This window comes from Buttiauxella sp. A111, from assembly GCF_014189855.1.
Taxonomy (GTDB): Bacteria; Pseudomonadota; Gammaproteobacteria; order Enterobacterales; family Enterobacteriaceae; genus Buttiauxella; species Buttiauxella selenatireducens.
The window spans coordinates 57672-114975 of record NZ_BJFN01000008.1 but is presented as its reverse complement, the minus strand read 5'-3'; the positions used below and the strand labels follow the sequence as shown (position 1 = coordinate 114975).

57 protein-coding genes (2 of these 57 only partly in view) are annotated in these 57304 nt (G+C 48.8%); 22 read left to right on the top strand and 35 right to left on the bottom strand.

The window, feature by feature from the left end:
- The 3 genes from glnG to glnA form a co-directional block, all read right to left on the bottom strand.
- Positions 1–183: the beginning of a nitrogen regulation protein NR(I) gene (gene glnG, locus BSPA111_RS20385; protein WP_183272957.1), read on the bottom strand. Its footprint begins 1227 nt before the window's first position; only the first 183 of its 1410 coding nucleotides appear in the window; its start codon is at positions 181–183; its stop codon lies beyond the left edge, outside the window.
- 8 nt (positions 184–191) lie between these two features.
- Positions 192–1241 carry a nitrogen regulation protein NR(II) gene (glnL, locus tag BSPA111_RS20380; RefSeq protein WP_183272956.1) on the bottom strand — a complete coding sequence of 350 codons (1050 nt, stop codon included), beginning with the start codon at positions 1239–1241 and terminating at the stop codon, positions 192–194.
- Positions 1242–1508: 267 nt separating this feature from the next.
- Positions 1509–2918: a glutamate--ammonia ligase gene (gene glnA / locus BSPA111_RS20375; RefSeq protein ID WP_183272955.1), complete on the bottom strand. Its 1410-nt coding sequence runs from the start codon at positions 2916–2918 to the stop codon at positions 1509–1511.
- 374 nt (positions 2919–3292) lie between these two features.
- On the opposite strand from glnA, the gene typA reads away from it, so the two are divergent.
- From typA to fabY, 5 genes are all read left to right on the top strand, one after another.
- Positions 3293–5119 carry a ribosome-dependent GTPase TypA gene (gene typA, locus BSPA111_RS20370; protein WP_183272954.1) on the top strand — a complete coding sequence of 609 codons (1827 nt, stop codon included), beginning with the start codon at positions 3293–3295 and terminating at the stop codon, positions 5117–5119.
- A gap of 176 nt (positions 5120–5295) precedes the next feature.
- Complete coding sequence (gene yihX / locus BSPA111_RS20365; protein ID WP_183272953.1) at positions 5296–5892, top strand: glucose-1-phosphatase; 597 nt, start codon at positions 5296–5298, stop codon at positions 5890–5892.
- Entirely contained in the window at positions 5889–6761 is an 873-nt protein-coding gene (locus tag BSPA111_RS20360; RefSeq protein ID WP_183272952.1) for a virulence factor BrkB family protein, read from the top strand. Before yihX ends, BSPA111_RS20360 begins: the two co-directional genes overlap by 4 nt.
- Positions 6758–7195, top strand: a complete 438-nt coding sequence (gene dtd, locus BSPA111_RS20355) for a D-aminoacyl-tRNA deacylase (RefSeq protein WP_183272951.1) — start codon at positions 6758–6760, stop codon at positions 7193–7195. Before BSPA111_RS20360 ends, dtd begins: the two co-directional genes overlap by 4 nt.
- A gap of 44 nt (positions 7196–7239) precedes the next feature.
- A complete protein-coding gene (gene fabY, locus BSPA111_RS20350; protein WP_183272950.1) occupies positions 7240–8181 on the top strand; it encodes a fatty acid biosynthesis protein FabY in 942 nt (313 codons plus the stop codon).
- Positions 8182–8192: 11 nt separating this feature from the next.
- Here fabY and BSPA111_RS20345 read toward each other — a convergent pair whose 3' ends face one another.
- Both BSPA111_RS20345 and BSPA111_RS20340 read right to left on the bottom strand, forming a co-directional pair.
- The gene (locus tag BSPA111_RS20345) at positions 8193–9875 is read right to left on the bottom strand and encodes an AsmA family protein (protein WP_183272949.1); all 1683 of its coding nucleotides are present in this window, start codon (positions 9873–9875) and stop codon (positions 8193–8195) included.
- Positions 9876–10000: 125 nt separating this feature from the next.
- Positions 10001–11392 (bottom strand): NCS2 family protein, encoded by a 1392-nt coding sequence (locus BSPA111_RS20340; RefSeq protein WP_183272948.1) that lies wholly within the window; start codon positions 11390–11392, stop codon positions 10001–10003.
- A 230-nt stretch (positions 11393–11622) separates the two neighbouring features.
- Here BSPA111_RS20340 and gltS point away from each other — a divergent pair, with 230 nt between their 5' ends.
- Entirely contained in the window at positions 11623–12825 is a 1203-nt protein-coding gene (gltS, locus tag BSPA111_RS20335) for a sodium/glutamate symporter (protein WP_183272947.1), read from the top strand.
- Between the two features lie 51 nt (positions 12826–12876).
- On the opposite strand, the gene recG is transcribed toward gltS, so the two are convergent.
- The 5 genes from recG to gmk are packed head-to-tail and all read right to left on the bottom strand — an operon-like array spanning position 12877 to position 18740.
- The gene (gene recG, locus BSPA111_RS20330; protein ID WP_183272946.1) at positions 12877–14958 is read right to left on the bottom strand and encodes an ATP-dependent DNA helicase RecG; all 2082 of its coding nucleotides are present in this window, start codon (positions 14956–14958) and stop codon (positions 12877–12879) included.
- Between the two features lie 4 nt (positions 14959–14962).
- Entirely contained in the window at positions 14963–15652 is a 690-nt protein-coding gene (trmH, locus tag BSPA111_RS20325; RefSeq protein WP_183272945.1) for a tRNA (guanosine(18)-2'-O)-methyltransferase TrmH, read from the bottom strand.
- Between the two features lie 4 nt (positions 15653–15656).
- Positions 15657–17768 (bottom strand): bifunctional GTP diphosphokinase/guanosine-3',5'-bis pyrophosphate 3'-pyrophosphohydrolase, encoded by a 2112-nt coding sequence (gene spoT, locus BSPA111_RS20320; RefSeq protein WP_183272944.1) that lies wholly within the window; start codon positions 17766–17768, stop codon positions 15657–15659.
- 18 nt (positions 17769–17786) lie between these two features.
- Positions 17787–18062, bottom strand: coding sequence for a DNA-directed RNA polymerase subunit omega (rpoZ, locus tag BSPA111_RS20315; protein WP_034461476.1), 276 nt, complete (start codon positions 18060–18062; stop codon positions 17787–17789).
- Between the two features lie 54 nt (positions 18063–18116).
- A complete protein-coding gene (gene gmk / locus BSPA111_RS20310; RefSeq protein WP_183272943.1) occupies positions 18117–18740 on the bottom strand; it encodes a guanylate kinase in 624 nt (207 codons plus the stop codon).
- 256 nt (positions 18741–18996) lie between these two features.
- Here gmk and ligB point away from each other — a divergent pair, with 256 nt between their 5' ends.
- Positions 18997–20685, top strand: a complete 1689-nt coding sequence (gene ligB / locus BSPA111_RS20305; protein WP_183272942.1) for an NAD-dependent DNA ligase LigB — start codon at positions 18997–18999, stop codon at positions 20683–20685.
- On the opposite strand, the gene BSPA111_RS20300 is transcribed toward ligB, so the two are convergent.
- Positions 20682–21299: a trimeric intracellular cation channel family protein gene (locus BSPA111_RS20300; RefSeq protein ID WP_183272941.1), complete on the bottom strand. Its 618-nt coding sequence runs from the start codon at positions 21297–21299 to the stop codon at positions 20682–20684. The genes ligB and BSPA111_RS20300 overlap by 4 nt on opposite strands.
- A gap of 249 nt (positions 21300–21548) precedes the next feature.
- On the bottom strand, positions 21549–22412 hold the full coding sequence (locus BSPA111_RS20295; protein ID WP_183272940.1) for a YicC/YloC family endoribonuclease: 864 nt from the start codon (positions 22410–22412) through the stop codon (positions 21549–21551).
- A gap of 324 nt (positions 22413–22736) precedes the next feature.
- Here BSPA111_RS20295 and rph point away from each other — a divergent pair, with 324 nt between their 5' ends.
- Both rph and pyrE read left to right on the top strand, forming a co-directional pair.
- Positions 22737–23453 (top strand): ribonuclease PH, encoded by a 717-nt coding sequence (gene rph / locus BSPA111_RS20290; protein WP_183272939.1) that lies wholly within the window; start codon positions 22737–22739, stop codon positions 23451–23453.
- A 186-nt stretch (positions 23454–23639) separates the two neighbouring features.
- Positions 23640–24281, top strand: a complete 642-nt coding sequence (pyrE, locus tag BSPA111_RS20285) for an orotate phosphoribosyltransferase (RefSeq protein WP_183272938.1) — start codon at positions 23640–23642, stop codon at positions 24279–24281.
- A gap of 30 nt (positions 24282–24311) precedes the next feature.
- Here pyrE and slmA read toward each other — a convergent pair whose 3' ends face one another.
- The 3 genes from slmA to coaBC form a co-directional block, all read right to left on the bottom strand.
- Positions 24312–24908, bottom strand: a complete 597-nt coding sequence (gene slmA, locus BSPA111_RS20280; protein WP_183272937.1) for a nucleoid occlusion factor SlmA — start codon at positions 24906–24908, stop codon at positions 24312–24314.
- Between the two features lie 120 nt (positions 24909–25028).
- On the bottom strand, positions 25029–25487 hold the full coding sequence (gene dut / locus BSPA111_RS20275; protein ID WP_183272936.1) for a dUTP diphosphatase: 459 nt from the start codon (positions 25485–25487) through the stop codon (positions 25029–25031).
- Complete coding sequence (gene coaBC / locus BSPA111_RS20270; RefSeq protein ID WP_183272968.1) at positions 25465–26676, bottom strand: bifunctional phosphopantothenoylcysteine decarboxylase/phosphopantothenate--cysteine ligase CoaBC; 1212 nt, start codon at positions 26674–26676, stop codon at positions 25465–25467. The genes dut and coaBC overlap by 23 nt, the downstream gene beginning before the upstream one ends.
- 165 nt (positions 26677–26841) lie before the next feature.
- On the opposite strand from coaBC, the gene radC reads away from it, so the two are divergent.
- From radC to mutM, 4 genes are all read left to right on the top strand, one after another.
- Positions 26842–27519, top strand: coding sequence for a DNA repair protein RadC (gene radC, locus BSPA111_RS20265; RefSeq protein ID WP_183272935.1), 678 nt, complete (start codon positions 26842–26844; stop codon positions 27517–27519).
- Between the two features lie 216 nt (positions 27520–27735).
- Positions 27736–27972 carry a 50S ribosomal protein L28 gene (gene rpmB / locus BSPA111_RS20260; RefSeq protein ID WP_034461465.1) on the top strand — a complete coding sequence of 79 codons (237 nt, stop codon included), beginning with the start codon at positions 27736–27738 and terminating at the stop codon, positions 27970–27972.
- Between the two features lie 13 nt (positions 27973–27985).
- Complete coding sequence (gene rpmG / locus BSPA111_RS20255) at positions 27986–28153, top strand: 50S ribosomal protein L33 (protein ID WP_002208990.1); 168 nt, start codon at positions 27986–27988, stop codon at positions 28151–28153.
- 71 nt (positions 28154–28224) lie between these two features.
- Positions 28225–29034: a bifunctional DNA-formamidopyrimidine glycosylase/DNA-(apurinic or apyrimidinic site) lyase gene (mutM, locus tag BSPA111_RS20250; protein WP_183272934.1), complete on the top strand. Its 810-nt coding sequence runs from the start codon at positions 28225–28227 to the stop codon at positions 29032–29034.
- Between the two features lie 4 nt (positions 29035–29038).
- Here mutM and coaD read toward each other — a convergent pair whose 3' ends face one another.
- The 7 genes from coaD to rfaQ form a co-directional block, all read right to left on the bottom strand.
- Positions 29039–29533, bottom strand: coding sequence for a pantetheine-phosphate adenylyltransferase (coaD, locus tag BSPA111_RS20245; protein ID WP_183272933.1), 495 nt, complete (start codon positions 29531–29533; stop codon positions 29039–29041).
- The gene (locus BSPA111_RS20240) at positions 29530–30306 is read right to left on the bottom strand and encodes a glycosyltransferase family 2 protein (protein WP_183272932.1); all 777 of its coding nucleotides are present in this window, start codon (positions 30304–30306) and stop codon (positions 29530–29532) included. The genes coaD and BSPA111_RS20240 overlap by 4 nt, the downstream gene beginning before the upstream one ends.
- The gene (gene waaA, locus BSPA111_RS20235; protein WP_183272931.1) at positions 30306–31580 is read right to left on the bottom strand and encodes a lipid IV(A) 3-deoxy-D-manno-octulosonic acid transferase; all 1275 of its coding nucleotides are present in this window, start codon (positions 31578–31580) and stop codon (positions 30306–30308) included. The genes BSPA111_RS20240 and waaA overlap by 1 nt, the downstream gene beginning before the upstream one ends.
- Positions 31581–31748: 168 nt before the next feature.
- On the bottom strand, positions 31749–32750 hold the full coding sequence (locus BSPA111_RS20230; RefSeq protein ID WP_183272930.1) for a glycosyltransferase: 1002 nt from the start codon (positions 32748–32750) through the stop codon (positions 31749–31751).
- A gap of 20 nt (positions 32751–32770) precedes the next feature.
- Entirely contained in the window at positions 32771–33871 is a 1101-nt protein-coding gene (locus BSPA111_RS20225; protein WP_183272929.1) for a glycosyltransferase, read from the bottom strand.
- 3 nt (positions 33872–33874) lie between these two features.
- Positions 33875–35002, bottom strand: coding sequence for a glycosyltransferase family 4 protein (locus BSPA111_RS20220; protein WP_183272928.1), 1128 nt, complete (start codon positions 35000–35002; stop codon positions 33875–33877).
- Positions 34999–36081: a putative lipopolysaccharide heptosyltransferase III gene (gene rfaQ / locus BSPA111_RS20215; protein ID WP_183272927.1), complete on the bottom strand. Its 1083-nt coding sequence runs from the start codon at positions 36079–36081 to the stop codon at positions 34999–35001. Before rfaQ ends, BSPA111_RS20220 begins: the two co-directional genes overlap by 4 nt.
- Before the next feature lie 151 nt (positions 36082–36232).
- On the opposite strand from rfaQ, the gene BSPA111_RS20210 reads away from it, so the two are divergent.
- A complete protein-coding gene (locus BSPA111_RS20210; protein WP_183272926.1) occupies positions 36233–37192 on the top strand; it encodes a polysaccharide deacetylase family protein in 960 nt (319 codons plus the stop codon).
- A 17-nt stretch (positions 37193–37209) separates the two neighbouring features.
- On the opposite strand, the gene BSPA111_RS20205 is transcribed toward BSPA111_RS20210, so the two are convergent.
- Genes BSPA111_RS20205 through rfaD form a run of 6 tightly spaced genes read right to left on the bottom strand, consistent with a single transcriptional unit; the run spans position 37210 to position 43440 of the window.
- Positions 37210–38424 (bottom strand): O-antigen ligase, encoded by a 1215-nt coding sequence (locus BSPA111_RS20205; RefSeq protein ID WP_183272925.1) that lies wholly within the window; start codon positions 38422–38424, stop codon positions 37210–37212.
- Entirely contained in the window at positions 38412–39332 is a 921-nt protein-coding gene (locus BSPA111_RS20200) for a glycosyltransferase (RefSeq protein WP_183272924.1), read from the bottom strand. Before BSPA111_RS20200 ends, BSPA111_RS20205 begins: the two co-directional genes overlap by 13 nt.
- Positions 39333–39366: 34 nt before the next feature.
- The gene (locus tag BSPA111_RS20195) at positions 39367–40458 is read right to left on the bottom strand and encodes a glycosyltransferase family 9 protein (protein ID WP_183272923.1); all 1092 of its coding nucleotides are present in this window, start codon (positions 40456–40458) and stop codon (positions 39367–39369) included.
- Between the two features lie 6 nt (positions 40459–40464).
- On the bottom strand, positions 40465–41442 hold the full coding sequence (gene rfaC, locus BSPA111_RS20190; protein ID WP_183272922.1) for a lipopolysaccharide heptosyltransferase RfaC: 978 nt from the start codon (positions 41440–41442) through the stop codon (positions 40465–40467).
- Positions 41442–42491 carry an ADP-heptose--LPS heptosyltransferase RfaF gene (rfaF, locus tag BSPA111_RS20185; RefSeq protein WP_183272921.1) on the bottom strand — a complete coding sequence of 350 codons (1050 nt, stop codon included), beginning with the start codon at positions 42489–42491 and terminating at the stop codon, positions 41442–41444. The genes rfaC and rfaF overlap by 1 nt, the downstream gene beginning before the upstream one ends.
- Positions 42492–42507: 16 nt before the next feature.
- Positions 42508–43440 (bottom strand): ADP-glyceromanno-heptose 6-epimerase, encoded by a 933-nt coding sequence (rfaD, locus tag BSPA111_RS20180; protein ID WP_183272920.1) that lies wholly within the window; start codon positions 43438–43440, stop codon positions 42508–42510.
- 219 nt (positions 43441–43659) lie between these two features.
- Here rfaD and kbl point away from each other — a divergent pair, with 219 nt between their 5' ends.
- Together kbl and tdh are read left to right on the top strand one after the other, a co-directional pair.
- Positions 43660–44856, top strand: coding sequence for a glycine C-acetyltransferase (gene kbl / locus BSPA111_RS20175; protein ID WP_183272919.1), 1197 nt, complete (start codon positions 43660–43662; stop codon positions 44854–44856).
- A gap of 10 nt (positions 44857–44866) precedes the next feature.
- Positions 44867–45892 (top strand): L-threonine 3-dehydrogenase, encoded by a 1026-nt coding sequence (tdh, locus tag BSPA111_RS20170; protein WP_183272918.1) that lies wholly within the window; start codon positions 44867–44869, stop codon positions 45890–45892.
- Positions 45893–45942: 50 nt separating this feature from the next.
- On the opposite strand, the gene BSPA111_RS20165 is transcribed toward tdh, so the two are convergent.
- Positions 45943–46863, bottom strand: a complete 921-nt coding sequence (locus BSPA111_RS20165; protein WP_183272917.1) for a hypothetical protein — start codon at positions 46861–46863, stop codon at positions 45943–45945.
- On the bottom strand, positions 46856–48088 hold the full coding sequence (locus BSPA111_RS20160) for a glycosyltransferase (RefSeq protein WP_183272916.1): 1233 nt from the start codon (positions 48086–48088) through the stop codon (positions 46856–46858). Before BSPA111_RS20160 ends, BSPA111_RS20165 begins: the two co-directional genes overlap by 8 nt.
- Before the next feature lie 193 nt (positions 48089–48281).
- On the opposite strand from BSPA111_RS20160, the gene BSPA111_RS20155 reads away from it, so the two are divergent.
- Positions 48282–49100 carry a glycosyltransferase family 2 protein gene (locus tag BSPA111_RS20155; RefSeq protein WP_183272915.1) on the top strand — a complete coding sequence of 273 codons (819 nt, stop codon included), beginning with the start codon at positions 48282–48284 and terminating at the stop codon, positions 49098–49100.
- Here the strand turns inward: BSPA111_RS20155 and BSPA111_RS20150 are convergent.
- From BSPA111_RS20150 to gpmM, 3 genes are read right to left on the bottom strand one after another with little or no spacing between them, the layout of a single operon-like run.
- Positions 49091–50002, bottom strand: a complete 912-nt coding sequence (locus tag BSPA111_RS20150) for a divergent polysaccharide deacetylase family protein (RefSeq protein ID WP_183272914.1) — start codon at positions 50000–50002, stop codon at positions 49091–49093. The genes BSPA111_RS20155 and BSPA111_RS20150 overlap by 10 nt on opposite strands.
- A 48-nt stretch (positions 50003–50050) precedes the next feature.
- Positions 50051–51334: a murein hydrolase activator EnvC gene (gene envC, locus BSPA111_RS20145; RefSeq protein ID WP_183272913.1), complete on the bottom strand. Its 1284-nt coding sequence runs from the start codon at positions 51332–51334 to the stop codon at positions 50051–50053.
- Between the two features lie 9 nt (positions 51335–51343).
- A complete protein-coding gene (gpmM, locus tag BSPA111_RS20140) occupies positions 51344–52891 on the bottom strand; it encodes a 2,3-bisphosphoglycerate-independent phosphoglycerate mutase (protein WP_183272912.1) in 1548 nt (515 codons plus the stop codon).
- A gap of 245 nt (positions 52892–53136) precedes the next feature.
- Between gpmM and BSPA111_RS20135 the strand changes: the two genes are divergently transcribed.
- The 5 genes from BSPA111_RS20135 (at position 53137) to cysE (ending at position 56289) form a co-directional block, all read left to right on the top strand.
- A complete protein-coding gene (locus BSPA111_RS20135; protein WP_183272911.1) occupies positions 53137–53568 on the top strand; it encodes a rhodanese-like domain-containing protein in 432 nt (143 codons plus the stop codon).
- A gap of 25 nt (positions 53569–53593) precedes the next feature.
- Positions 53594–53845: a glutaredoxin 3 gene (gene grxC, locus BSPA111_RS20130; protein WP_124022207.1), complete on the top strand. Its 252-nt coding sequence runs from the start codon at positions 53594–53596 to the stop codon at positions 53843–53845.
- 59 nt (positions 53846–53904) lie between these two features.
- On the top strand, positions 53905–54372 hold the full coding sequence (secB, locus tag BSPA111_RS20125; protein ID WP_139881178.1) for a protein-export chaperone SecB: 468 nt from the start codon (positions 53905–53907) through the stop codon (positions 54370–54372).
- Positions 54372–55391, top strand: a complete 1020-nt coding sequence (gene gpsA / locus BSPA111_RS20120) for an NAD(P)H-dependent glycerol-3-phosphate dehydrogenase (protein WP_183272910.1) — start codon at positions 54372–54374, stop codon at positions 55389–55391. Before secB ends, gpsA begins: the two co-directional genes overlap by 1 nt.
- Before the next feature lie 76 nt (positions 55392–55467).
- Positions 55468–56289 (top strand): serine O-acetyltransferase, encoded by an 822-nt coding sequence (gene cysE / locus BSPA111_RS20115; RefSeq protein ID WP_183272909.1) that lies wholly within the window; start codon positions 55468–55470, stop codon positions 56287–56289.
- On the opposite strand, the gene trmL is transcribed toward cysE, so the two are convergent.
- Both trmL and cpxA read right to left on the bottom strand, forming a co-directional pair.
- On the bottom strand, positions 56286–56759 hold the full coding sequence (gene trmL, locus BSPA111_RS20110; RefSeq protein ID WP_120064389.1) for a tRNA (uridine(34)/cytosine(34)/5-carboxymethylaminomethyluridine(34)-2'-O)-methyltransferase TrmL: 474 nt from the start codon (positions 56757–56759) through the stop codon (positions 56286–56288). The genes cysE and trmL overlap by 4 nt on opposite strands.
- A gap of 89 nt (positions 56760–56848) precedes the next feature.
- A protein-coding gene (gene cpxA / locus BSPA111_RS20105) for an envelope stress sensor histidine kinase CpxA (protein ID WP_183272908.1) crosses the window boundary here: on the bottom strand, positions 56849–57304 show its final stretch. 915 nt of this gene lie beyond the right edge of the window; 456 of the gene's 1371 nt are visible here — the last part of the coding sequence; its start codon lies off the right edge, out of view; it ends in the stop codon at positions 56849–56851.

The window sequence follows — 57304 nt, the reverse complement described above, 5'->3', positions numbered from 1 at the left end:
ATCCATGCCGGGCATGCGAATATCAGATAACAAAACGTCCGGGGTTTTGGTTGCAAGAGCATTCAGGACTTCATTGCCACTTTCAAACGTGGTGCAGCTTAAACCCGCCCCAGTCAGAGCGCGTTCCAGCACCCAACGGATGGAGCTATCGTCATCAACGATCCAAACTATCCCTCGTTGCATAAAGACCTCTACTTACGAATAGGCAGGTAAACCGAGAACTCGGTATGACCTGGCCAACTGTTAAATTCGATTTTTCCCGAATGCTGATCGATCAAGTTGCGTGCAATAGAAAGACCTAAACCCGTCCCTCCCTCACGTCCGCTCACCATTGGGTAGAATAGTGTGTCCTGCAGATGGGCCGGAATCCCCGGACCGTTGTCTTCAATATCAATGCGAGCAGCCAGGCGATAACGCGTCCCGTGCAGCGTAATTTGAAACGCAGTTCGCGTGCGTAGCACAATTTCACCGCCGTCGCTGCCCAACGCCTGAAGCGCGTTGCGCACAATATTCAGTAAAATCTGTTCAATTTGGTCGGGATCATGCGCCAACTCAGGCAAACTTGGGTCGTAATCTCTCACCAGCGTTACATTCGCTGGTAACTCCATCGACACCAATTTCATCACACGCTCTGTAACTTTGTGAATACTTTCAGTGACGTGCATGCCGGGTTGTTGCGGGCCTAATAGCCTGTCCACCAGATTACGTAAGCGGTCAGCTTGCTCAATAATCACCTTGGTGTATTCGGTGAGAGAGGGATCGGGTAAGGCTTTTGCCAGTAACTGCGCCGCGCCGCGTAACCCACCCAGTGGATTTTTAATCTCATGTGCCAGCCCGCGGACTAAGTCACGAGCGGCAATTTGCTGCGCTTGCTGTAACTGTTCCTGACTTAAACGTCGCTGATTATCCATCGGCGCCATTTCCATCAGGATGAAACCTTCTGGCAAACGTTGTGCAGTCAGGGAAAGAATGTGGGAACGGCTATCAATAACCAGTGTGACTTCGTTATCGGTAAAACCCTGGCCTGCGGTCAGGCTTTCCTGCATCAAGCCAACATTTAGCGAAAAGTAACTCAACAGCTCTGGAAGAGGTGTGCCGTACAGCTTGCGCGAACTTTGCGCCAAAAGTTGCTGTGCAGCTGGATTGGCGTAATGCACCGCCAGCTCGTCATCGACCAGTAAAATACTGTTGATTAAAGAATTCAGGATCTGCCCAGCATCGGGCAGTGTGCCGGTTGCCATACAGCAGTCTCCGATAATTTGCACTGTGATGGTGCAGTATAGTTTCCTGCGGGCAAAAGATATTGCTACAGAAGGTTATTTGTGGAGAAAAAAGCCCATCATGAGATGGGCCAAAAGTTTCCACGGCAACAAAATCCTCAGCGTCTTTCTTACCACAGCGGTGTTGGCTACTCTCATTCACCCGAATCACTTACTTGAGTAAGCTCATCGGGATTCATTCGATTGCCAGCCTGGCTGTGGCAAGAAATCCGCAGAGTATTACTAATATTAAACGCTGTAGTACAACTCAAACTCTACCGGGTGCGGAGTCATACGCACACGGTCATTTTCTTCAATACGCAGGGCGATGTAAGCATCGATTGCGTCATTGGTGAACACGCCACCTGCAGTCAGGAACTCACGGTCTTCGTTCAGGCAGTTCAGTGCTTCTTCCAGAGAGCCAGCAACTTGTGGGATCTCTTTCGCTTCTTCTGGCGGCAGGTCGTACAGGTTTTTGTCCATTGCTTCGCCCGGATGGATTTTGTTCTTGATGCCATCAAGACCAGCCATCAGCAGAGCTGCAAAGCACAGGTACGGGTTAGCTGCTGGGTCTGGGAAACGCACTTCAATACGACGTGCTTTCGGAGACGCAACCACTGGAATACGGATAGAAGCAGAACGGTTACGCGCAGAGTAAGCCAGCATAACTGGAGCTTCATAACCCGGGACCAGACGCTTGTAAGAGTTGGTTGTTGGGTTCGCCAGGGCGTTGATGGCTTTAGCGTGCTTGATAACGCCACCGATGTAGTACAGCGCTTGCTCAGACAGGCCTGCATATTTGTCGCCAGAGAACAGGTTTACACCGTTCTTGGACAGGGACATGTGGCAGTGCATACCGGAACCGTTATCACCAAACATTGGTTTTGGCATGAAGGTCGCAGTTTTGCCGTATGCGTGAGCAACGTTATGAACCACATATTTGTAGATCTGAATTTCGTCCGCTTTTTTGGTCATGGTGTTGAAGCGGGTGGCGATTTCGTTCTGACCCGCTGTTGCAACTTCGTGGTGATGCGCTTCAACCACCAGGCCCATTTGCTCCATGGTCAGACACATTGCAGAACGCAGGTCCTGAGATGAGTCAACCGGAGGAACCGGGAAGTAACCGCCTTTAACAGCAGGACGGTGACCTTTGTTACCGCCTTCGTATTTAGTACCGGTGTTCCATGCGCCTTCGATATCATCGATAGCAACGTGAGAACCGGAAATAGAGCTACCAAAACGGATGTCATCGAACAGGAAGAATTCTGGCTCTGGCCCGAACAGTACAGTATCGGCAATGCCAGTTGAGCGCAGGTAGTCTTCAGCACGTTTTGCGATGGAGCGTGGGTCACGGTCATAACCCTGCAAAGTGCCTGGCTCAAGAATGTCACAACGAATGATAAGAGTGGAGTCTGCGAAGAACGGGTCAATAACCGCGGTAGATGCGTCTGGCATCAGAACCATGTCGGATTCGTCGATGCCTTTCCAGCCACCAATCGAGGAGCCATCAAACATTTTGCCTTCTTCGAAGAATTCAGCATTCACCTGGTGAGCAGGAATTGTGACGTGCTGTTCCTTACCTTTGGTGTCAGTGAAGCGCAAATCAACAAATTTCACTTCATGCTCATTCAGCATCGTCAATACGTGTTCAGCGGACATACTTAAATCTCCTGGATTGGTCATTGTCGTCGTGGTAACGAGGTGTTCAATACATTCTATTTGGCTTTTCGCCCTGAAATGATTAAAGCGAAATCTGTGCCAACTTTTAAATTACCCTAAAAAGGCGCTATCATGCGCGGTATAGTGCAAAAGGGCTGCACCATGATGGATAGTTTGCACCAATGTAGTGCTTCGGTCTGAGATTTGAGCACCATATTGGTGCAATTTTCGTTATGGCTCCCTTTTTTGCTCCGTGAAAGCGATCACAAACCCTTACTTTCAACATTGTTTGTAAAGGTTCTTTGTGATCCTGTTCTGTCCTTCGATTAATACGTGTACAATAACGCGCTATTTCTAATGCCTGAGGCAAAGTTGTGATCGAAAATCTGCGTAATATCGCCATCATCGCGCACGTTGACCATGGTAAAACTACCCTGGTTGATAAGCTGCTGCAGCAATCTGGTACTTTCAGTAACGAACGTGCTGAAGCTACTGAACGCGTGATGGACTCCAACGATTTGGAGAAAGAGCGTGGGATTACCATCCTCGCTAAAAACACCGCTATCAAATGGAATGACTACCGTATCAACATCGTTGATACCCCTGGGCACGCCGACTTCGGTGGTGAAGTTGAACGTGTAATGTCCATGGTAGACTCCGTTCTGCTGGTCGTTGATGCAATGGATGGCCCAATGCCGCAGACGCGCTTCGTAACCAAAAAGGCATTTGCCCATGGTTTGAAGCCAATTGTTGTAATCAACAAAGTTGACCGTCCTGGTGCGCGTCCTGACTGGGTTGTTGATCAGGTATTCGACCTGTTCGTTAACCTTGAAGCAACCGACGAGCAGCTCGATTTCCCAATTATCTATGCATCTGCATTGATGGGGATCGCGGGCAACGATCACGGTGATATGGCGGAAGATATGACCCCGCTGTACCAGGCGATTGTTGACCACGTTAAAGCACCAAGCGTTGACCTTGATGGTCCGTTCCAGATGCAAATTTCCCAGCTCGACTACAACAACTATGTTGGCGTAATCGGCATCGGTCGCATCAAACGCGGTAAAGTGAAGCCTAACCAGCAGATCACTATCATCGATAGCGAAGGTAAAACTCGTAACGGTAAAGTTGGCAAAGTGCTGACCCACCTCGGTCTGGAGCGTATTGAATCCACCGAAGCCGAAGCAGGCGACATCATCGCGATTACCGGTCTTGGCGAACTGAATATCTCCGACACCCTTTGCGATACGCAAAATGTTGAAGCGTTGCCAGCACTGTCTGTTGATGAACCAACCGTTTCTATGTTCTTCAACGTCAACACCTCTCCGTTCTGTGGCAAAGAAGGTAAATTCGTTACCTCCCGTCAGATCCTTGACCGCCTGAACAAAGAGCTGGTGCACAACGTTGCGCTGCGCGTTGAAGAAACCGAAGATGCGGATGCATTCCGTGTATCCGGTCGTGGCGAACTGCACCTGTCTGTTCTTATCGAAAACATGCGTCGTGAAGGCTTCGAACTGGCTGTGTCCCGTCCGAAAGTTATCTTCCGTGAAATCGATGGCCGTAAGCAGGAACCGTTTGAAAACGTGACTCTTGATATCGAAGAGCAACACCAGGGTTCTGTGATGCAGGCTCTTGGTGAGCGTAAAGGCGACCTGAAAAACATGAATCCAGACGGCAAAGGCCGCGTACGTCTTGACTACGTGATCCCAAGCCGTGGTCTGATCGGTTTCCGTAACGAATTCATGACCATGACGTCTGGTACAGGTCTGCTGTACTCCACCTTCAGCCATTATGACGACGTTCGTCAGGGCGAAGTGGGCCAGCGTCAGAATGGCGTGCTGATCTCTAACGGCCAGGGTAAAGCGGTTGCGTTTGCTCTGTACGGTCTGCAGGATCGCGGTAAGCTGTTCCTGGGTCACGGTGCTGAAGTTTATGAAGGCCAGATCATCGGTATTCACAGTCGTTCTAACGACCTGACTGTTAACTGCCTGACCGGTAAGAAACTGACCAACATGCGTGCGTCCGGTACTGACGAAGCGACTACACTGGTTCCAGCTCAGAAAATGACTCTTGAGCAGGCACTGGAGTTCATCGATGATGACGAACTGGTAGAAGTTACCCCGCTGTCCGTACGTATTCGTAAACGTCACCTGACTGAAAACGACCGCAAACGCGCAGGTCGTGGCGGCAAAGAAGCGTAAGTTTCTTTCCTGCAAAGCTGTTTATAAAGCATTGAAGCCCTGCCTGTTTAGGCGGGGCTTTTTTTTGCTTCTTTTTTGCCGAACTGTTCGCAGAACTCGGATCGCTTTTCTGCCAGCGATAGTCAAAGCCCCCCTTTACCGCTACAGTTATTTGTCCATGCGCAAAGGAGAGGCTTATGCTGTATATCTTTGATTTAGGCAACGTCATTGTTGATATCGACTTCAACCGCGTGATGGGGGTATGGAGCGATTACAGTCGCGTCCCGCTAGCGAATTTGCAAAAAAGCTTTGTGATGGGAGATGCCTTCAAGCGCCACGAACGTGGGCAAATTAGTGATGAAGAATTCGCTCAAGCGGTCTGTGACGAGATGGGCATGGCATTGAGCTTCGACCAATTTTCCGCAGGCTGGCAGGCTATCTTTGTCGGACTACGTCCTGACGTTATCGCTATTATGAACAAGCTTCGCGAACAAGGGCATCGCGTTGTTGTGCTCTCTAACACTAACCGCTTACATACGTATTTCTGGCCTGGCGAATATCCGCAAATTGGACAGGCGGCAGATAAAATCTACCTGTCTCAGGAAATGGGTATGCGTAAACCCGACGCAGAGATTTATCAAAAGCTACTCGAAACAGAAGGTTTTTCTGCAGATCAGGCGGTCTTTTTTGATGACAACGCCGATAATATTAAAGGAGCTCAACAGTTGGGTATCACCAGCATTTTGGTGACCGGAAAAGACACGGTGCCTGGCTACTTCGCAAAAGGCCTATGATAAAAGACGTTCATCGCAAAACGAGCCAACACCTCAGTCCGTGTATCGCCTGGGGAAAGTTACTCTGGCACCGCATCGACCAGGACAATATGACCACGCTTGCAGGGAACCTTGCCTACGTGTCATTGCTCTCGCTGGTGCCTTTGGTTGCGGTGGTGTTTGCGTTATTTGCGGCATTTCCCATGTTTGCCGATATCAGTATCCAACTGCGCCACTTCGTGTTCTCAAATTTTCTGCCCGCTACCGGTGACATTATTCAGCGCTATATCGAACAGTTCGTCGCTAACTCTACCAAAATGACGGCGGTGGGGGCCTGCGGGCTTATCGTCACCGCGTTATTACTGATGTATGCCGTGGATAGCGCGCTAAACACCATCTGGCGCAGTACTCGTACACGACCAAAAATCTACTCGTTTGCGGTTTACTGGATGATTTTAACGCTTGGGCCGCTGTTGGCTGGGGCGAGTCTGGCGATCAGTTCGTATTTGCTGTCTCTACGGTGGGTCACGGGCTTTAATACCGTTATTGATGATATGTTACGCATCTTGCCATTAATCCTTTCCTGGCTGTCTTTCTGGATGCTCTACAGCATTGTCCCAACGACTCGCGTTCCCGTGCGTGATGCACTGATTGGCTCGTTGGTCGCCGCTCTTTTATTTGAGTTGGGGAAAAAAGGCTTCGCCCTCTACATCACCATGTTTCCCTCTTACCAATTGATTTACGGTGTAATAGCCGTGATCCCCATTTTATTCGTCTGGGTCTATTGGACCTGGTGTATCGTATTGCTCGGCGCCGAAATTACTGTCACTCTCGGCGATTACCGAAAACTTCGCATCGAATCACAGCAGGAAGAATTGGAAGAACCATGATTGCATTAATTCAGCGCGTCACCCACGCAAGCGTCACCGTGGCGGGTGAAGTGACGGGTAAAATTGGCCCAGGACTTTTAGTGTTATTGGGTGTCGAAAAAGAAGATAACCAACAGAAAGCGAATCGTCTTTGCGAACGGGTTTTGGGTTACCGCATTTTTGGCGATGAAAACGACAAAATGAACCTGAATGTTCAGCAAGCGGGTGGCAGCGTGCTGGTGGTATCGCAGTTTACCCTCGCAGCCGATACCGAACGCGGTATGCGTCCGAGCTTCTCGGGTGGTGCTGCACCACAACTTGCTGAAGAGTTGTATGAATACTTTGTTGAACGCTGTAGACAACAGGGCATCGTGGCTGAAACGGGGCGCTTCGCCGCGGATATGCAGGTGAGCCTGACCAACGATGGTCCGGTGACGTTTTGGTTACAGGTCTGAGTTCGCAGCATTTACGGTCCCGCGTAACAAGAGAGAGTACATGTATGTATCACCTTCGCGTACCGCAAACCGAAGAAGAGCTTGAGCTCTATTACCAGTTTCGTTGGGAGATGTTGCGCAAGCCTCTGCATCAACCCAAAGGCTCCGAACGTGACGCCTGGGATGCCATGGCGCATCACCAAATGGTGGTGGATGAAGAAGGGAATATTGTTGCTATTGGTCGCTTGTACATCAATGCCGATAACGAAGCCGCTATCCGCTTCATGGCGGTTCATCCATCAGTACAAGATAAAGGGCTCGGAACGCTAGTGGCGATGACGCTGGAGTCTGTTGCGCGCCAGGAAGGGGTCAAACGTGTGGTGTGTAGCGCACGCGAAGATGCCGTTGAGTTTTTTGCCAAGCTGGGTTTTGAGAATCAGGGCGAAATCACCACGCCTTCGACCACTCCTATTCGCCATTATCTGATGATAAAACCGGTTGCCTCGCTGGATGATATTCTCCATCGGGCTGACTGGTGCGGGCAGCTACAGCAAGCCTGGTATCAGCATATTCCATTAAGTGAAAAAATGGGGGTGCGGATACTGCAGTACACCGGGCAGAAATTCATTACCACCATGCCTGAGGCAGGCAATCAAAATCCCCATCAGACGTTATTCGCAGGCAGCCTGTTTTCTCTTGCTACGCTGACGGGGTGGGGGCTGATTTGGTTAATGCTGCGCGAGCGCCATTTGGGTGGCACGATTATTCTCGCTGATGCGCACATCCGATATAGCAGCCCGATCACCGGAAGGCCAGGAGCGATTGCCGACCTGGGCTCTTTAAGTGGTGATCTGGATCGTCTGGCACGAGGCCGCAAAGCTCGCGTTGCATTGCAAGTTGAGCTTTTTGGTGATGATGAACAGGGCGCTGTTTTTGAAGGTGTGTACCTGGTATTGCCAGCTAAACCTTTTGGGCCACTCGAAGAGGGTGGGAACGAAGAAGAGTAACCGCCCGGCGCTTATGCGCCGGGTACTTCACCATTCTGCATGGTTTGCTGTACTTGTTTGCCATCGCTTCCGGTGGCTTGCAAAGTACCATTCACCGTCGGTTTCAATGGCGTTTGTGCTGCAAGGTTTCCGGTCACGGAAAGCTGTAAATTGCCATTGCCTTCTATCGGTAGCGCGGGCCATCCCCATTGTTGCAACACGTTTACTGGCACCGAACGCCCTCGTAGATTGACCGCTGCGTTACGCTGCGGAGCCTGCGAAATAGCTCCCGTCGCTTCAAGCATTCCTTCACCTGCGAAAGCACTTAGCTCAGTAATTGAAATCTGGCTGTCTGTGGCAGTCAACGAAATGGATGGGCGGCGCACATCAACACGATTGAAGGTGGCTGAAGAGGCGTTCAGCGTAGCGTTGCCGCTCCAGATCCCCCATTGACCGTTGCGCACAGCTTCAAGATTGTTCGCCGTACCGTCTAATGCGGTGAACTGGAACGGGAAGGCCGGATTGATATCGATAACCAGATTTCGGTTCGCCGAAAGCTTTTTAATGGTCATTGAATGCAGCCATTCCGGCAACGGCTTCATCCAACGAGCCTTCCAGTCTTCCGGCAGCGTATATTCAATCCCGGCAAAAACCAGCTCATCGAGTGCCAGTTTTTTATCATTACGTAGCCAAACGCCTGAGGCGCGAACCATGCCTCTTTCCCAGCGCGAGGTGAACTGGCGTAGCGTAGCGGTTTGACCGTTAAAATCGATATTCACAATCGGATCATTAAGATGCAGATCGCCATTGATAAAGTCGCTGGCATTCATCGAGAGTCGCCCGTCATCGCTCTGCCAACCGCCATCTACCAGCGTCAGGTTGCGCAAACTCAGGTCTAGATCAGTGACCGCCCAGTCTTTACCTTCCAGTCGTGCATCTGTCACTTCCAGACTACCAATTTTAAGAGAAGGGACGGTGGAAAGCGGTGCCAGGAAATCGGTAATCGATTTTTCCGTTTGCAATCGGATGTCGTTCAAACGCAGGCTGCCAATCTGCCAGGATCCGTCCGCAAGACGATTTGCATTGCCAGTGAGCGAACCGCGAGCCATATCCGCACCAATGGTCGAGAGCGTCACCTGCTCGTTATTAATCGCACCCTGTAACAGTACGTTGGTGGCAGGAACACCGTTGAGCGTCATGGAACCTGCGCTAAACTGAATATCCGAGGTATTTCCCAGAACTCTGCCTTGCTGTGGCTGCCAGGGCATTACGCCACCATTGACGCGCTGTGCGTGTAAATTCCATTCAGTATTTGGGCTGTTAAGCGCCATATCGCTTAATTGCAACATGTCCGCCTGAAATGGCAGCGGTGCAGCATTGGGGCTGATATTTAGCGTTCCGTTTTGCAACAGAATCTTGTCGAAATGCATAGGCTCTGAAAACTGCCGAGAACTCAGGCCGATATCAATATTTTGCGCAACCAGAGTTGCCGGCTGGCCTTTACGCCCAAAAGTGACATTCGTCAGAGTGAGATGCGTGGGCGATGCCCAGCGGTGATCCATCTCTTCGAAAGAGAAGACATAATCACTATTCTCATTGATCCAACGGCTGACCTGGGACGCTCCCCAGCGAGTTTGTAGCAAAAGGTACGAGGCTATTAACGCAACCAGTACGACAACCAATAACGCAATAAATAGCTTTCCGAGAAATTTCATTGTCTTCCATCCCATGAAGTTTCGGTAAGGGAGTTATGCCCCATTTACCGTTATAGCTCAAGGATCGGATTGTCAGGAGGGGGAACACGCGCTGGCGCGAACAAATCACCAGCGCGTGAAGTACATCAATTTTTCTCAGGCGGGAAAATCAGGTTTAACACGATAGCGGTGATACCCCCGGCCGCAATACCGGATGAGAGCAAGGTTTTCAGCCAGTCAGGAGCGAACTGCAAAATCAATGGCTGTTGAGATACACCCATACCGACTGCCAGCGACAAGGCGATAATCATAATCGCGCGGCGGTTCAACGGTTCGCGGGAGACAATACGCACACCCGATGCAGCGATGGTGCCAAACATCACGATAGTCGCGCCGCCTAAAACGGGCTCAGGAATGTGCTGTACAAATCCGCTCACTGCCGGGAACAAGCCGAGAACGATCAGCATCAGTGCCACAACAAAACCAACATAACGGCTGGCAACACCGGTAAGCTGAATCACACCGTTGTTTTGGCCAAAGCAGGAATTCGGGAAGGTATTGAATACAGCTGAAACGCACGAGTTCAGGCCGTTAGCAAGCACGCCACCTTTCAGGCGTTTCATATACAGCGGCCCAGATACAGGCTGCTCAGAAACGTCAGACGTTGCAGTAATATCGCCGATCGTTTCCAGTGACGTCACCATAAAGACCAGCATCAGTGGGATAAGCAGATTCCAGTCAATGCCCAAACCGTAATACAGCGGCGTTGGCACCATAATCAGGTCTGTATTCGTTGATGGCGCGACGTTTGGCAGCATGCCCATCGCCCAGGCGAGCGCATAACCTACCGCCATAGCGATAACCAGAGAAGCTACGCGCAAGTAAGCGTTGCGCTGGCGGTTAAGCAGAATGATAACCAGTAGTACGGCACCCGCCAGTAGCAGGTTTTTCGGTGCACCAAAGGTATGGTCGCTCATCGCGGCATAACCACCACCGATAGACGTCAGGCCAACCTGAATCAGAGAAAGGCCGATAATCATTACAACAACCCCTGAAACCAGCGGGGTGATGATACGGCGAGCCAGGTGCAAGAAACGAGATAACAGCATTTCGGTGCAGCTTGCGAGCATCAATGTGCCAAATAAGGCAGCCATCATAGTCGGAACGTCAGCCCCGCCATTTTTCAATGCCATACCGCCCATGATCAATGGCGAAACAAAGTTAAAACTGGTGCCCTGAATAGACAGAAGCCCAGAACCTACTGGGCCCCAGGCTTTAATCTGGATAATCGATGCTACGCCTGAGGCAAACAACGACATACTGATAATGTGTTGGGTATCTTCGGCCGGAAGTCCCAGAGCCTGGCAAATCAACATCGCAGGCGTGATTACCGCAACAAACATCGCTAACAAGTGCTGGCCGGCAGCAAAAAGAGTTTGTGGGAGAGGGGGTCTGTCCTCGAGGCGGTAGATCAATTCACTGGAACGAGCCTGAGCAATCGGTTGCGCATCATCAGACTCAACAGCATTAACAGACATCGGAAATTATCCCTTGGAGAAAAAACGGTGATTTTAGCGGACTGAAGTGTAAAAGCAAACGTTTGCTAACAAACTTTCTTAAGATAAAAAGCATATATACACAGCTTTTTATATAACTTTTGACCTGTTTTTGGTTAAAATCCGGCTGCTAGATTTTCTAGAATCTGAAATTCCAGTGAAGGATAAATTAAAAGCGTCTGTGATAAATATGCGCAAACAGGAGCAATTCTATGTTTTATCTCGACACCCTTTCTACCCTTGTTGCTGCGACGCTCGTGTTGTTGCTGGGCCGAAAAATGGTCCACACCATACCGTTTCTAAAAAAATACACCATCCCTGAACCTGTCGCGGGTGGGCTTTTAATCGCCCTTGCCTTGTTAGTGCTTAAAAAAAGTGTCGGTTGGGAATTTGAATTTGATATGAGTCTCAAAGACCCATTGATGCTCGCTTTCTTTGCCACAATAGGCCTGAATGCCAACCTGGCCAGCTTGCGTGCAGGTGGCAAAGTGGTCGGTATTTTCCTGATTGTGGTGGTGGGTTTGCTGGTGATGCAAAACGCCATCGGTATTGGTATGGCGAGTCTGCTAGGCCTTGATCCGTTGATGGGGTTACTGGCGGGGTCCATTACTCTGTCTGGCGGCCATGGTACAGGTGCGGCCTGGAGTAAGTTATTTAGTGAGCGTTATGGCTTCCAGAATGCCACCGAAGTTGCGATGGCTTGCGCAACGTTTGGTTTGGTTCTGGGCGGTTTGATTGGTGGGCCAGTTGCACGTTATCTGGTTAAACACTCATCCACACCTGATGGCACGCCGGACGATAGCATTGATCCCACAGCCTTCGAAAAACCTGCAGTAGGGCGCATGATCACCTCGATGGTGTTGATAGAAACCATCGCGATGATTGCTATTTGTCTTACTGTTGGACAGTTTGTGGCGCACCTCATTCAAGGCACCAGCTTTGAACTGCCGACGTTCGTTTGCGTGTTGTTTGTTGGGGTAATACTCAGTAATACGCTTTCTCTGCTCGGCTTCTATCGGGTATTTGAACGTGCGGTTTCGGTGCTGGGGAACGTCTGTTTATCTCTGTTCCTCGCCATGGCGTTGATGAGCCTGAAGTTGTGGGAGTTGGCTTCACTGGCATTGCCAATGCTGGCGATTCTGACCGTACAAACCATCTTTATGGCGTTGTATGCAGTCTATGTGACCTATCGCTTTATGGGCAAAAACTATGATGCAGCGGTACTGGCTGCGGGTCATTGTGGTTTTGGCCTGGGGGCAACACCAACGGCTATCGCCAATATGCAGGCGATTACCGAGCGTTTTGGCCCGTCGCATATGGCGTTTCTGGTGGTTCCGATGGTTGGCGCGTTCTTTATTGATATCGTCAACGCACTGGTCATCAAGATGTACCTGATGCTGCCAATCTTTGGCTAAGTTATTTTCCCTCCTTCTCCTGGGGGAGAAGGTTGGGAGGAGGGCGGAAAATCAGGCGTTTGAATAGCGTTCCGTTTCAGGCATCCAGCGCTCAATGAGCGCGGTTGCCTGTTCTGGATAGCGTTCATGGATATGGCGTGCAAGGCGCTGTACTTCTGGAATCATCGCCTGATCGCGCAGTAAATCTGCTACTTTAAACTCAGCGTTCCCTGTCTGACGCGTGCCAAGCAATTCCCCCGGCCCACGAATTTCCAAATCCTTTTGCGCAATCACAAAGCCATCGTTGCTATCGCGTAACACCTGCAAACGCAGTTGCGCTGTTTTCGATAGTGGCGACTTATACAGCAACACACAATGGGAGGCGACGGCACCACGTCCTACACGCCCACGGAGCTGGTGGAGCTGCGCAAGCCCCAGACGCTCTGGGTTTTCGATAATCATCAGGCTGGCATTTGGGACATCAACGCCCACTTCAATGACCGTTGTGGCGACCAGAAGATGAATCGACCCTTCCTTGAAAGCCTGCATCACTGATTGCTTTTCTTGTGGCTTCATCCGGCCATGTACAAGCCCAACATTCAGATTCGGCAAAGCGGCTTTTAGCTCATCCCACGTAACTTCTGCGGCCTGTGCTTCCAGTAACTCCGACTCTTCAATCAGCGTACAAACCCAGTATGCCTGGCGGCCTTCATCGCTGCATGCGCCACGCACGCGGTCGATAATATCGTTGCGGCGCGTGTCAGGGATGGCAACAGTCGTGACCGGTGTACGGCCAGGCGGCAGTTCGTCGATCGTAGACGTATCCAAATCAGCATAGGCCGTCATAGCCAGGGTTCGTGGAATGGGCGTTGCGGTCATGATGAGTTGATGGGGATGGAATCCCTGAATCTGACCTTTTTCCCATAGCGCCAGGCGCTGATGGACGCCAAAGCGATGTTGTTCATCAATGATAACCAGTGCGAGTTGAGAGAACTGCACTTGTTCCTGGAAGATTGCGTGTGTTCCCACCACCATCGATACCTGACCGCTGGCGATTGCATCTTGTTGGGCGATACGCGCTTTGCCTTTTTGCTTACCTGCAAGCCAGCCAACCTCAATGCCCAATGGTGCAAACCACTGACGGAAATTATTGGCGTGTTGTTCGGCGAGCAATTCCGTCGGAGCCATCAAACCGACCTGTTTGCCATGCGCAATTGCACGCAATGCGGCAAGTGCCGCAACCAATGTTTTACCCGAGCCCACATCGCCTTGCACCAGACGCATCATCGGGACATCCAGCGCCATATCATGTTCAATTTCTGCCACGACACGCTCTTGAGCACCTGTCGGTTTGAACGGGAGTGCTGCCAACAATTGGTTTTTTAATTCGTCATGATTATGCAAAGGCAAAGCGTGATAACGCTGAGCGCCCGCACGAAGTGCGAGCATACTTAGGTTATGCGCCAGTAACTCCTCAAGGATTAATCGTTGCTGAGCCGGATGTTTCCCCGTTTCGAGATCGGCTAACTGCATTGTTGGTGGTGGACGATGTAACGTCCTCAACGCTTCTGGCAGACTCATCATTCCCTGACGCAAATCAGCAGGGAGTAATTCAGTGATCGCGCAGGTATCCAGCAACTCCAGTGCCTGATCGGTCAGTTTGCGCAAAGTGGCCTGGCGAATACCTTCAGTGGTGGGATAAACCGGGGTCAGAGTTTCCTGTAATTCCGGGGTACTCAGATCGCCCTGAATGCGGTATTCCGGATGAATCATCTCCGCGCCGTGCGTCCCTCGCTTTGCTTCGCCATAAGCAAGTACACGCTTACCGGTTGCGAGACTGTTTTTCATCGCCGCATTGAAGTTGAAAAAACGCATGGTCAGGATGCCGGTGCCGTCAGAAATTTGGCAAGTCATTATGCGACGACGACCAAAACTGATATTACAGTTCAGCACTTCCCCTTCAACCGTGGCGTGAGTGCCAGGCATGAGGTCGTTTATAGGATAGAGTTGAGTCCGGTCTTCGTAGCGCAGTGGGAGATGAAGCAGGAGATCCTGAATGGTATGCAGGCCAATCTTGGCCAATTTACCGCTCTGGCTGGCACCCACTCCGGCAAGCGTGCTTAACGGTATGGCGTCCAGCAAACGGCCTTTCATCTGACTACTCCGCAGATTGCATTGTGGCCCACCATGCGGCATCAGCTTCTATTTCACCTTGCTGATTCACATGCGGGTAGGGCAAACCTTTCCGGCGGGAAACTCGCGCCAGTACAGGATAACCGCCCTCAAACAGCAGACGCTGTTGTTCGGACTCTGGCAGAGTGCTGTTTTCACGCTGATACATTCCGGCGTTCTGACGTTGACGCTGCGCTTCATAAAGTATGAGTGCTGAGGCCACGGAAACATTGAGCGATTGCACCATCCCGATCATCGGAATAATGATGTCCTGGTCAGCCAGTGCTAATGCTTCCTGAGTAATGCCCGTTTTTTCCTGCCCCATCAAAATGCAGGTTGGGCGCGTGTAATCAATTTCGCGGAAATCGACAGCTTTATCAGAAAGGTTGGTCGCGAGGATTTGCATTCCGCTGTTTTTGAGATGAGCAACGGCGTCACCGATATGGCGATGGGTTTTGACTTCAACCCATGAATTGCTACCTGCTGCAGAGGAGGCCATGGTGCGCATTCGGTTACCCGGCCAGACCGCGTGAACTTCATGTACACCAACAGCATCAGCAGTACGAATAATCGCTGACACGTTATGAGGTTTATGGACCTGCTCCATACAGACGGTCAGATCAGGCTGACGCCTGGCGAGCATCTCGCAAATACGCGCATAACGTTGAGGATTCATAACACTAGTTTCGGTTGCGGGTAACTTTAATCACATCCGGCATCACACGGATTTTACGCATGAGGTTCGCCAAATGGACACGGTCGCGTGCAGTCAGTCGAATGAACGCACTGTAAACACGGCCATCTTTCTCTTCAGTATTCAGACTTTGAATATTGGAACCGGCATTATTGAGCGCAGCCGTCAGGTTTGCCAACGCACCCTGATGGTTAAACATATCCACCTTTATCTCGGTGGTGAACTCTTGTTCTGTTTCTTTATCCCATTCCACCGCCATAAACTTCTCTGGCTCTTTTTGGTAGCCACGGATGTTACGGCAAGATTCATGATGGATAACCAGCCCTTTGCCTGGGCTTACGTGCGCAATAATCGGGTCGCCAGGAATTGGTCGGCAACACTTGGCAAAGGTGATCAATACACCATCAGCACCTTTAATCGGCAGATGACTGTGAGTCGGTGAATGGCCTTGCTGAACCGCGGACGACTCACCTTGCAGGTTTTTCGCGACAACCACACTCATGGCATTACCGAGGCCAATTTCAGCCAGCAAATCATCAAGCGTGGCGAGCTTCATGCGCTCCAACTCACGTTGAATATTTTCTGGCGGGACCTCAGCTAATTTGCGGCTACCACCTAAAGCGTGGTTTAGCAGACGGCGTCCGAGACTAACGGAGTCGTCACGCTTGAGATTCTTCAGCATCTGGCGGATTTTGGCGCGCGCTTTAGAACTCACAACGAAATTCAGCCAGGCGGCATTCGGGCGTGCGCCTGGGGCGGTAATGATTTCGATTGTCTGGCCGCTGCTGAGCGACTGAGACAGGGGATAGGGTTGTCTGTCGACTCTGGCACCGACACAGGCGTGGCCGATGTCTGTATGCACTGCATACGCGAAGTCAACAGGTGTCGCACCTGCCGGTAATTCGACAATGCGCCCTTCCGGAGTGAAAACGTAAATCTCATCCGGGAACAGATCGGATTTTACGCTCTCGATAAATTCAAATGAACTACCCGCACTTTGCTGTAATTCCAGTAGGCTTTGCATCCAGCGCTGAGCGCGGATTTGTGCCGTTGTGCCACTTTCACCTTGCTCTTTATAAGCCCAGTGAGCGGCAACCCCCATCTCTGCCATCTGATCCATATCTTCGGTACGGATTTGCACTTCTACCGGCACACCATGTGGGCCAATCATTGAGGTGTGCAAAGACTGATATCCGTTCGCTTTCGGAATGGCAATATAGTCTTTCACCCGTCCAGGGCGTGGCTTGTAAAGGCTATGCATTTGCCCAAGGACGCGATAACAGGTATCCATGTCATGAACGATCACGCGGAAGGCGTAGATATCCATAATCGAGTGGAAACGCTGTTCTTTGAGCGTCATTTTGCAGTAGATGGAGTAGAGGTGTTTTTCGCGGCCGCTAACGCGACACGGAATGCCCGCTTCTTGCAAACGTCCGTCAATTTCAGAGAGGATTTTTTGAATCATCTCTTTGCGGTTACCTCGTGCCGCTTTGACCACTTCTTTAATCACGCGGTAGCGGTTCGGGTAAAGCGCTTCAAAGCCCAATTCCTCCAGCTCAGTTTTCAGGTGATGAATACCAAGTCGGTGCGCAAGGGGGCTATAGATTTCGAGGGTTTCACGAGCGATTCGTCGACGCTTATCAGGGCGCAATGCCCCGAGTGTCCGCATATTGTGCGTACGGTCGGCGAGTTTGATCAGAATGACGCGGATGTCTTGCACCATCGCCATGATCATTTTGCGGAAGTTTTCAGCCTGAGCTTCTTTCTTATCGCGGAATTTCAGTTTGTCTAGCTTAGATACCCCTTCCACCAGTTCGGCAACGCTTTTGCCAAACAGTTGTTCCATATCCTGGTAGGTGGCAGGGGTGTCTTCGATCACATCATGCAGTAGTGCGGCCATCAGCGTTTCAAAGTCGAGTTTCATCTCGGCCAGAATGCAGGCAACAGCTACGGGATGGGTGATATAGGGTTCACCACTTGAACGTGCTTGTCCCTCGTGAGCATCACGCGCAACAAGGTATGCTTGCCGAAGTCGCTTTATTTGCTCCTCGGGCAAGTATTGTTGAATCAGTTGATTCAGGCTTTCAAACAGATACAAGGGCTACCCGCAGGTTAATTAACGACGACCTTCAGCAATAGCGGTAACAGCCTGCAGTTCTGCGGCTTCCTGCTCTTGCTGCTCCTGGCGATCACGAACATCAAGAATCTGGTTGGTGATCAACCCTTCTTCGATTTCGCGCAGTGCGATTACAGTCGTTTTATCGTTTTCTTCAGGCACCAGTGGATCTTTACCACCAGTTTGCATCTGACGAGCGCGACGTGCGGCGACCAGAACCAGGTCAAAACGGTTACCAATTTTCTCAACAGCGTCCTGAACAGTTACGCGTGCCATAATTAAAATGCTCCACAGATGAAGAAATGACTGGGCATGATACTGAAACTGGGCTCAGTCTGCCAATAGTTTGCTGATTAAAGCGTCATGTCGCGCTTTTTGGCGACCCATTCGTAGACGCTCGGCACGAATGATAATTTTTAAATCTGACAGTGCAGTGTCAAAATCGTCATTGACGATTAAATAGTCATATTCGGCGTAATGGCTCATTTCTGCGACAGCTTGCTCCATACGCTTAGTGATAACTTCTTCACTATCTTGCCCACGACCACGAAGGCGGCGGTCTAATTCGTCTTTTGACGGCGGCAGAATAAAAATACTGCGGGCTTGCGGCATTTTCTGGCGAATCTGCTGCGCACCTTGCCAGTCAATATCCAGGAACACATCCACACCAGTTGCCAGAACTTGTTCAATAGCATGGCGTGAAGTGCCGTAGTAATTGCCAAACACTTCAGCGTGCTCAAGGAATGCGTCTTCAGCAATCATCTGCTTAAACTCTTCCTTTTCCACAAAGAAATAGTGTTCACCATGGTTCTCTCCCGGGCGAATACCACGAGTGGTATGGGAGATCGAAACCTGTGTGTCATACAGCGGTTGTGTCTTTAACAAAGCCTGGATGAGGCTGGATTTTCCCGCGCCACTAGGGGCGGAAACGATATAAAGCGTGCCTTGAGCCATGAGTTCTAACTTATTCGGTAAGCATAAAAAGAAGTGCGTATACGGGCCTATTATACACGCCGTCTTCGTGTCACGGAGAATTTGTCGTGTCCCTCGGCAATATTTCTACCAATTTGCGTAATGTTTTCCAAAAAACACCTCGTGTTGCTGCAACGAGTTAAATACCTCTGAAAGCTCCTCGTATCATTTTTAAAACGCAGTCGCGTTGATGGTTTCCTGGCGTTATACCTCTTCTTGCTTCTACACGGAGGGACTTATGAAGTGGATAACAAAGCTTATCGGGTTTCTGGGGTTGCTGAGCGCAATGGCGTCGGCGGCGTGTCCGGCCTGGTCATCAGTGCAAGCCCAGCAGGAGATGGTGAAATTGAATGAAAAGCTCGGGAAGTGGGACCGATCTTATTACCAACAAGGTGTGAGCGAAGTCAGTGATGCAACCTATGATGGCCTACGTCGGCAATATAATGAATGGCAGCGATGCTTTCATCCCTCTGAAAAACCACAGCAGCCGCAGATAGCTACCCTGGGCAAAGCATTGCATCCGATTGCTCATACAGGTGTCAAAAAACTGCCAGACAGTGAAGCTGTTGCCCAGTGGACAAAAGGCAAAACCGATCTTTGGGTACAACCTAAAGTCGATGGTGTGGCAGTGACCCTGATTTATCAGCAAGGGCATCTGTTTAAACTCCTTAGCCGCGGGGATGGTGAGAAAGGGCAGGACTGGACAGAAAAGGCCAAAATGATCCCCGCTATCCCCAAGACCCTTTCAGGCCAACTTGCCAATAGCGTGTTGCAAGGCGAGGTTTTCTGGAAAAGAGATAGCCACGTACAGAAAGCGATGGGGGGCATTAATGCGAGAGGAAAAGTGGCGGGAGCCATGATGAGCCAAGCCTCCCCGGGTCTGATGAGCGAATTGGGAATATTTATCTGGGCGTGGCCTGATGGTCCTGCTGATATGAATCTGAAATTAGACATGCTCGCTCAGGCTGGTTTTCCGCTAACCAAAAAGTGGTCAATGCCCGTCAACTCAGTGGACAAAATCGCGATGTTGCGGGAGTCCTGGTTTACAACCCCTCTTCCTTTTGTGACTGATGGGATTGTGGTGCGCGTGGCCAAAGAACCTGCGGGGAAATATTGGCTTCCAGGTAAAGCAACGTGGGTGATTGCATGGAAATACCCGCCAGCCCAGCAAATTGCCGAAGTTAAGGATATTCAATTTACGGTAGGGCGCACAGGAAAAATAGCCGTTGTTCTCCGACTGAATCCCCTACAGATAGATGATAAAAAGATTAAACGTGTGAACATAGGTTCAGTAAAACGTTGGCAAGTTCTGGATATTGCGTTGGGCGATCAGGTGATGGTAAGTCTTGCAGGGCAAGGGATTCCACGCGTCGATGAAGCCGTATGGCGTGTAAGCCAACGCAACAAACCGCAGCCCCCCACAGATAAAATGGTCACCCCGCTGAGTTGCCTGTTTTTTGAGATTTGGTGTCGCGAGCAGTTTATTGCTCGCCTGGCCTGGATTAGCTCTCCAGAGGTTATGAATATCAATGGGGTGAGCGTGCGCTCCTGGCAGCAGATCCAACAGAATCTCAGCCTAAAGAACATTTTTTCCTGGCTTACTGTCACTCAGGAAGAGCTGCAGCAAATTAGCGGAATTTCTCCAGCCAGAGCAGCCCATCTTTGGCAGCAATTCTCGCAAGTTCGACAACAACCCTTCAGGCAGTGGCTGCTAGCGTTTGGTTTACCGCTACCCCGGGCGGTGTTTGCCACGCTGCCAGATTCACAGTGGTCGCAGTTAGTTGCGCGGGATGAGCATAGTTGGCAAAAACTACCGGGTATTGGTGCAGCGAGGGCCAAAAAGTTGGTGGAGTTTGTAAATCACCCCCAAATTGCTGCGCTAGTCGTTTTTTTGGCAGAGCAGGGAATTCGGGGATTTGCCGATTAGTGATCCGCGTGTTTGTAATGAAACACAGGTAATCCAAGGCGCAGGCGTAACGCGAGTAAGCGCGTGGTGAAACCGAACAAGAGCGTGGAGATTATCACGACGTCCTGGTTCGAAACGTAGTGCTCCAGAACGATGTAAAGTACTGCGGAGGCGAAAGCAATGCCGGCATAGAGTTCTTTCTGGAACACCAGGGGGATACGCTTACAAAACATATCGCGCAAAACACCGCCAAATACGCCCGTTATAACGGCTGCAATGATTGCGATAATGGGGCTTTCTCCCATATCCAACGCTATTTGCGCACCGATGATGGAAAACACCACGAGCCCAAGGGCATCGAGGACCAGGAAAAGGCGACGCAGATGAGGCATTACGGGGGCAAATACGGTGGTTAGTACGGCTGCAACTGCGACAATCACCACATACTCTGGGTGTTTCACCCAACCTAAAGGGTAGTGGCCGAGAAGAATATCGCGAACCGAACCGCCGCCAAGGGCTGTGGCTGTCGCAATGATTATTACACCGAAAGTATCCATACGGCGGCGGCCAGCTGCTAACGCGCCGGTCATTGCTTCGGCAGTAATGCCGACCAAATAAAGAATATGTAACAGCATTAGTACCCCCAGAGGAAACGCTAAGAGGGTAGCGTTTTGTGAGCAAAATCACGATTGAGTTTTTCTAAAGCGATGGTTTTTTAATTAGATTTTCTAATGGCTTTACTTGGTTTTAGCTAGATTGGCAGGGTTTAATGCTGATTTTAAAATTTAAAATGGATTAATTTTATTGCGGTTGATTAGGTGATGAATGTTCACCAATAACAAAAAGCCCGCATAGAAGCGGGCTAAGAAGGTCAAAGCTGAAAATTATTCGATGTTCTGAATCTGCTCACGCATCTGTTCAATCAGCACTTTCAGTTCGATGGCTGAATTGGTGACATCAGAATTGATTGATTTTGATGCCAGAGTGTTCGATTCGCGATTAAATTCCTGCATCATAAAGTCGAGACGGCGACCAACAGCCTCTTTTTTCTTCAGAATGTTGTAGGTTTCTTTGACATGAGCTTCCAGCCTATCCAACTCTTCGGCAACGTCGACACGCTGAGCCATTAATACTAGCTCTTGCTCCAGACGGTTGTTTTCAAGCTGAACTTGCGCATCTTCCAATTTCGCAACCAGACGATCACGTTGCCATTTCAGGACTTCTGGCATTTGAGCTCGAACTTTAACGACTTCGCCACTGACGCCTTCAAGACGCTGCTCGATAAGCTGTTTCAGAGCCTGGCCTTCTGTTTCTCGGGCAATGATGAAGTCATCAAGAGCGCCATCAAGTGCCGCAAGAATTTCAGCGGTAATGGCATCAAGATCTTGTTCTTTCGCTACCATCACACCCGGCCAGCGCAAAATATCAACCGGATTAATTTCGCCTTCGTCGCTTTGCATTTTTACCCAATTCGCCGCTTCAACCAGCTGTTTGGCCAGTTTTTCATTGAGCAGCAAAGAGCTCTGGGAACGGGCGTCAGGTTCGAAACGTAAATTACATTCGATTTTTCCGCGAGTTAAGCGTGTACGAATACGCTCGCGAGCCACAGGTTCGAGGCTACGGAACTGTTCCGGCATACGTATGTAAGTTTCGAGATAACGCTGGTTTACCGAACGTAACTCCCAGGAGGCGCTGCCCCATTCGCCTTTTACTTCACGTCGGGCATAGGCGGTCATACTGCGGATCATATTTCGTAACCGTATTCTGTGATAGATGTGGGGATTATAGCCATGCCAGGACTTGCAGGATAGGAATATACCCGTCGTATTTCAAGTTGCAGATGCGTTGACTGCATTCAGTTATTCGGCACATCGTGTGCCTCACCCCTTCGGGGCCGCTGCGAGCAGCGTTCAAATCTGTTCCGGACAGATTTGTCACCCCAGTCACTTACTTTAGTAAGCTCCTGGGTATTTACGAACTTGCCGCCTTTCTGCAACTCGAAATTCATTGGGTATAAGCGAACGAAGTCCGTATAATGCGCAGCCACATTCGTTTTAGCCGGAGATAACCCCATGCGTCCATCAGGTCGTAGCGCCGAACAAGTGCGCCCAGTCACCCTGACCCGTAATTACACCAAACACGCAGAAGGCTCCGTGCTGGTCGAGTTCGGCGATACTAAAGTACTTTGTACCGCCACCGTTGAAGAAAGTGTTCCGCGCTTTCTGAAAGGCCAGGGCCAAGGTTGGATCACTGCTGAATATGGGATGCTGCCACGTGCAACCCATAGCCGTAATGCCCGTGAAGCTGCAAAAGGCAAACAGGGCGGCCGTACCCTTGAGATTCAGCGCCTGATTGCGCGTTCTCTGCGTGCAGCAGTAGATTTGAAAGTCCTTGGCGAATATACCATTACGCTGGACTGCGATGTGCTGCAGGCAGACGGCGGTACTCGTACCGCATCTATTACCGGTGCATGTGTAGCACTGGCTGATGCTCTTAATAAACTGGTCGCTGCAGGTAAGCTGAAAACTAACCCAATGAAAGGGATGGTTGCTGCGGTTTCAGTGGGTATCGTCAATGGTGCTGCTATCTGCGATCTCGAATATGTTGAAGACTCTTCTGCTGAAACCGACATGAATGTCGTGATGATGGAAGATGGCCGCATGATTGAGATTCAGGGCACCGCTGAAGGCGAGCCGTTCACCCATGAAGAGCTGTTGGCGCTACTGGCGCTGGCGCGAGGGGGAATTGAATCTATCGTAACGTCGCAGAAGGCGGCGTTAGAAAATTAATATTAGGCGACTCTGAGAGTCGCCTTTTTTATGCACGTCATACTTCAAGCTGCATCTTTGTTGGCTGCACGAACTTACCCGAGACACTTACTTACGTAAGCTCATCGGGATGCGTTCTCTTGTCGCCGCGACGCAACTCGAATTATTTTGTGCATCTACCAAAATGAAATGCAAAGGAGCAAATCCATGAAACCGTATCAGCGCCAGTTTATTGAATTTGCGCTTAACAAGCAGGTACTGAAGTTTGGCGAGTTTACGTTGAAATCCGGGCGCACCAGCCCTTATTTCTTCAACGCTGGGCTATTTAATACCGGGCGTGATCTGGCACTGTTGGGCCGTTTTTATGCCGCCGCTTTAGTGGATTCTGGTATTGATTTTGATTTGCTGTTTGGGCCGGCTTACAAAGGGATCCCTATCGCTACGACTACAGCGGTTGCGTTGGCAGAGCATCATGAACGTGATGTGCCATATTGCTTCAACCGTAAAGAAGCGAAGGATCACGGGGAAGGTGGGAACCTGGTCGGCAGTGCTCTGCAAGGGCGCGTGATGCTGGTAGATGACGTTATTACCGCCGGTACTGCCATTCGTGAATCAATGGAGATTATTGCTGCAAATAACGCATCGCTCGCGGGTGTCCTTATTTCTCTGGATCGTCAGGAGCGTGGTCGTGGCGAAATATCTGCGATTCAGGAAGTGGAACGCGATTATCAGTGTCAGGTCATCTCTATCATTACGCTGAAAGACCTGATTGATTATCTGGAAGAAAAACCTGAAATGGCCGGGCATTTAGCCGCGGTGCGTGAGTACCGTACCCAGTACGGAGTGTAAGTAAAAGGGCCTTTCAAAGGCCCTTAATATTTAACGAAGTTGTGCAGCAATCAGCGGCCAGCGGGTATCAAAATCACTTGTAGGTAAATAGCGGAACTCGCTGCGTACAAAACGCGATAACGTCCCTTCACAAAATGCCAAAAGCAGGCTGGCGAGTAACGATTCATCAGTGCAGTAGCCTTCACCTTCGCGCATCTTCTTTTCACGCATGACCTGACGCAATTGAACTTCGATACGTTCAAAAAGCTGATTGATACGGCCTTGCAGACGGTCTTGTTCAAACATCAGCGCATGCCCGGTTAGAATACGCGTCAGCCCCGGATTACGTTCGCCAAACCCCAAGATTAAGAGAACGATTAATCGCAGACGTGCGTGGGTATCTTTCTCATCTTTCAGGATGAGGTTGATACGGGTAATCAGACTGTCTTCAATAAATTCGATAAGGCTATCGAACATTTTCGTTTTGCTGGGAAAATGTCGATAAAGTGCAGCTTCGGAAACACCAACAGTCGCTGCGAGCTTAGCCGTCGTAATTCGTTGACTGCCATCGCTGGATTCAAGCATTTGGGCCAGAGACTGAAGTATTTCCTCGCGACGATTCCGTTTCGCAATTTGCTTTTCTGCCATGTTCTAAAATACCCCTGAAATAACGCACTTGTCAGGCAGGTAGCCACACAGCGCTCGCAAACTTAAAGTTTGCGGTTTTTTCACATTTTTTACGCTGTGGGGTTACGTTTTTAAATGAAGTTACTGACGTCCTGAATGGCCAAAACCACCTTCGCCACGATCGCTGGAATCGAAATCTTCAACCAGGTTGAATTCTGCCTGGACGACGGGCACAAACACCATTTGAGCAATGCGTTCACCGGGTTCGATAGTGAAGTGATCTTGACCGCGGTTCCAGACGGAAACCATTAACTGCCCTTGATAATCTGAGTCTATCAGTCCAACAAGGTTGCCTAAAACAACACCATGCTTATGACCAAGACCTGAACGAGGCAGAATGACGGCCGCAAGAGTTGGATCGGCGATATGGATAGCCAGCCCGGTTGGAATCAGTTTGGTTACACCAGGAGCAAGCTCTACGGCGTCATCCAGACAGGCACGTAGGTCAAGTCCCGCAGAACCGGAAGTTGCATAAGTCGGCAGTGGGAATTGTTGGCCAACGCGTGGGTCCAGAATCTTAACGTCGATTTTTTTCATCATAACGGGTAACTATCTCGTTCAGTAAAAGATGGCCAAGGAGCTCTTTACGTTCAAGAGGTAAGACTTTATCTCCATCCTGCCAGAAAAGGTGCAATGCATTGTTTTCGCTGTTAAATCCTTGGCCTGCCTGTGATACATCGTTCGCACAAATCAGATCAAGGTTTTTACTCACGCGTTTTTGCTGGGCGTATTCTTCCACATTATTTGTTTCGGCGGCAAACCCAACAACATATGGACGGTGAGTTAAAAGTGCTGCGACACCGGCAACAATATCCGGGTTTTTAATCATTTTTATCGTAATTTCATCGCCTTGCTTTTTGATTTTTTCATCAGCAACGGCGGCGGCACGATAGTCTGCAACGGCGGCACAACCAACGAAAATTTGTTGCTCCTGCACATGCTGTTGGACTGCAGCTTCCATTTCCAACGCTGTGGTGACGTCAATACGTTTCACCCATGGCGGCGTTGGTAAAGAAACAGGACCTGAAATTAATGTCACATTTGCGCCGCGTGCTGCCGCTGCTGCTGCGATGGCATAACCCATTTTCCCGGAACTATCGTTGGTGATATAGCGTACAGGATCCAGGCGTTCGCGAGTCGGGCCGGCGGTAATCATGACATTGAGATGTTGCAGATCTTTGATGACAGCAAAATGTTGAGCGGCCATGTCTACAATCGTTAATGGGTCAAGCATACGACCAGGGCCAACATCGCCACAGGCCTGGCTACCGCTATCCGGCCCCCACATCAATAAGCCGCGTGCAGAGAGTACCTCAAGGTTATGTTGTGTCGCTGCGGCTCGGTACATCTGTTGATTCATAGCAGGGACAACGGCAACAGGCGCAGGGGTTGCAAGACAAATCGTACTCACCAGGTCATTTGCCATACCTACAGTAATGCGGGCAATTAAATCGGCCGTGGCAGGTGCAAGAATAACTAAATCAGCCCATTTACCTAATTCAATATGACCCATTGCTGCTTCTGCGGCGGGATCTAACAAGCTGTCTGACACCGGGTAACCTGACACGGCTTGTAAACTCAGTGGCGTAATAAAGGCTTTTGCCGCCTCTGTCATTACCACTCTTACCTCAGCCCCGCGTTCACGCAGGCGCCGTACCAGTTCAGGTGTTTTATAAGCAGCAATACCGCCGCTGACACCCAGAACAATTTTTTTGCCAGAAAGCCCCATCATGATTTTTCCACCAGAAGTCACAGTCATCTGGCTATTTTACCACACTCATTCGGTAACGACTTTTTTGCAGTTTGCGAGACATCCCGCATGGGGAATATCTGCATATCGTGTGTGCTTCTCAAGTTGTGCACAATGAGCAGCATTAAGGGCAAGGAGGTTCTGATGAGTGAGATCATAGAGCAGGCTGGAGCATGCATGCCGCGAGAAAAACTGCTGAAATTTGGTGCTGCCTCATTAACGGATGTCGAGTTAGTGGCGTTATTTTTACGTACGGGTTGCCAAAATATGAATGTACTCGCGTTTGCACAGAGCTTATTGCATCAATTCGGCTCATTAAGCAGGCTGTTGTCGGCAGATCATTCGGAATTTAAAGACGTGAAGGGCATTGGTGATGCGAAATACACCCAGCTTAACGCTATTGCTGAGCTGGCAAGGCGTTACTACTATTCACGTGGCGTTGATGAGCTATCCTTAAAAGGGTCGGATTCAGTCAGGGAGTATATCCAAAGTCAACTGACAACAGCAGAACGCGAGATCTTCATGGTTATTTTCCTGGATAACCAGAACCGAGTGATTAAACATAGTCCAATGTTTGCTGGAACTTTGAACCATGTAGAGGTCCATCCGAGAGAAATTGTGCGCGAAGCGATGAAATCAAATGCAGCGGCGCTAATACTCGCGCATAATCACCCGTCTGGTCGAGCAGAACCGAGTAAAGCTGATCGTGTTATTACCGAACGCATCGTAAAAGCTTGCCTGTTTATGGACATTCGAGTGCTCGACCATCTTGTTATTGGCCGTGGAGAGTACGTTTCTTTTGCAGAACGTGGGTGGATTTAGGCCGAATTGCGCGATCCTTGGGGATCTTTGTCTGTTCGGGACTTGAGCACATGCGTTAGGCAGCGTATACTACGCCACCTTTGAGAATCTCGGGTTTTGGCATTATGCGCCTGGCACTGTGGTTCACATTGAACCGCCAGGGACCAGGCTTGCGGCCTGACGAGGCGCCATAACCCTATACGAAGCTCGAGCTAATTTGATTTTTGGAGAATAGACATGTCCCGAGTCTGCCAAGTTACTGGCAAGCGTCCGGTGACCGGTAATAACCGTTCCCACGCAATGAACGCGACCAAACGCCGTTTCCTGCCGAACCTGCACTCTCACCGTTTTTGGGTTGAGAGCGAGAAGCGTTTTGTCACACTGCGTGTATCTGCTAAAGGTATGCGTGTAATTGATAAGAAGGGTATCGAAACGGTCTTGGCCGATATGCGTACCCGTGGCGAGAAGTACTAAGAGGAATTAAGTCATGGCTAAAGGTGTTCGCGAGAAGATCAAGCTGGTTTCTTCTGCTGGTACTGGTCACTTCTATACCACTACGAAGAACAAGCGTACTAAGCCGGAAAAACTGGAACTGAAAAAGTTCGATCCAGTTGTCCGTCAACACGTACTGTACAAAGAAGCTAAAATTAAATAATTTTAGTGTCTTTGATGAAAACCTCGCTTCGGCGGGGTTTTTTCGTTTTAGGCTTTTAGTCTGGAGGAGAGATGCCCGAATTACCTGAAGTAGAAACCAGTCGACGTGGCATTGAACCACATTTGGTGGGGGAAACTATCCTGCATGCCGTTGTGCGTAACGGTCGCTTACGTTGGCCAGTCTCCGATGAAATCCATGCTCTAAGTGATAAACCCGTCTTAAGTGTGCAGCGCCGCGCTAAATATCTGCTTCTCGAACTCCCGGATGGCTGGATTATTATCCATCTTGGCATGTCGGGTAGCCTGCGTATTCTTCCAGAAGATTATCCTGCCCAAAAACATGACCATGTCGATTTGGTGATGAGCAATGGCAAAGTCCTGCGCTATACCGATCCGCGCCGCTTCGGTGCCTGGTTATGGGCGAAAGAGTTAGAAGGCAGTAATGTGCTGGCGCATCTTGGCCCGGAACCTCTAAGTGATGCGTTTTCGGCAGATTATCTACGCGAAAAATCTGCGAAAAAGAAAATGGCAATAAAGCAGTGGATTATGGATAACAAACTGGTGGTGGGGGTGGGTAACATTTATGCCAGTGAATCGCTGTTTGCTGCAGGAATCCATCCTGATCGCACTGCCCAGTCACTTTCATACGCTGAATGCGAAATACTGGTCAAAACCATTAAAGCGGTATTGCTACGTTCGATTGAGCAGGGCGGAACTACGCTAAAAGATTTTTTGCAGTCGGATGGAAAACCTGGCTATTTCGCTCAGGAGTTGCAGGTTTATGGGCGAGCAGGAGAGCCATGTAAGGCTTGTGGTGCGCCAATAGTTACCAGTAAGCACGGGCAACGCAGCACGTTTTACTGCCGCCATTGCCAGCACTAAATCTTTAATTCGCGGGTGCCTGCTTGAGTTTTTCCAATAGCGCTTTGCAGACAGGCTCAGGCAGGAAGTGTGCAACATCGCCATGATGACGAGCGACTTCTTTTACCAGCGATGAAGAGACAAAAGACCACTCTTTCGAAGGCATCAGGAACACACTTTCAAGTTCGGGCATTAAGTGGCGGTTCATGTGAGCCAGCTGCATTTCATACTCAAAGTCCGCTGCTGTACGCAATCCTCTGACCAGAACGTTAGCATGTTGAGTTTTAGCAAAATTCGCCATCAGATCGCTAAAGCCGACAACTTCAACGTTTGGTAAGTGTGCGGTAACCCCTTGTGCCAGCAGAACTCTTTCTTCCAGCGTGAACATGGTCTTCTTGTGCGGGCTATTGGCGATGGCCAGAATCAAGGTATCAAACATCGTCGCAGCACGTGTCACGATATCCAGATGACCGTTGGTAATGGGATCAAACGTACCAGGGTAAATCGCTCGGGTGGTCATAGAGTTTTGTTTTCCGTATAGCCTTGATTCAGCGCCCAGAGTTCAGCGTACTTATTAAACGTATACTGTGCATTGACCACCGCAAGTAACCAGCCTTGCTTTCCATCAAGAAAGCCCGCTCTCAACAGCAGAGTTTTACAAAAAGCGCCAAATGTGTGACCAAAAATCCCGGCAAGGGAAACTCGCTTGCCACGTTGGTGGCGCTCCTGAGCCCAGGCGGTCGCATAATTTAACTGTTTACGCTGGAAGCTGGCGAAATCGCGGCAGGTCAGATGAAGCAAATCCCCTTTGAGCGGGATAGTTTTTGCACCTGGCGCTTCGAGAGATTCATGAACCTGATTGTCATTATAGCGGTAGCGTGAGCGGGCATAGAGGCGTGTCACACGATCCGGATACCATCCACTGTGGCGCATAAAACGGCCAAGGAATAGATTGCGGCGCGCAATGCTGTATACCGCGTCTGGCTGAGGATTATCTAACACGGCTTTAAGCGTACTGGCCAGTTCCGGCGTAACACGCTCATCGGTATCGATCATCAGAATATAATCGTGACTGGCATAGCTCTGCGCCAGTTGACGCTGTTTGCCAAACCCTTGCCAGTTTTCGTTAATGAAAACTTTCGCACCCGCCTGAAGGGCAATCTCGACGGTGGAGTCTGTGCTTCCCGAATCCAGCAAGACCACTTCATCTGCCCACGCGACCGAAGCCAGGCATTCTGGCAGCACGTCCGCCGCGTTTTTAGCGATCATGACCACTGACAAACGATTGGGCATTAGTGGCTCCGTTGCGGCAGATACGGTTGCAATAATTGCAGTAACCGTTGTAGAGCACCCTGATTCTGGTGAAGGACTTCCACGGCATGACGGCCATAGTAAAGACGATAATCTTCATCGGTTAGCAGAGTCGTAATTTCACTCACTAGCGATGAGGCATCCGTGACGGTAATCAACCCATCCGCACGCTGCAATCGGGCGCAAATATCTTTGAAATTGAAGGTATGTGGGCCCATCAATACTGGAATCGCGTGTGCCGAAGGTTCCAGCGGATTATGGCCTCCGCGTTCAACCAGGCTTCCGCCCACAAAGGCGAGATCGGCAATTCCATACAGCATCATCAATTCGCCCATTGTGTCACCAATAACGACTTGCGTGCTGCTGGACGGTTTTTCGCCACTGCTGCGCATGATATAGCTGAAACCAGCCTTCTGAGTCATATCCCGAGCATCTTTGAACCGCTCAGGGTGGCGTGGAACAAGAATTAGCAGTAAATCTGGGAACTTGGCCAGCAACTGACGGTGCGCATCCAGAATAATGCTCTCTTCACCATCATGGGTGCTGGTGGCAATCCACACTTTACGATGCGGGGCCCATTGGCGGCGTAGCGTAATTGCACGTGCGGCAAGTTCTGGGGTCACAGAAATATCAAATTTCAGGCTGCCGGTGACGGTTAACTGAGTGCGTTTAAGACCAAGCTCGATGAACCGAGCCCCATCTTCTTCATTTTGCGCAGCGATGAGTGTAATTTTGCTCATCAGACGACGCGTGAAATTACCCAGTTTTTTATATCCCTTTGCCGAGCGTGCAGAGAGACGAGCATTGGCAATGACCAGTGGGATTTTACGTTGGTGTAATTCGTTGATCATGTTGGGCCACAATTCTGTTTCCATCACGATAACTAATTTAGGGCGCACGGTATTGAAAAAGCGCTTCATGGCGCAAGGGAGATCATATGGCAAATAAACATGGTGCACATTTTTCCCAAAGGCCGACAGCGCACGCTCCGAACCCGTTGGGGTCATTGTGGTGACGGTAATTGGAATCGTTGGGTAGCGATGGCGCAGGGCGCGAACTAACGGAATTGCCGCCAGTGTCTCGCCAACGGAAACTGAATGCAGAAGAATACCATCGGGCTCCACTTTTCCACGGCAATAGCCGTAACGTTCCGCCCAGCGTTTACGGTACGCGGGAGCTTTACGGCTACGGAGTAACAGTCGCAGCCAAACAAGCGGCTGAATAAGATAGAACAGAGCGGTATACAACGATTCCAAGCGAATTTTCCGTATTTTCATTATCGGCGGGCAAATTCTAAGCATTCGGGAAGCTTAAAGCTATTGTTTTGGTAATATCACGAAGGCATTGCTTAGTATTCAGATGCGTTAGTGCTTGAGTTGCAGAAGTTGCGGGCGGCATGCGGCCACCCGCTTGTGAGCGTTTTTTCAACCCGGTACGCGGGTCGCTTTCTTCAGTTTTAGGTAGCGACGACCCAGGCGCCAGCGTAGTCGGAATCCGCGAGCATTTTTCCAAATCAGACGCCAGATGCCACGATCAAAAAACTCCTGAACGATCATCTTCTTCTTGTGCGGATCTTTCATATTATTGAAAGTGTGTAATATCCCAAGACCCTCTTTAGCGATTTGCCAGTTACAGGCAGGGATATTCTTTACCGCTTCCGGATAACGCTGGTTAATAGCATCCAACATTTCCAGTATTTTCATATAATGGCGAGCTGAGCGGATAAGGGTGTCATCAGTATCTGGTTTATGGGAAACCGAGGCTGAATGGATGTAGTAATCGTAGTATTGCTCGTCAGTATATTGGACGCGCTCCGCAGCAAGTAACACCTCTGTTGTCCACGGAATGTCCTGATGGCGCAAACCGGGTTCAAAAGTAAAACCATGTTCGCGAATAAAATCATGTCGATAAAGGTTCAGCCAGGTCACGTGCAGAAACTTGCGCGAATCCAGCGCACGTTTAAGCCACTGGGGGCCACTCAGGACGTCGGTCGACTGAAGTTTGTCTCGCGGAAAGATCGGTCGTGAAGGTTTCTTGTTGTTTTCGTAAACATAATTCCCATTACACGTCACGACATCCAGGTCATTTTTTAATGCCAGATCCAGCAAATGACGGTACATGCCGGGTTTGAAGTCATCATCGATATCCGGGAAGGAAAGATACTGGCCTGTGGCTACAGCGAGCCCAGTATTACGCGCAATCGAAACGCCCTGATTTTCCTGCTCAATGATTTTCATGCCAGGGAACTTGCTACTCCAGGCTTCAATAATCGCCATGGAGCCATCGGTTGAACCATCGTTCACCATAATGACTTCCATGCCGTCGATATTCTGAGCGTCTAGACAGGCAAAGAATTTAGCCAAAAAAGATTCGCCGTTATAAACAGCAACGACAACGCTGAGGAGTGGACGTAGGTTCTGTTGCATAAAATTACCTGGAAATATTGTTATCTTTCTTCCGTTGCCAGTGACAGATACTGCTGGCAGATGGCACCAATGCTATATGACTCAATAGTCGTGGTATCAATAACGGGTGGGTTGTTATAAATATCCAGCATAGTGTCTGCAAAGTCCTGATCACTCATACCTGAAAGGCCGCGAGCCAGTTCTCCGGTAAGAATCTCTGCTGGTCCACCAGGGCAATGTGTACTCACTGTGGGGGTCTGGCAAATTAGCGCTTCGACCAGCACATTGCCAAATCCCTCGCAATCGGAGCTCAGCAGCAGCATACGCGCATTGGCAATCCACGGATAAGGGTTTGATGCGAATGGTTTCAGAATCACGCGGTCGGCAACACCCGCATTTGTGGTCATCGCTTTTATTTCGGCAATACGCTCAGCACTGCCGTTACCCATCAGGATTAGCGGTGCCTGAATTCCACTGAGTGCATAAGCTTTGATCAACCGGTCATGGCGTTTATGTTCATGGAAACGACCAACGTGGATTAAATACTCCTGCCCCGCCATTTCGCACGGTTCTTTCGCTTTTAAATATATTCCGTCGATATCGAAAGGGTTATGGATAACTGTGCCCTTGGACAACGTAATATCGAAAGCCGTAGTAATGTCGTGTAGTACCGCCTGAGACACGGCAACGACATTGCTATTTTGGTAAACGCTTTGAATTTTTTTACGTTTTATCCAACGAGAGAACCCCTGTCGATGCTGAAGATAGGAGTAAGAAAACATGCCATGGACACAGTACCAGAGCTTCTCACGCGCAATTGATTTGGTATGAGCAACAATGCGGTCGGTTTTATGCAGGTGAGAAAAGATGAGGTCGAAATTCCCTTTTTTCTGCGCTTGTTCAATTGCGCTATCAAGCAAGGCAGCACGGCGAGACAATTCTGTCAGCTTGCGCCAGGGTTTTTTACAGGTATCCAGTATGACCTGATAATCAACGTCTTCCGGGATCTCATAATCACAGACGCGGCGCAGTGAAAAAACGGATACCTGATGGCCCATTCCTACCAAACCTTTCGATAAGGTAAGTACGGTCTTCTCAGCACCACCGCCAGGTAAACCATCAATAATCATTAGGATACGCATCGTCTAATCCAGTATATTTTGATACAGCGAAATAAGTTGCTGTGAAAGTTTTTCCGGTGTCGCATCCCTGACGCGTTCGCGAGCATAACTCCCCATTTTCTCATCCACAAAGCGTGAAGATATTGCCATTACCGCTTCTGAAAGCTGGGGGATAATGAGTGCATCACAAACGTATCCGTTTTGTCCGGTTGTTATAAATTCAGCCCCACCACAAGTGGCTGAAGTAATAACCGGTAAACCACATGCCATTGCTTCAAGAATCACATTTGGAAATGGATCATATAGTGTTGGCAGTAATAGTCCATCTGCGGCCTGATAGAAAGGCAGCGTATTCTTCTGCATTCCCATAAACCGTATCCGATTCAGGCACCCCAGAGATTGTGCCAGTTCGCGATAGTTTTTCTCGGCTTTATCTTGCCCGACCACAATCAAATAGCGATCGGTAGGTGCAATGGCTTTGATTGCATTGGCCAGTCCTTTACGCTCAAATCCTGAGCCGACAAAAACCAATGTCACTGCGTTTTGCGGGATAGACATCTCCTCACGCAGTTTCACACGTAGTTCTTCATTTGCCGGAACGAAGCGGGAGGAGTCAATTGCATTATAGATGACATGTATCTTATTAGCAGGAATAGAGAAATCTTCAATAATTTCCCTTTTAACCATTTCTGCATTACAGATGACGGCTTTGAGCTCGGGAGCCTGGTACATCGCCTTTTCGGCCTGCATCACGTAACGATGATACCTATCGAGAAACAGCCACTTTCCACGCCATGCAGGTAAAATTCTCGCTCTTTGCATTAACCATCGGCGGTGAACACCATCACCCGCACGATAAATATCACAGCCCGCTATGCGTTCATGACTTTGGACAATATCGAAATTCTCGCGTTGCCATATCGCTCTTGCCGCATCCGCAAAACCTTTTTCACGGCTGATTCGACCTAGCTTCATCGGATCACAAATATGAATATGCCAATTGTCCTGGCGCACGCCTTGCCATTGCCGCGTGATAACGTTGAGTTCCATGTCATGGGCGCTTAACGCCTCAAGTGCGCGTGAAACGAAACGCTCAGCCCCTCCATCGGGGCGATATTTTTGGCGGACGATAGCCAGACGGCAGCGCTTCATAACAATTGTTTCCTTGCAGCAGCGACAACAACATCCACCGGGATGGCATCGAGAAAACGTTCTTTCGTGTTGGTATCAATTTTGTCAGGGTCTGGCAGCTCACCATAATTACCAGCCCAAATAACTTCACCGACGACGTCCCACGGGCTCCAGAACACCAGTTTCGAAGGGCCAAATAGGGCGATACATGGCGTTTTTAATGCGGCAGCCATATGCATTGGTACTGAATCAACACCAATGAACAGTTTGGCATGGTCGATCAGAGCCGCTAATTGACGCAGGGTTAACTCACCAGCGAGGGAATAAACACGCTCTGAAGGACATAACGCACGAATTTTTTCAATCATCGCTTTTTCATATTTATCGGGCCCTGAGGTTAACACCAGGGTATGCCCGTCTTTTTGCAGCGCTGTGATTGTTTCAGCCATTTTGCCCTCATCCCAGCATTTGAAGAACCAGCGGGAGGTGGGTTGTACAACAATGTAAGAGCCTTCAACCCCATTGCTTTGCAGCTTCCTTTGCACGGACTGCCAGTCGTCAGGCTGATAGCTCATCGTAACATCTCTGACAGGCGCAATATTCAATGGGGCAACAATGGATAAATTTTGTTCCACAGTGTGCAGTGTCTGGTGACCGGACACTGAAGCGAGTTGCGTGTGGCAATATTGCCAAAACCAACCACGGCGCTTATTGAAATCGAAGCCGATACGCGAAGGAGCTCCGGTGAAGCGGGTAACAATGGCGCTACGCCATTGATCTGCAAGATTGATAACCAGGCTGTATTTTTGATCGCGCAAAGTTTTCAGTAATTGCCATTCTTTGCATAAATGCTGGCGAGTACCGAGTTTTCGCCATTTACGGTCAATTCCATAAATACGATGAATGAATGGATGTGCCGCTAGCATGTCTCGCGTTTCTTCATAGAGCAGAACATCAATTTCTGCTTGTGGCCAGGCTTGATGTAATGCGTTGATCACCGGAGTAGTGAGCAACATGTCACCATGATGGCGCAACTTTATCAGTAAAATACGGGCTGGTGGCACGGCCGCGAGAGCATTCAAAGCGTTATTCATTATCATCTTTAGGTGATTAACCAAAGAGTGATTCTAATAGACCTTGAGTGTGGTTGCTACATTTGTGCTCAGGAGTTAGAAATTTGAACGTATGCGGTTTGCCCTTATCTGGCAGGCTGCGTAACATGATGTGAACATCTTTATCTCAGAGACGGAAATGACCAAACCTGCATTTATCATCACCATTGATACCGAAGGCGATAATCTCTGGCAAAACCACCGACAAATTAAAACTGAAAATGCGCGTTTTTTACCTCGTTTCCAGTCTTTATGTGAAAAGTACGGGTTCAAACCGGTTTGGCTAACGAATTATGAGATGGCTGTAGATCCGGTTTTTATCGAGTTTGCTAAAGATGTGATTGCGCGTGGCCAGGGTGAAGTAGGCATGCATTTGCACGCCTGGAATAGCCCACCAGAACACGATTTAACCGGTGATGACTGGCGTTGGCAGCCCTATCTCATTGAGTACAGTGATGAGATCATGCGAGAGAAAGTGGTTTATATGACCACATTGCTGGAAGAAACATTCGGCACAAAAATGATCAGCCACCGTGCAGGACGTTGGGCATTTGATAGCCGCTACGCCAGGTTACTGGTGGAGTTGGGTTATAAAGTCGATTGCTCAGTGACGCCGAGGGTTAACTGGCGAAATGCGAAAGGATCCCCTTCAGGCTCTGGCGGAACGGATTATCAACATTTTCCAAGTCAGGCTTATTTTATGGATCTGGATAATATTCATCAGACAGGAAATTCATCATTTCTCGAGGTTCCGATGAGTATTCAGTATAAGCACAGTGCTTTGATGAATAGCTTTAAACAAAGTTATGATCGGCTGAGAGGTAAATATCGTAGCCCTTCGGTTAATTGGTTGCGCCCGTCAGGCGGTAATGCTGCACAAATGATAGCGGTGGCCGAAAAAACATTATCTCAAGGTAATGATTACGTTGAGTTTATGCTTCATTCATCAGAGTTTATGCCAGGTGGTAGTCCCACGTTCAAAGATGAAGCGGATATTGAGAGGCTTTATCAGGACCTTGAGACATTATTCTCCTGGCTCGCAGAGCGAACCAAGGGGATGACGTTGGCAGAGTATTATGATTATAAAAAAGCCGGGTAAGAGCCCGGCTTTTCTTACTACACTTCTTTTTGTTTGGGTGGGAAACTAATCCCACATACCCCAATTACAGCAACGTAAAACAATATCGCCTCTGAACTTAAAAGTAATACATCACTTAAGCCATAGACAATCAACCCATTCATTGCAAACAATAATGGAGTATTCCGCTCACGTAAAGCCACCCAGCATAGACTCACGTATAACCACAATAATGCCAGACCACCAAATATCCCTTGTAAGGACAATGTTTCAATCATCTCATCATGTAGATGGACAGAAATGAAATCCATTGCACTTTTATATTGTGGATTTTGAATGGTGAATTGATCTGAGTAACTATACCGCGATTGCATCGATTGCCCAAATGGGGCATTGACAAAGTTATTTATTCCCACGGTCCACATAGAGAAGCGAGCACCAAGTGAGGTGTTGTCTTTCCCCTCCTGATAGAGACTCACTTCATCATAGGTTTGCTCAATTTTTGGATAAATATAATTTTTATACAAAAAGAAAATAGCAAATATCGCAACAATCAAAACAACCAGCATTGATTTAAGATGGATTTTTTTGAAGTAATACGTTGTCATCACTGCGATAATGAGTAAATGAAAAATGATTGCGGCTCGAGTGCCTGTTAAAATAATTACCACAAACGAGATTAAAATAGATAAGGCCGCGATAACATAGAATATTGGTTTTTTTTGGAGGTACAAGAAATAAATGAAAATCATGCTCAACGTCGAGTAAATATATGCTGAAATTGTTGCTCGATTAATTGCCATTTCAACACGTACCATTCCATGGAAAGACTGCCAAAAGGCATAAGAAGAGGCTAATATAAACGCAATGCCGATTATGGCAAGCATGACATTCTTATAGTTTAATGCTCTGAGATAGTGTTTGAAATATGTTATGTAAAAGACCAGGAACCCACCCAGTAGCAACTTTTTCCCAGCTCCAAGTTGATCACTATAGGTATTATAGCCGGTTGTATCGCGACCTAACCAAAGAAACCATATCAATTTTATGACACCGAGTAATATTATCGGATACGCGATATTGAATTTCTTAAATGAAAGACTCTTCCGTTCAATAATCATACCCGCAATGCTTAAATATACAGCAATATAATAAAAGTCTTTTTGCCTTCCATTGCTCAGTAAAGTGAATGCGATTGAAAGAGCTGCAAAAATAAATGCCGTAACATAGAGACGAGATTTTAATTTTTCCATAATGTACTCAAAGCTTTTCTCTTATAACTTAATCGAACATGGCGGTTAATAAAAAATCCTAAAGAATGTGACTGCAATACATGTTTTTTAACGATATTTTTATGCTCTGCATCCTGCAATAAATTATTATATTTAAGGTAAATATCTAGCCAGTGACATAATATTAGGTGGTGGAATCTATCGGGTAGATCATTTTCCATTTTCACTGTGCAGGTTAGCAGATTATTTATTTTAATTGGATCTAGTGCTGAAGACAGACTGCCTTGTCTTTTAATATAGTAATAATGGCTGTCAAACTGAAAATAGATATTAACTGCATTCATTAACATTCGAGGAAATACATAGAAATCCTCATAACACGTCATGGCAGGAATTTCATTGTTGAGATAAATTGAACGCTTAATAAACTGACCAATCAGGTGGGCTTGTAGATCTTTATGGATTAAGAAGCGGGTAATTGCTTCATCCTGAGATATTTTTTCAGGGTTTAGACCTGACCATTGATGATCTATTTTTGTGAGATCACGAATTTCATGCAGTCGTGTTAGCAACATGTCAGGCTGGTTTTTTCGAAGAAAAGAAATAATCGAAGGAAAACTTCCTGATTTTACTATGTCATCACTGTCCAGCATTGTGATGTATTCCCCATGAGATAAGGAAATTCCATGCTGACGAACTAACCCTACATTTTTATAATTTACTGTAGAAATAGCTACTTGCGCACATTGCTGGGCAATGCTTTTTATTTTTTCGTGTGTAGAATCTACAGAGCTATCATTAATAATGATGATTTCAGACTCATTAATCTCCGAGCCTAGAGCGTCGAGCAAGCTTTGAAACGTAGCATTAATCGTTTCTTCACAATTATGTGCAGCAATGATGATGCTTAGAAGTGGTTTATCTGCCATAACTTACTCTTTAAAAGCACAACACAGAATTGATTTAATTTTTGATGATGTCATTGTGTTGTAGATTTTGGTGGATGAAATCACGGATAGCATTGAGATCGTTATCACTCAATGCAAACATCTCTTCTCTTGTCCGGTCAAAATAATAAGGTGCTTCGAAGATATATGATTTTTCATATTCTTTGCTTCCAAGCAACAACACGTTCCCCAACGGCCTTTGTTCTGCAATGCAGCATGGACCGTAAATGAGAACAATTGGGACGCCGACTGCATCAGCTATGTAGACATTTCCAGAGTCTGATGCAATATAGAAATCCATTTTGCTGATGGCAAAAGGCACATCTTCTAAAGGAAGTTCACCAACCAGACTCACAATATCTTCCCGCATTCCGACTTCGCGATGTAGATCATCTAACCATACTTGTTCACTTTTAGGGCCAAAAACAAAATAAGTACAATTTAATCCCTCTAACGCATTAAAAATTTTCTTCCAGATTGCTGATGGAATGGTTTTTGATTTGTTTCCTGCAGAAATACTCAGACCTATTTTGGTTACGTTTTGTTTATCCAGTGATAGTGGATAGGCCGTAGGTTTTCTTAACGGGAGGGTGGCATGCTTAGGAACATCACGCCAGGTTAGGCTGCGATCTGCAAGCTTAAGGTAATCGTCCACAGTTAGTTGATCTTTGCGATGTTCAACAATGCCGTTCGCTGTCAGGTAAAAAAAAGTGTGATACCAACGGCGAGTGTAAGTCGAGAGGAATTGCTTGTTTGCTGCATTGCAAACTGCAGCAAAGAACAGATTAGTGCTGTTAGGTTGTAACAAATAGACGTTTTCGTAGCGATTCAACAGAGTGAATGCCAGATGAAACTTACGCCACAGGCTCTTTTTATGTTCTTCGATAAGAAAAATAGTGTCGATGGTTTCATCATATTTAGCCAATGGAAGAACTGTTTTGCTGATTAACACATCACTGTGCTTCAGATGGCTTAGCAAAGGCGTGATATTGACGAAATCACCTATTTTTGCCGTTTGAATCATCAAGTTTCGGCCTGTTTTTTTATAAAACAGTTTTCCGAATAGCTTGAACGGGAGAAAGATGACAAAGAGGAATAGATAGCTCATTAATCGTTATTCTGCTGCTATGTGACTAATTTTCTGGAGTGCGGTAAACGTATCTGCAGCGGTAATGTTAGCCATGCTTTTCTCTGCGCCTCGTAGTTCGTGCTGATTCTCGCCGTAACCACCAATCAAACCCGGATCGGTAGGGCCATATAATGTTATGTTCGGCCGATTAAGTGCAGCAGTCAGGTGGCTCAGTCCAGTATCGACTGAAACTACAGCCCTGGCTCCTGCAAGCTGTTTGGCTACTTGTTCAAGCGACAAGCGCGGCAACACCTCAACATTATCAAATCCGGAAGCCAAACGGATTGCTCGTTTGTGCTCGTGTTCCGCACCCCACGGGAGTTTAATATGTAATCCCGCATCATGCATTAATTGAATAAGATTTCGCCAGTGTGATTCCGGCCAGTGCTTTTCGTCGCGAGTTGTTGCATGCAGGAAAATGAAATAATTCCCCGTATCGGAGGAGGCTGTAGTCAGGAAGTGCTGTGCGATAGAGTAATCGCCCTGAGCTGCTGGCTTCTGGTAACCCAGACTTTTGGCGAACAACTCACGCGTGCGTTCAACGGCATGTTGTTGCTTCGCAATGGCGTGGCGACGGTTGTAGAACAGGCTCGACAATGGTTCGCGGGCGCTGTTCCAGTCCATGCCGTGTTTTATCCCTCTGGCTTTTCTTGTAACCAGAGCGGCACTTTTTATCAGTCCTTGGGCATCAATGACGGCGTCGTAATTTTCAGCGCGTAGAATTTTGTAGAAAGCGGCACGCTCGGCCTTTACGGGGGCTGAAAACCAGCTTTTACGCCAACGACGAATTGCGACTGGAAAAACGTTATCGACTGCAGGGTGCCAGCCTGGGATTTGAGCAAAACCTTCTTCAACAACCCAGTCAAAACGGATGCCGGGAATAGCTTGCATCGCATCTGTAAGGGCTGGCAACGTATGCAAGACATCACCCATTGACGATGTTTTGACGATCAATACCCGCATTACGCTTCCTTCTCCGCCAAAATAAGGGCGGTTAGCTCATCCATAACGCGCTCGGGCGTAATATCAATCAAGCTTTGATGATAGCCTTCTGCAGCATCGCCTTTACGGACTTTGTGATAACCACTAATAAGGCGAATAACTCGCGCCTTGTGTGAAAGTGGTGGAGTAAAGTCAGGGCTACTCGGACCGTATAATGCTACAAGCGGACGATTCAGCGCGGCGGCAACATGCATCAAGCCTGAATCATTGGACACAACAGCCTGGCAAGCCGCAATTAAAATAACTGCTTGCTCAAGCGCGGTGTCACCTGCCAGATTGCGGCAATGAGCCTGTTGTTGCGTGGTCAAAGCGGCGACGATATCGTTACCCGCTTCTTTGTCTTTTGCCGACCCAAACAACACGACCTGATAGCCATCATCAATGAGTTTGCCCGCAAGCGTAGCATAGTGATAATGCGGCCAACGTTTAGCCGGGCCGAATTCAGCTCCAGGGCAAAAACCAATTATCGGCCGTTGTGCATCAAGACTAAAAGCCTGACAAGTTTGCATTTTTTCCCCGTCGTTAACCTGCAGCTGAGGCCACAGCAACGGTTGGGGAAGATCTTTAGCGGACTGCATTTTGCCTTTGTCATAAGCCAAAGCAATGTAGCGCTCGACCATTAATGGCCAGGCTTGCTTGTCCAGAACACGCGCGTCATTGAGTAACCCGTAGCGCATTTCACCACGCCAACCCGTGCGTTGCGGGATATTGGCAAAGAACGGAACAAGCGCTGACTTAAATGAGTTGGGCAGCACATATGCCTGATCGTAACGTTTGGCACGCAAGGCGTGACCAAGGCGACGACGTTCTCCAATTTCCAAAGCACCATGCCCAAGTGGCATCGACAGCGCTTCGTTAACTTCCGGCATACGTGACAGTAATGGACGGCACCATGCCGGTGCCATCACATCAATGATTGCCTGGGGATAGCGCGCTTTGAGCGTGCGATAGAGACTTTGCGACATCATCATGTCGCCCACCCATGACGGGCCAATCACCAGTATTTTCATGCGTCAGGCTACCTGCTTATGCGTCACGGTTAAGCCAGTACATGTATTCTGTTACGCCTTCGGCAACAGTTTTAAATGGCTTGTCGTAACCTGCGGCACGCAGATTGGTTAAATCGGCCTGAGTAAATGCCTGATAGCGACCTTTGAGTTTTTCCGGGAATGGTATGTACTCAATGCTGCCTTTTTTATGGAATGCGAGTGCTGCATCAGCAATGGCCTGGAAGGATTCTGCTCGACCTGTGCCACAGTTATAAATACCGGATACGCCGTTTTGCCAGAACCACAGATTCACAGCTGCTACATCACCGACATAGATGAAGTCGCGTTTAAAACTGTCGCTACCTTCAAAGAGTTTCGGATTCTCGCCGTTATTCAGTTGGGTATTCAGATGGAATGCAACGCTTGCCATACTGCCTTTGTGGCCTTCACGTGGCCCATAAACGTTGAAATAACGGAAACCCGTAATCTGAGAGTTAGCTTCAGGCAAGATTTGACGAACGTATTCGTCAAACAAGAATTTTGAATAGCCGTAGACATTCAGTGGTTGTTCGTATTCACGAGATTCAATAAAGTCGCTGTTACGGCCACCATAGGTTGCAGCTGAGGAGGCATACAGGAAAGGAATTTCCCGTTCCATGCAGTAATGCAGAACTTCTTTAGAGTACTGATAGTTATTATCCATCATGTACTTACCGTCCCACTCAGTGGTGGAAGAGCATGCACCTTCATGGAAGATTGCTTCAATATCGCCAAACTCTTCGCCGGCCATAATCTGGATTAAGAAGTCTTCTTTATCCATGTAATCAGCAATATTTAAATCTACGAGGTTGGCGAATTTAGTGCCATCCTTCAGGTTGTCTACAACCAGGATATCCGTAAGACCGATATCATTCAGCGATTTAATGATGTTGCTGCCGATAAATCCGGCACCACCGGTGACAATGATCATAAGCGTAACCTTAAAAAATTAGGGGGCAATGAGGCCCAATACCTCACGCGTATATGACTCCTATCATACCACCACCCGAATTGTCTTTCCTAATAACCCGATTCTGGAAAGCACCTCGTGATTTATGCTGAAAATTCCAATTTCATTGAAGCGTCATCTCGTCTCCTGGTATAGGTTTGGGTAATATGTTCTGAAATTAGCCATGCCTGGAGAATCGCAATGCGCGGAGATTTTTACCAACAGTTAACATCCCAACTTGAAACCGCACGCGCGGAAGGGTTGTTCAAAGAAGAACGTATTATTACTTCAGCCCAACAGGCTGATATTACTGTTGCTGACGGCAGCCATGTTATTAACTTCTGCGCCAATAACTACCTGGGGCTTGCTAACCACCCACAACTGATCGATGCCGCTAAGCAGGGTATGGAGAAACATGGTTTTGGGATGGCTTCTGTTCGTTTCATTTGTGGCACACAAGACAGCCATAAAGAGCTAGAAGGGAAACTTGCTCGTTTCCTGGGAATGGAAGATGCGATTCTTTACTCTTCATGCTTTGACGCCAACGGTGGTTTGTTTGAAACGTTGCTCGGCCCAGAAGATGCGATTATTTCTGATGCGTTGAACCATGCTTCTATTATTGATGGTGTGCGCCTGTGTAAGGCTCAGCGTTATCGTTATGCCAACAACGACATGCAAGAACTTGAAGCTCGCCTGAAAGAAGCGCGAGCGGCAGGTGCTCGCCACATCATGATCGCCACCGATGGTGTGTTCTCTATGGATGGGGTTATTGCCAACCTGAATGGGGTTTGCGACCTGGCCGATCAATATGACGCACTGGTCATGGTTGATGATTCTCACGCGGTAGGTTTCGTGGGTGAGAACGGACGCGGTACCCATGAATACTGCGATGTGATGGATCGTGTAGATATCATCACCGGCACGTTGGGTAAAGCACTGGGTGGCGCTTCCGGTGGTTACACCGCGGGTCGTAAAGAAGTTATTGAGTGGTTGCGTCAGCGTTCTCGCCCATATCTTTTCTCCAACTCTTTGGCTCCCGCTATTGTTTCTGCCTCAATTAAGGTGTTGGAAATGCTGGAAACGGGCGCTGAAACGCGTAATCGCCTGTGGGCTAATGCAAGCTTGTTCCGCGAGAAAATGACCGCGGCTGGTTTTACTTTAGCCGGTGCTGATCATGCCATCATTCCTGTGATGTTAGGTGAAGCTGTTGTGGCGCAGAACTTTGCTCGTGAACTGCAAAAAGAAGGCATTTATGTCACTGGGTTCTTCTTCCCGGTGGTACCAAAAGGTCAGGCGCGTATCCGTACTCAAATGTCTGCGGCACATACCACAGAGCAAATTGAACGTGCGGTTGACGCATTTACGTGTATCGGTAAAAAGTTGGGCGTTATCGCCTGAGGGAGCGGTCATGAAAGCATTAGCGAAACTGAAAGCAGAAGAAGGCATCTGGATGACGGATGCGCCCAAGCCAGAAATGGGTCATAACGATCTGCTGATCAAAATCCGTAAAACCGCGATTTGCGGCACCGATGTGCATATCTATAACTGGGATGAATGGTCCCAGAAGACCATTCCGGTTCCGATGGTTGTTGGCCATGAGTATGTAGGTGAAGTGGTCGGAATCGGCCAGGAAGTGAAAGGGTTTAAAATCGGCGATCGTGTTTCCGGCGAAGGCCATATTACCTGTGGCCACTGCCGTAACTGCCGCGCGGGCCGTACTCACCTGTGTCGCAATACGACAGGCGTTGGAGTGAACCGTCCTGGCTGTTTTGCAGAATATTTGGTCCTGCCTGCTTTTAATGCTTTCAAAATACCTGACAACATCTCCGACGATTTAGCTTCTATCTTTGACCCGTTTGGCAACGCTGTTCACACTGCGCTGTCATTCGATTTGGTCGGCGAAGATGTACTGGTATCTGGTGCAGGCCCGATTGGCATTATGGCTGCGGCCGTAGCTAAGCACGTGGGTGCACGTAACGTCGTCATTACTGATGTGAACGAGTATCGTCTTGAACTTGCGCGTGAAATGGGTATCACCCGTGCGGTAAACGTCAGCAAAGAAAACCTGACAGATGTGATGAAAGAGTTGGGTATGACTGAAGGCTTTGATGTGGGACTGGAAATGTCAGGTGCACCACCAGCATTCCGTACCATGCTCGATACTATGAACCACGGTGGCCGTATTGCGATGCTGGGGATCCCGCCATCAGATATGTCTATTGATTGGACGAAAGTTATCTTCAAGGGCCTGTTCATCAAAGGGATTTACGGACGTGAGATGTTCGAAACCTGGTACAAAATGGCGGCATTGATTCAGTCTGGTCTGGATCTATCACCAATTATCACTCACCGTTTTGGTATCGATGATTTCCAGAAAGGGTTTGATGCAATGCGTTCCGGGCAGTCAGGTAAAGTGATTCTTAGCTGGGATTAATCACGCCGTGACGATTAAAAAAGGCCGGGAAACCGGCCTTTTTAACATCTTTACTCGCTTGCAGTAAGCTTTTCAGCATCCGTCAGGTAACGCACTTTACGGGTGTAATCTTGTCCTTTAAACAGCAATTCGCTCTCCGGCGAGACAAGATATTTTTGCCATTCAGAAAGCGGGAAGCCGCCATGTGCACCAACAACCGGTTTTGGGATAACTGAGGCTACGCCCCCAATTTTCTTGGATACCGGCCAGTTCATCCAGTCACCCAAATTCACCGTTTTGATATCAAGCATATCCAGTAATGCAGCCAAAGGTAGCTGGTCTGTTGGCGGTTGGCTATCGTCCATCAGCTCCCATGTGTCCTGGAATAACGTGAGCCATAACGGGCAGATTCGACGCCAGGTTTTTCGTGATGCGGCCAGGAAAGCCCCGTTAACGTGATCGACAATGTATGGACGAACGGTATCTTTGTAATACGCAGGCACTTTTTCGGCCGGCGCTTTATCCAGTTTGGCGATCATTTTCCCCTGACGGAAACTGGAATAAATATGATGTTCTTCGATTTTAAAACGTGGCATTTGCAGCAAGTTGAGATCGGAGTCGATCATCAAAATGCCGTCGGTACGAGCTTGCAAAGGCGCATTCAGCTTGATTAAGCGACTTAGATAAATTTGCTTGTAACGATAGCCTTCTTCACGCTGTGTGAGCTCAAGCGTCACGACTCGGGTTTTAGGTGGCAGTTCGCCAAACTCTATAGCAGGGCGATCGGAAACAATTACGATCTCCTCAACATCAGGAGCGAAACGTGCCGCGAACGTTGCTGAAAGCAAACCTTCTTCGATGTAATCCGCGCCAGCGCAAGGAATAACAATTGACGTTACCGGCACAGCTGCACTTCCAACTGCTGGCTCCTGATAAGGGATGTTATGTCGCGCCGTAATATGGCGATATTTTGCATTCAGAAATTTAAACATTTTCATTCCGGGTTGGTTTTGCTGCGCCAAGAACGGCTTCGACACCGGCAACATAGTGCTCGATCGCATAATTATCAATCACGCGCACGTAAGCTTGCTCAATTAAAGCATCACGTAATTCGCTATCTTGCCACACTTGCTGAAGTTGCGAAGCGAGTTTAACGGTATCACCATATGGGTAGAGCAGACCGGTGCGGCCTGAGTCGATTAACTCAGCAGTACCTGTCACATTTGAACCGATAACTACAGTTTTGAGCAACATGGATTCGAGGACAACTCGCGGCAATCCCTCACTTTTAGAAGCAAGTATGAAGGCATCAAACGCGGCCAAATAATCCAGTGGGTTATTACGAAAGCCAGTAAAAATCACGCGATCGGCAAATCCGTAATCAGCTGCCTGGCGCTTTAATTTTTCGCGATCTGCGCCTTCTCCAACCAGGACAAACTTCCATTTTGCTTCGGGGTGCTGCAGTTGAAAACGATGCAAGGCTTCGAGTGTATGATGGCAGGATTTTCGCGGAATCAATGACCCAATACTGCCAAACAAAAATGTGCCGTCTTCAATGTCTAACGACCGGCGTATCGCCACACCGGAGGGCAGAGGTTGGTGTATGTCAATGGCGTTAGGAACCGTAACACAGAGTGATTTCTTCACGCCATGATTGAGCAATACCCGCTCTACACCATGGGAGACTGCAATAACGGCATCGCCGACACGGTTCACTATTCTGGAAATCGACTGGCTCATCACCGGCTCGATACGGCAGTGTTGAACGACAGCAACATCAAGTGGCTCTGCCGCCAGATAACCTTCCAAATTGGATCCAGGTTGGTTATTCATGTACAGAATTTCGTAATTATCGCGCTGGATTATCTCGCGAATACGTTTTGCGTTCGGCTGGATTCGCCATTGAGCATCAATATACGCGGTCACTTTTTTGCGCCCAGCCTTGCTGAAAAACAAAAATGCGCGTGCCACTTCTTTGCTGACTTTTGCCCAACCCGGCTGTTTGCGCTGCGGGATGAAAATAACAGGGATATCAATGCTATTCAGCACCTTCTCAATGGTTTCACCTTCTCCGCGTGCGTAGTTGTAGTAAAAGCAGCACGTGATATCAAACCGCTGACGGTCAATACGTTTGAGCAGTTCCAACATGCTGTTGGTACCGCCACCCCACTCTTTACCGTTATCCAGCAGGAGAATTTTACGCCGTTGTTGCGTCATTGAAGCCCAGGCCTTTGTAGCAATAATCAGCTCGCATTATAAAGGCTGATAAGTGCGATAACTAATGCTTTTAGCTGTTCATGCGGTGCTGCTTCCAGTTTTATGATTATATATAATATGAAACCGGACATCATTTATTTTAAAGTTGGTGGTTTTTTCATTATATAGTTTTTCTTTTTTTCGATGTGTGGCCATGTTTAAATTAACTGTTTGTCTCCTGACCTTTAATTCATCTCGTTTGCTGAGTGATGTATTGACGCCATTAATGAAAATTGCCGATGAGATTATTATTGCAGACTCCGGAAGTACTGATGAAACGATTAATATATCTCGTCGGTTTGGTATTGAACCTGTCTACAATAAATTCCAGACACATGGTCAGCAAATGAATTATGCCATCACTCTTGCCAGCCACGATTGGGTATTCTGCATGGATAGCGATGAGATACTTGATGATAAGACGGTGAGTTATCTGTTGGCATTGAAATCCGGCGAAAGCCCAGAGGCAGGGCAGTCATGGCGAATTTCGCGCTACTGGTTCGTGTTGGGTGAACAAGTCAGAACAATTTATCCTGTTTCCTCACCTGATTTTCCCGTCCGACTGTTTAATCGCCAGCAAGCAAAATTTAACGATCGCCCTGTGGACGATCAGGTTACCGGGTATTCTCACTCATCAGTAATACCCGGTTTTGTTCGTCATGATACTTTTTATAATCTTCATGAAGTTTTTAATAAATTAAATAGTTACACCACAAGACTTGTTGTCAACAAAGATATCACTCCTTCACTTACCAGAGGAATATTTAGCGCTATAGGGGCGTTTTTTAAATGGTATTTATTTAGCGGCGCATGGCGAACCGGACGAGTAGGAGTCGTTACGGGTATTTATGCCACCCTCTATAGTTTCCTGAAATATTTTAAAGCCTGGTATAAAAAAGGGCAGGAACACAAGAACGCGCGCAAAGAAAGTTCAGCCACGACTTCCTCTGCGCGTGTATCGCGTCAGGACTGAGGTTTGCTTGTGTCCCATCCCTGCCATTGATACTGCATATATTTCACCAGCGTGCTTTGACTGATACTGTCGCTCAGAACAGTAAAGTATGTAGTGGCATACACCGGTTCCAGCGGTTTCTTCGGCTTGCAAAGTTTCACGCCACTGAAAGGATTTCTGGGTTGTTCAGTCGGTTTAACAGGCTGTACAGGGCGCGTATTATTTGGCCTGGAAGTATCAATCTGAGGTTCGTTGAGCAAGCTGCTTGGGCGCACCAACGTAATATCCGAAGGCAGGTTGTAGACCATTTGTTGCAGCACGCGTACGGTCGACGGATGCGGATGGCCTATGGCAATCGCGGAACCATTTCGGCGAGCTAACTCTACTGCCCGATTAAACTGGAAGCGAATATCGGCTTCGTTTTGTGTATCGTCCAGGAAAACTTTGCGCTTGATAACTTTGACATTAGTACCTGCAGCAGCCCGCATCGACTGGCTATTACCTATCGTCATACTGTCGAGAAAATAAAGATTGTATTGCCCAAGTGACTGCATCACTTTCTGCATGCCGAACAGGCTGGAGGTCATGGCGCTACCCATGTGGTTGTTTAAACCCACTGCGAAGGGCACTTTATTGACCGCGTCACGGATGATTCTTTCGATCTCACCGCTGCTCATATCCGGGCGCAGGGTGTCTTTTTCCAAAGGCTGTTTGCTCAGGGGAGCCATTGGCAAGTGAATCAGCACTTCGTGCCCGGCATTATGCGCCTTGGTGGCCATTTCGCGGGCGTGAGGAGCATTGGGCAGAACGGCAACAGAAATGTTAGAAGGCAGTGCGATAACTTGATTTTCTTGTGCGGGGCGATAACCGAAATCATCTATCACAATTGCCAGTTTTCCGGCGTAAACGGGGGTTGTCAGCATTAGTGTGCTGACGAGAGAGAAAAACACACGACGGATTTGAAGCAAAACTTATCTTCCCAACCACGGTTGTGGATTGACGGCCTGGCCCTGGCGACGAATTTCGAAATAAAGTGACGGGCGGCCCTGACCGCCACTGTTGCCTACCAGAGCAATAGCCTGGCCGGCGCGAACTTGTGTTCCAACATTAACCAGTGCGCTCTGGTTATAACCGTACAAACTCATATCGCCTTTACCGTGCTCAACGACAACGACCAGGCCATAACCCTGTAGCCAATCAGCAAGGATCACGCGTCCATCAGCAATGGCTTTAACTTCAGTACCTTCACCTGAGGCGATAACAATCCCTTTCCAACGTAGCTCACCCTGAAGCTGTTCGCCATAGCGATGCAAGATTGAGCCACGAACTGGCCAGAATGCTTGCCCACGAGGTGACCCGAGACCGCCGGTGCGTGACATCAGCGAACGTTCGTTCTCTGTGGGTTTGTAGGTACTACCTTTGCTGGTCGCTTCTTTTTGACGGTTTCGAACCTGTTCAGCTTCACGTGCTTCTTTCTCGGCACGCGCTCGAGCTGCGGCTTCTGCGCGGGCGAGCTGATCACGCAGACGCGATTCGTTCTGGCGCATTTCACTCAGCTTTTGCTGATCTTGCTGCAAAGAGGATTCGAGAGTAGAGAGTGTTTTTTTACGCTCGTTACGCGCACTTTCAAGCTTAGCTTGTTGAGCTTGTTGTTCGTAGAGCAACGTCTGTTGCTCGGTTTGCTTCGATTCCAGGTTCGCTTTTTGCTCCGCCGCTTCTGCTTTAGTTTGCCTAAGCTGTTCAATGGTTTCTTGCCGTGCGGCGTTCAGGTAGCCGAAGTAAGCCTGTAAGCGTTGCCCACGCTGGCTTTCTTCACCGCTTAAAATCAGCTGAATACCAGTATGTTGGCCCTGGCGGAATGAAGCATCGAGTTGAGCGGCCAGATTACGTTCCTGCGATGCCTGCTGTTTTTGCAGTTTCGCGAGGGAAGCATTCATGGTGGCAATTTGGCGATTGAGATCGGCAAGCGTATTTTGCGTGTCGCGCAGCTTGCGGCTGGCTTCGGCAATCGCTTTTTCTTGTGCCTGAAGTTGGGCAAGTAATGTTGAGCGTTGTTGCTGTTGCTGACGTACCGCGCGTTCTTTAGTCGCAATATCCTGCTGGATAGATTTCAACTGGTCGCGATCGTCGGCGTGACTGGTAAAAGGGCATAACAATACGCCAGCGCTTAGAACGCTGGCGTATAAAATAGGCCTGACTGAAAACATTTTCGATTTCACGGCCCATGTTATTGAATAAATCGCCTTTCCCCTCATGGGGAGGGATTATTCCACGATGAACAGCGGCTTGCCAGTCATCTCTTGCGGGATCTCCATACCCATCAGGTTCAACATAGTCGGAGCGATGTCAGAAAGCTTGCCGCCTTCTACTGCTTTCACGCTGCGGGAACCCACATAAATCAACGGAACTGGCAGGCTGGTGTGCGCAGTATGAGCCTGACCTGTTGCCGGATCAGCCATCTGCTCTGCGTTACCGTGGTCAGCGGTAATGAGCAACTGCCCACCCACGCTTTCAACGGCAGAAACAACCTGAGCAATACAGTTATCAAGCGCTTCGATTGCTGCCACAGCCGCTTCGTAAACACCGGTATGCCCAACCATGTCACCATTTGGATAGTTACAAATGATGGTGTCGTATTTGCCGCTGTTGATTGCTGCCAGCAGTTTTTCGGTCAGTTCTACAGAACTCATTTCTGGTTGCAGATCGTAGGTGGCAACTTTCGGGGAGTTGATCAGAATACGGTCTTCGCCAGCAAACGGCTCTTCAACGCCACCGTTGTAGAAGAAAGTAACGTGTGCATATTTTTCAGTTTCGGAGATACGCAACTGAGTTTTATTGTGCTTCGCCATCCACTCACCAAATGTATTGGTCAGTGATGCTGGTGGGTAGGCACATGCGGCTTTGATGTCTGCTGCGTATTCAGTCAGCATCACGAAATCACCGAAGTTAACTACTTTCTTACGAGCAAACCCGTCGAAGTCAGCGTTAACAAATGTACGGGTAATTTGACGTGCACGGTCTGCGCGGAAGTTCATGAAAATCAGCGCATCGCCGTCGTTCATGACTGCTTCAGCTTCGCCTTCTGCGCGGATCACGGTTGGTTTAACAAATTCGTCGTTTTCATCACGAGCGTATGCTGCTTCCAGACCTGCAATGGCAGTTTCTGCCTGGAATTCGCCTTTTGCTTGAGTCAGCAGGTCATAAGCCAGTTCAACGCGGTCCCAGCGATTATCGCGGTCCATTGCGTAGTAACGGCCAATCAGCGAGGCAACACGACCTTTACCGAGGGATGCAAATTTATCAGCAAATTTCTTTAGTGAGGACTCTGCACTGCGAGGTGGAGTATCACGACCATCCAGGAAAGCGTGCAGGTAGATTGCTTCAGCACCGCGCTCAGCAGCCAGTTCAATCATTGCCAGGATGTGTTCTTCGTGGCTGTGAACGCCGCCAGCTGATGCCAGACCCATGATGTGTACTGCTTTACCTGCGGCAACAGCTTTGTCTACTGCAGCGGTAAGCGTTGGGTTGGAGAAGAAAGTACGTTCTTTAATTTCCACGTCCAGACGAGTCAGATCCTGGTAAACAATGCGGCCAGCGCCAAGGTTTACGTGACCCACTTCGGAGTTACCCATTTGGCCGTCTGGCAAACCGACTTCCATACCAGAAGCGTTAATCAAGGTATGTGGACGCTGTGCCCACAGGTTATCCATAACCGGGGTTTTAGCATTCAGAATAGCGTTATCCTGCTGCTCTTCACGGTGACCATAGCCATCCAGAATCACCAGAACCATAGGTTTTTTAGTAACTGACATTGCGATAACCTCTAAGTCAAAGACAAAATTTGCGTAATTTTACTACAGGCCACGGGGTAAATAGCCGCAGAAGATCAAAGAAACGGGTTGGATTGTGATCGGTTTTACGTCGTTAAGGTAATTTTTTTCGTAACAGTCCGCAGAATCAACATAACCTAACGCAGACTGGCTGTATTTGGCACAATGCAAATGTATACTCCTCACTTGGTTTTTTCATATTACTTAGTCGGGAGCTACACCCCCCCATGCAAGAAATTATGCAATTCATTGGTCGTCATCCCATACTTAGTCTGGCGTGGGTTGGCTTGTTTGCCGCCGTACTTTTCATGACCTTTAAAGGTTTAACCTCCAAGGTGAAGGTCATCACCCGTGGCGAAGCAACACGCCTCATCAATAAAGAAGATGCCATTGTAGTCGACGTGCGTTCACGTGATGATTATCGCAAAGGCCATATTGCTAACTCATTGAATGTCCTGCCAGCTGATATTAAAAGTGGTAACTTCGGTGAGCTGGAAAAACATAAAGCGCAGCCTGTTATCGTGGTTTGTGGCAATGGCGTAACTTCTCAAGATTCAGCCGGATTGCTGACAAAAGCTGGTTTCGAGAAAGTCACCTTGCTCAAAGAAGGTATTGCTGGCTGGAGCGGGGATAACCTGCCATTAGTTCGCGGTAAATAAATCGAGACGCACATTGGAGAAGACCATGGCGAATATTGAAATCTACACTAAAGCAACCTGTCCGTTTTGCCACCGTGCAAAAGACCTGCTGCAAAGCAAAGGGGTCACGTTTCAGGAGTTAGCGATTGACGGTGATGCCGTTAAGCGTGAAGAGATGATTAAACGCAGTGGGCGAACCACAGTGCCGCAGATATTTATTGACGCACAGCACATTGGCGGATGCGATGACTTGTATGCACTTGATGCTCGTGGTGGACTCGATCCCCTACTTCGCTAGTGCAACTCCTTTGTCGCTTACTGCCGTTTAAGGACGTATTAATTTTTTAAGGGTTAACAATGTCAGAACAAAACAACACAGAAATGGCTTTCCAGATTCAGCGTGTCTACACCAAAGACATTTCTTTTGAAGCACCTAATGCGCCGCACGTTTTCCAGAAAGATTGGCAGCCAGAAGTGAAGCTGGATCTTGATACCGCTTCCAGCCAACTGGCAGACGACGTCTATGAAGTTGTGTTGCGTGTGACTGTGACCGCAACACTGGGCGAAGACACTGCATTCCTGTGTGAAGTTCAGCAGGCAGGTATCTTCTCCATCGGTGGGATCGAAGGTCCGCAGATGGCACATTGCCTGGGTGCGTACTGCCCGAACATTCTGTTCCCTTATGCACGTGAAGCAATCACTAGCCTGGTTTCTCGTGGTACCTTCCCGCAGCTGAACCTTGCACCGGTTAACTTCGATGCGCTGTTCATGAGTTACCTGCAGCAGCAAAACGGCGAAGGTGCTGAAAACCATCAGGATGCCTGATGAATAGCCTTAATGCCTCAATGACTGTGATCGGTGCCGGTTCGTACGGCACCGCTCTTGCCATCACCCTGGCGCGTAATGGTCACCACGTTGTACTGTGGGGCCATGACCCTAAACACCTTGCTACATTGCAGGCCGATCGCTGTAATGCGGCGTTTCTTCCTGATGTCCCTTTCCCTGACACTCTCCACCTCGAAAGCGATTTAGCGAAAGCACTGTCTGCCAGCCGTAATATTCTGGTTGTCGTGCCGAGTCACGTTTTTGGGGAAGTGCTGCGTCAAATCAAACCGTTAATGCGTAACGATGCTCGTATCGTCTGGGCGACAAAAGGTTTGGAAGCGGACACCGGACGCTTGTTGCAAGACGTTGCGCGTGAAGCGCTTGGCGATGAAATCCCGTTAGCGGTGATCTCCGGCCCGACGTTTGCCAAAGAGCTGGCTGCAGGGTTGCCGACGGCAATCGCGCTGGCGGCAACGGATGAAACCTTCGCTCAAGACCTCCAGCAATTGCTGCACTGCGGCAAAAGCTTCCGTGTTTACAGCAACCCTGACTTCATTGGCGTGCAGCTAGGCGGCGCGGTGAAGAATGTGATTGCAATTGGTGCGGGGATGTCTGATGGCATTGGCTTCGGGGCGAACGCACGTACAGCGTTGATTACCCGTGGTCTTGCTGAGATGACTCGTCTTGGTTGCGCCTTGGGTGCTGATCCTGAAACCTTCATGGGAATGGCGGGCTTGGGCGATCTGGTACTGACATGTACGGATAACCAATCACGTAACCGTCGCTTCGGCATGGCGCTGGGGCAGGGTGCGGATGTTGATTCGGCACAGCAGAAAATCGGCCAGGTCGTTGAAGGTTACCGCAATACCAAAGAAGTGCGGGAGTTGGCGGCGCGTTTTGGTGTCGAAATGCCAATAACCGAGGAAATTTATCAGGTATTGTATTGCGGAAAAAACGCTCGCGAGGCAGCATTAACGTTGCTGGGTCGAACGCGCAAGGATGAACGAAACAGCAACTGATGGAACAACACAACCGCGATAACTGAAGCGTTCCGGTACTACGTGCCGGGCGCTGTTTTTCTGTCTGGAGAGAGCAATGTCGTCTGAAGAACTGGATCTGGTGTGGAACAACATTAAAGCCGAAGCAAGAGCGCTTGCCGATTGTGAACCGATGTTGGCCAGTTTTTACCACGCAACTCTCCTCAAGCACGAAAATCTCGGTAGTGCATTGAGCTATATGCTCGCCAATAAGTTAGCTTCCCCGATTATGCCCGCTATCGCAATTCGTGAGGTTGTCGAAGAAGCATACGCGGCAGAACCACAAATGATTGCCTCAGCCGCTTGTGATATTCAGGCTGTGCGTACCCGTGACCCGGCTGTTGATAAATATTCCACTCCGCTGTTATACCTGAAAGGCTTTCATGCCTTGCAGTCCTACCGTATCGGCCATTGGCTGTGGAAAGAGGGGCGTCGAGCGTTAGCGATTTTCCTGCAAAACCAGGTTTCCGTATCATTCCAGGTGGATATTCATCCGGCAGCCCAAATTGGCTGCGGGATCATGCTCGACCACGCGACCGGCATTGTGATCGGTGAAACGGCCATTGTCGAAAACGATGTGTCAATTTTGCAGTCGGTCACTTTGGGCGGTACAGGTAAAACCAGCGGCGATCGCCATCCAAAAATTCGTGAAGGCGTGATGATTGGTGCCGGGGCTAAAATCCTTGGCAATATTGAAGTAGGGCGCGGGGCGAAGATTGGCGCAGGTTCCGTGGTGTTACAACCTGTGCCACCTCATACCACGGCAGCAGGCGTTCCTGCTCGAATTGTTGGCAAGCCTGAAAGCGATAAGCCTGCCATCGATATGGATCAGCACTTTAACGGCGCCAGCAATGGCTTCGAGTACGGCGACGGAATCTAACTTCTCAAAACGGCGCCAGGATAACCAAGCTGACGCCAGGCTTCATACACCACTACCGATACTGCGTTTGATAAATTCATGCTGCGGCTGTCCGGCATCATTGGGATGCGGATTTTTTGTTCAGCGGGCAATGCATCAAGAATAGTTGCAGGCAGGCCACGTGTTTCCGGGCCAAACACCAGATAATCGCCATCCTGATAACTTACCGCGCTATGGGCTGGGGTGCCTTTGGTTGTTAATGCAAACAGGCGCTGCGGATTTTCTGCTTCCAGAAAGGCGTCATAGTCTTTATGGCGATTCACAGCGGCAAACTCGTGATAATCCAGCCCGGCGCGGCGCAGACGCTTATCATCCCAGCCAAAGCCTGTTGGTTCAATGATGTGTAACCGGAAGCCAGTGTTGGCGCATAGACGGATGATATTCCCGGTATTCGGTGGGATTTCAGGTTCAAACAAAACGATATTTAGCATACTGCCCCCATAAGACTTGGCGCGCAGAATATCAATTTATTACCAGAAGGAAAACAGGCCCCGAAGGACCTGTTCTTTACGCTGAAGAATTAACGATGGTAGAGCGGTAACCACAGTATCAGGCGCAATCCACCCAGAGGACTGTCGTCGGCTTTCACCCAACCACGATGTTGCTGAACGGCAGTTTCTACAATCGCTAACCCCAAACCCGTACCGCCAGATTCACGATCGCGCGCTTCGTCTGTACGGTAGAAAGGACGGAATATTTGTTCACGATCGGACGGGCTAACGCCTGGGCCATCATCATCTACGGTGATAGTAATACCTTGATTATCAACGGAGAAGTTAACCGCAATTTTCGTGTGTGAATAGCGTAATGCGTTGCGAACAATATTTTCCAGCGCACTTTCCAGCGAGTTGGGATTGCCGTACATCAACCATGGGCCTGGCGGGTAGGTCACTTCCAGCGATTTACCCATCTGCTCTGCTTCAAAGGCTGCGTTATCCAGCACTTCGGACCAGATTTGATTGGCTTTCATGGTCTC

Excerpts from the sequence above, each read along its gene's own strand:
- coaD (WP_183272933.1), bottom strand. The coding sequence starts at position 29,533 with ATGACCACCCGAGCGATTTACCCTGGTACGTTTGATCCCATTACCAAC.
- BSPA111_RS20195 (WP_183272923.1), bottom strand. The coding sequence starts at position 40,458 with ATGAGCTATCTATTCCTCTTTGTCATCTTTCTCCCGTTCAAGCTATTC.
- trmL (WP_120064389.1), bottom strand. The coding sequence starts at position 56,759 with ATGCTAAATATCGTTTTGTTTGAACCTGAAATCCCACCGAATACCGGG.
- rfaD (WP_183272920.1), bottom strand. The coding sequence starts at position 43,440 with ATGATCATTGTCACCGGTGGTGCCGGATTTATCGGCAGCAACATCATT.
- grxC (WP_124022207.1), top strand. The coding sequence starts at position 53,594 with ATGGCGAATATTGAAATCTACACTAAAGCAACCTGTCCGTTTTGCCAC.
- rph (WP_183272939.1), top strand. The coding sequence starts at position 22,737 with ATGCGTCCATCAGGTCGTAGCGCCGAACAAGTGCGCCCAGTCACCCTG.
- pyrE (WP_183272938.1), top strand. The coding sequence starts at position 23,640 with ATGAAACCGTATCAGCGCCAGTTTATTGAATTTGCGCTTAACAAGCAG.
- cysE (WP_183272909.1), top strand. The coding sequence starts at position 55,468 with ATGTCGTCTGAAGAACTGGATCTGGTGTGGAACAACATTAAAGCCGAA.
- BSPA111_RS20295 (WP_183272940.1), bottom strand. The coding sequence starts at position 22,412 with ATGATCCGCAGTATGACCGCCTATGCCCGACGTGAAGTAAAAGGCGAA.
- BSPA111_RS20220 (WP_183272928.1), bottom strand. The coding sequence starts at position 35,002 with ATGAAGCGCTGCCGTCTGGCTATCGTCCGCCAAAAATATCGCCCCGAT.
- BSPA111_RS20150 (WP_183272914.1), bottom strand. The coding sequence starts at position 50,002 with ATGCTGACAACCCCCGTTTACGCCGGAAAACTGGCAATTGTGATAGAT.
- gltS (WP_183272947.1), top strand. The coding sequence starts at position 11,623 with ATGTTTTATCTCGACACCCTTTCTACCCTTGTTGCTGCGACGCTCGTG.
- rpoZ (WP_034461476.1), bottom strand. The coding sequence starts at position 18,062 with ATGGCACGCGTAACTGTTCAGGACGCTGTTGAGAAAATTGGTAACCGT.
- dtd (WP_183272951.1), top strand. The coding sequence starts at position 6,758 with ATGATTGCATTAATTCAGCGCGTCACCCACGCAAGCGTCACCGTGGCG.
- gpmM (WP_183272912.1), bottom strand. The coding sequence starts at position 52,891 with ATGTCAGTTACTAAAAAACCTATGGTTCTGGTGATTCTGGATGGCTAT.
- recG (WP_183272946.1), bottom strand. The coding sequence starts at position 14,958 with ATGAAAGGCCGTTTGCTGGACGCCATACCGTTAAGCACGCTTGCCGGA.
- slmA (WP_183272937.1), bottom strand. The coding sequence starts at position 24,908 with ATGGCAGAAAAGCAAATTGCGAAACGGAATCGTCGCGAGGAAATACTT.
- tdh (WP_183272918.1), top strand. The coding sequence starts at position 44,867 with ATGAAAGCATTAGCGAAACTGAAAGCAGAAGAAGGCATCTGGATGACG.
- coaBC (WP_183272968.1), bottom strand. The coding sequence starts at position 26,676 with ATGGGGCTTTCTGGCAAAAAAATTGTTCTGGGTGTCAGCGGCGGTATT.
- BSPA111_RS20360 (WP_183272952.1), top strand. The coding sequence starts at position 5,889 with ATGATAAAAGACGTTCATCGCAAAACGAGCCAACACCTCAGTCCGTGT.
- gmk (WP_183272943.1), bottom strand. The coding sequence starts at position 18,740 with ATGGCTCAAGGCACGCTTTATATCGTTTCCGCCCCTAGTGGCGCGGGA.
- BSPA111_RS20155 (WP_183272915.1), top strand. The coding sequence starts at position 48,282 with ATGTTTAAATTAACTGTTTGTCTCCTGACCTTTAATTCATCTCGTTTG.
- ligB (WP_183272942.1), top strand. The coding sequence starts at position 18,997 with ATGAAGTGGATAACAAAGCTTATCGGGTTTCTGGGGTTGCTGAGCGCA.
- BSPA111_RS20240 (WP_183272932.1), bottom strand. The coding sequence starts at position 30,306 with ATGCCCAATCGTTTGTCAGTGGTCATGATCGCTAAAAACGCGGCGGAC.
- BSPA111_RS20300 (WP_183272941.1), bottom strand. The coding sequence starts at position 21,299 with ATGCTGTTACATATTCTTTATTTGGTCGGCATTACTGCCGAAGCAATG.
- BSPA111_RS20230 (WP_183272930.1), bottom strand. The coding sequence starts at position 32,750 with ATGCAACAGAACCTACGTCCACTCCTCAGCGTTGTCGTTGCTGTTTAT.
- BSPA111_RS20210 (WP_183272926.1), top strand. The coding sequence starts at position 36,233 with ATGACCAAACCTGCATTTATCATCACCATTGATACCGAAGGCGATAAT.
- BSPA111_RS20160 (WP_183272916.1), bottom strand. The coding sequence starts at position 48,088 with ATGACGCAACAACGGCGTAAAATTCTCCTGCTGGATAACGGTAAAGAG.
- gpsA (WP_183272910.1), top strand. The coding sequence starts at position 54,372 with ATGAATAGCCTTAATGCCTCAATGACTGTGATCGGTGCCGGTTCGTAC.
- BSPA111_RS20200 (WP_183272924.1), bottom strand. The coding sequence starts at position 39,332 with ATGGCAGATAAACCACTTCTAAGCATCATCATTGCTGCACATAATTGT.
- secB (WP_139881178.1), top strand. The coding sequence starts at position 53,905 with ATGTCAGAACAAAACAACACAGAAATGGCTTTCCAGATTCAGCGTGTC.
- rpmG (WP_002208990.1), top strand. The coding sequence starts at position 27,986 with ATGGCTAAAGGTGTTCGCGAGAAGATCAAGCTGGTTTCTTCTGCTGGT.
- yihX (WP_183272953.1), top strand. The coding sequence starts at position 5,296 with ATGCTGTATATCTTTGATTTAGGCAACGTCATTGTTGATATCGACTTC.
- BSPA111_RS20345 (WP_183272949.1), bottom strand. The coding sequence starts at position 9,875 with ATGAAATTTCTCGGAAAGCTATTTATTGCGTTATTGGTTGTCGTACTG.
- mutM (WP_183272934.1), top strand. The coding sequence starts at position 28,225 with ATGCCCGAATTACCTGAAGTAGAAACCAGTCGACGTGGCATTGAACCA.
- fabY (WP_183272950.1), top strand. The coding sequence starts at position 7,240 with ATGTATCACCTTCGCGTACCGCAAACCGAAGAAGAGCTTGAGCTCTAT.
- rfaF (WP_183272921.1), bottom strand. The coding sequence starts at position 42,491 with ATGAAAATACTGGTGATTGGCCCGTCATGGGTGGGCGACATGATGATG.
- rpmB (WP_034461465.1), top strand. The coding sequence starts at position 27,736 with ATGTCCCGAGTCTGCCAAGTTACTGGCAAGCGTCCGGTGACCGGTAAT.
- rfaC (WP_183272922.1), bottom strand. The coding sequence starts at position 41,442 with ATGCGGGTATTGATCGTCAAAACATCGTCAATGGGTGATGTCTTGCAT.
- glnL (WP_183272956.1), bottom strand. The coding sequence starts at position 1,241 with ATGGCAACCGGCACACTGCCCGATGCTGGGCAGATCCTGAATTCTTTA.
- BSPA111_RS20205 (WP_183272925.1), bottom strand. The coding sequence starts at position 38,424 with ATGGAAAAATTAAAATCTCGTCTCTATGTTACGGCATTTATTTTTGCA.
- trmH (WP_183272945.1), bottom strand. The coding sequence starts at position 15,652 with ATGAATCCTCAACGTTATGCGCGTATTTGCGAGATGCTCGCCAGGCGT.
- BSPA111_RS20340 (WP_183272948.1), bottom strand. The coding sequence starts at position 11,392 with ATGTCTGTTAATGCTGTTGAGTCTGATGATGCGCAACCGATTGCTCAG.
- envC (WP_183272913.1), bottom strand. The coding sequence starts at position 51,334 with ATGAGGGGAAAGGCGATTTATTCAATAACATGGGCCGTGAAATCGAAA.
- BSPA111_RS20165 (WP_183272917.1), bottom strand. The coding sequence starts at position 46,863 with ATGTTTAAATTTCTGAATGCAAAATATCGCCATATTACGGCGCGACAT.
- kbl (WP_183272919.1), top strand. The coding sequence starts at position 43,660 with ATGCGCGGAGATTTTTACCAACAGTTAACATCCCAACTTGAAACCGCA.
- rfaQ (WP_183272927.1), bottom strand. The coding sequence starts at position 36,081 with ATGATAATGAATAACGCTTTGAATGCTCTCGCGGCCGTGCCACCAGCC.
- glnA (WP_183272955.1), bottom strand. The coding sequence starts at position 2,918 with ATGTCCGCTGAACACGTATTGACGATGCTGAATGAGCATGAAGTGAAA.
- BSPA111_RS20225 (WP_183272929.1), bottom strand. The coding sequence starts at position 33,871 with ATGCGTATCCTAATGATTATTGATGGTTTACCTGGCGGTGGTGCTGAG.
- BSPA111_RS20135 (WP_183272911.1), top strand. The coding sequence starts at position 53,137 with ATGCAAGAAATTATGCAATTCATTGGTCGTCATCCCATACTTAGTCTG.
- radC (WP_183272935.1), top strand. The coding sequence starts at position 26,842 with ATGAGTGAGATCATAGAGCAGGCTGGAGCATGCATGCCGCGAGAAAAA.
- dut (WP_183272936.1), bottom strand. The coding sequence starts at position 25,487 with ATGATGAAAAAAATCGACGTTAAGATTCTGGACCCACGCGTTGGCCAA.